At 62.5% G+C, this 55,898-nt stretch carries 55 protein-coding genes and 1 pseudogene (2 of these 56 running past the window's edge); 27 read left to right on the forward strand and 29 right to left on the reverse strand.

Annotation, left to right across the window (positions count from 1 at the left end; all coding sequences use genetic code 11):
- Positions 1 to 190, reverse strand: partial view of a GNAT family N-acetyltransferase gene (locus ADIAG_RS04850; protein ID WP_007270195.1) — the 5' portion only. It extends 281 nt beyond the left edge of the window; 190 of the gene's 471 nt are visible here — the first part of the coding sequence; it begins with the start codon at positions 188 to 190; its stop codon lies beyond the left edge, outside the window.
- A gap of 348 nt (positions 191 to 538) precedes the next feature.
- On the opposite strand from ADIAG_RS04850, the gene ADIAG_RS22350 reads away from it, so the two are divergent.
- Both ADIAG_RS22350 and ADIAG_RS04855 read left to right on the forward strand, forming a co-directional pair.
- Positions 539 to 673: a hypothetical protein gene (locus ADIAG_RS22350; RefSeq protein WP_007270196.1), complete on the forward strand. Its 135-nt coding sequence runs from the start codon at positions 539 to 541 to the stop codon at positions 671 to 673.
- 167 nt (positions 674 to 840) lie between these two features.
- Positions 841 to 1,317 (forward strand): pyridoxamine 5'-phosphate oxidase family protein, encoded by a 477-nt coding sequence (locus ADIAG_RS04855; RefSeq protein WP_007270197.1) that lies wholly within the window; start codon positions 841 to 843, stop codon positions 1,315 to 1,317.
- 104 nt (positions 1,318 to 1,421) lie between these two features.
- Here the strand turns inward: ADIAG_RS04855 and ADIAG_RS22620 are convergent, their stop codons facing one another.
- The 8 genes from ADIAG_RS22620 to ADIAG_RS04895 form a co-directional block, all read right to left on the reverse strand.
- Entirely contained in the window at positions 1,422 to 1,628 is a 207-nt protein-coding gene (locus tag ADIAG_RS22620) for a DUF6480 family protein (RefSeq protein WP_223178809.1), read from the reverse strand.
- A 354-nt stretch (positions 1,629 to 1,982) separates the two neighbouring features.
- Positions 1,983 to 2,906: an SDR family oxidoreductase gene (locus ADIAG_RS04865; RefSeq protein ID WP_007270199.1), complete on the reverse strand. Its 924-nt coding sequence runs from the start codon at positions 2,904 to 2,906 to the stop codon at positions 1,983 to 1,985.
- 529 nt (positions 2,907 to 3,435) lie between these two features.
- Entirely contained in the window at positions 3,436 to 3,684 is a 249-nt protein-coding gene (locus ADIAG_RS04870; protein WP_007270201.1) for a hypothetical protein, read from the reverse strand.
- 61 nt (positions 3,685 to 3,745) lie between these two features.
- Positions 3,746 to 3,988, reverse strand: coding sequence for a DUF4235 domain-containing protein (locus tag ADIAG_RS04875; RefSeq protein WP_007270202.1), 243 nt, complete (start codon positions 3,986 to 3,988; stop codon positions 3,746 to 3,748).
- Between the two features lie 434 nt (positions 3,989 to 4,422).
- Complete coding sequence (locus tag ADIAG_RS04880) at positions 4,423 to 5,532, reverse strand: hypothetical protein (RefSeq protein WP_007270203.1); 1,110 nt, start codon at positions 5,530 to 5,532, stop codon at positions 4,423 to 4,425.
- 4 nt (positions 5,533 to 5,536) lie between these two features.
- Positions 5,537 to 5,845, reverse strand: coding sequence for a hypothetical protein (locus ADIAG_RS04885; protein ID WP_007270204.1), 309 nt, complete (start codon positions 5,843 to 5,845; stop codon positions 5,537 to 5,539).
- A 29-nt stretch (positions 5,846 to 5,874) separates the two neighbouring features.
- Positions 5,875 to 6,141, reverse strand: a complete 267-nt coding sequence (locus ADIAG_RS04890) for an SAP domain-containing protein (RefSeq protein WP_007270205.1) — start codon at positions 6,139 to 6,141, stop codon at positions 5,875 to 5,877.
- A gap of 196 nt (positions 6,142 to 6,337) precedes the next feature.
- The gene (locus ADIAG_RS04895; protein WP_007270206.1) at positions 6,338 to 6,754 is read right to left on the reverse strand and encodes a CBS domain-containing protein; all 417 of its coding nucleotides are present in this window, start codon (positions 6,752 to 6,754) and stop codon (positions 6,338 to 6,340) included.
- Between the two features lie 308 nt (positions 6,755 to 7,062).
- Between ADIAG_RS04895 and ADIAG_RS04900 the strand changes: the two genes are divergently transcribed.
- The gene (locus ADIAG_RS04900; protein WP_007270207.1) at positions 7,063 to 9,600 is read left to right on the forward strand and encodes an ATP-dependent DNA ligase; all 2,538 of its coding nucleotides are present in this window, start codon (positions 7,063 to 7,065) and stop codon (positions 9,598 to 9,600) included.
- A gap of 28 nt (positions 9,601 to 9,628) precedes the next feature.
- Here the strand turns inward: ADIAG_RS04900 and ADIAG_RS04905 are convergent, their stop codons facing one another.
- From ADIAG_RS04905 to ADIAG_RS04950, 10 genes are all read right to left on the reverse strand, one after another.
- Positions 9,629 to 10,555: a carbohydrate ABC transporter permease gene (locus ADIAG_RS04905; protein ID WP_007270208.1), complete on the reverse strand. Its 927-nt coding sequence runs from the start codon at positions 10,553 to 10,555 to the stop codon at positions 9,629 to 9,631.
- Complete coding sequence (locus tag ADIAG_RS04910) at positions 10,548 to 11,477, reverse strand: carbohydrate ABC transporter permease (protein WP_007270209.1); 930 nt, start codon at positions 11,475 to 11,477, stop codon at positions 10,548 to 10,550. Before ADIAG_RS04910 ends, ADIAG_RS04905 begins: the two co-directional genes overlap by 8 nt.
- A gap of 11 nt (positions 11,478 to 11,488) precedes the next feature.
- A complete protein-coding gene (locus ADIAG_RS04915) occupies positions 11,489 to 12,949 on the reverse strand; it encodes a type 2 periplasmic-binding domain-containing protein (RefSeq protein WP_007270210.1) in 1,461 nt (486 codons plus the stop codon).
- A 280-nt stretch (positions 12,950 to 13,229) separates the two neighbouring features.
- Entirely contained in the window at positions 13,230 to 13,667 is a 438-nt protein-coding gene (locus ADIAG_RS04920; protein ID WP_007270211.1) for a hypothetical protein, read from the reverse strand.
- 77 nt (positions 13,668 to 13,744) lie between these two features.
- Positions 13,745 to 14,134, reverse strand: a complete 390-nt coding sequence (locus ADIAG_RS20755) for a LapA family protein (protein ID WP_007270212.1) — start codon at positions 14,132 to 14,134, stop codon at positions 13,745 to 13,747.
- Positions 14,135 to 14,253: 119 nt separating this feature from the next.
- A complete protein-coding gene (locus ADIAG_RS04930; RefSeq protein WP_007270213.1) occupies positions 14,254 to 15,018 on the reverse strand; it encodes a glycosyltransferase in 765 nt (254 codons plus the stop codon).
- Positions 15,011 to 16,384: a bifunctional PIG-L family deacetylase/class I SAM-dependent methyltransferase gene (locus ADIAG_RS04935; RefSeq protein ID WP_007270214.1), complete on the reverse strand. Its 1,374-nt coding sequence runs from the start codon at positions 16,382 to 16,384 to the stop codon at positions 15,011 to 15,013. The genes ADIAG_RS04930 and ADIAG_RS04935 overlap by 8 nt, the downstream gene beginning before the upstream one ends.
- Positions 16,378 to 17,433, reverse strand: coding sequence for an acyl-CoA dehydrogenase family protein (locus ADIAG_RS04940; protein ID WP_007270215.1), 1,056 nt, complete (start codon positions 17,431 to 17,433; stop codon positions 16,378 to 16,380). The genes ADIAG_RS04935 and ADIAG_RS04940 overlap by 7 nt, the downstream gene beginning before the upstream one ends.
- 78 nt (positions 17,434 to 17,511) lie before the next feature.
- Complete coding sequence (locus ADIAG_RS04945) at positions 17,512 to 18,189, reverse strand: DUF6766 family protein (protein WP_007270216.1); 678 nt, start codon at positions 18,187 to 18,189, stop codon at positions 17,512 to 17,514.
- Between the two features lie 248 nt (positions 18,190 to 18,437).
- A complete protein-coding gene (locus ADIAG_RS04950; protein ID WP_007270217.1) occupies positions 18,438 to 18,698 on the reverse strand; it encodes a GlsB/YeaQ/YmgE family stress response membrane protein in 261 nt (86 codons plus the stop codon).
- A 410-nt stretch (positions 18,699 to 19,108) separates the two neighbouring features.
- On the opposite strand from ADIAG_RS04950, the gene ADIAG_RS04955 reads away from it, so the two are divergent.
- The 4 genes from ADIAG_RS04955 (at position 19,109) to ADIAG_RS04970 (ending at position 20,769) form a co-directional block, all read left to right on the forward strand.
- Positions 19,109 to 19,732: a cysteine hydrolase family protein gene (locus ADIAG_RS04955; RefSeq protein ID WP_007270218.1), complete on the forward strand. Its 624-nt coding sequence runs from the start codon at positions 19,109 to 19,111 to the stop codon at positions 19,730 to 19,732.
- A gap of 41 nt (positions 19,733 to 19,773) precedes the next feature.
- The gene (locus ADIAG_RS04960) at positions 19,774 to 20,037 is read left to right on the forward strand and encodes a hypothetical protein (protein ID WP_007270219.1); all 264 of its coding nucleotides are present in this window, start codon (positions 19,774 to 19,776) and stop codon (positions 20,035 to 20,037) included.
- A 56-nt stretch (positions 20,038 to 20,093) separates the two neighbouring features.
- Positions 20,094 to 20,489 (forward strand): hypothetical protein, encoded by a 396-nt coding sequence (locus ADIAG_RS04965; RefSeq protein ID WP_007270220.1) that lies wholly within the window; start codon positions 20,094 to 20,096, stop codon positions 20,487 to 20,489.
- 70 nt (positions 20,490 to 20,559) lie between these two features.
- Positions 20,560 to 20,769: a hypervirulence associated TUDOR domain-containing protein gene (locus tag ADIAG_RS04970; protein ID WP_007270221.1), complete on the forward strand. Its 210-nt coding sequence runs from the start codon at positions 20,560 to 20,562 to the stop codon at positions 20,767 to 20,769.
- A 67-nt stretch (positions 20,770 to 20,836) separates the two neighbouring features.
- Here the strand turns inward: ADIAG_RS04970 and ADIAG_RS04975 are convergent, their stop codons facing one another.
- Positions 20,837 to 21,301, reverse strand: coding sequence for a hypothetical protein (locus tag ADIAG_RS04975; RefSeq protein ID WP_007270222.1), 465 nt, complete (start codon positions 21,299 to 21,301; stop codon positions 20,837 to 20,839).
- Between the two features lie 117 nt (positions 21,302 to 21,418).
- Between ADIAG_RS04975 and ilvD the strand changes: the two genes are divergently transcribed.
- From ilvD to ilvC, 4 genes are all read left to right on the forward strand, one after another.
- Positions 21,419 to 23,122 (forward strand): dihydroxy-acid dehydratase, encoded by a 1,704-nt coding sequence (gene ilvD, locus ADIAG_RS04980; RefSeq protein ID WP_007270223.1) that lies wholly within the window; start codon positions 21,419 to 21,421, stop codon positions 23,120 to 23,122.
- Between the two features lie 284 nt (positions 23,123 to 23,406).
- On the forward strand, positions 23,407 to 25,284 hold the full coding sequence (locus ADIAG_RS04985) for an acetolactate synthase large subunit (RefSeq protein WP_007270224.1): 1,878 nt from the start codon (positions 23,407 to 23,409) through the stop codon (positions 25,282 to 25,284).
- Positions 25,285 to 25,291: 7 nt separating this feature from the next.
- Positions 25,292 to 25,810 (forward strand): acetolactate synthase small subunit, encoded by a 519-nt coding sequence (gene ilvN / locus ADIAG_RS04990; RefSeq protein ID WP_007270225.1) that lies wholly within the window; start codon positions 25,292 to 25,294, stop codon positions 25,808 to 25,810.
- A 42-nt stretch (positions 25,811 to 25,852) separates the two neighbouring features.
- Positions 25,853 to 26,875: a ketol-acid reductoisomerase gene (gene ilvC, locus ADIAG_RS04995; RefSeq protein WP_007270226.1), complete on the forward strand. Its 1,023-nt coding sequence runs from the start codon at positions 25,853 to 25,855 to the stop codon at positions 26,873 to 26,875.
- A gap of 612 nt (positions 26,876 to 27,487) precedes the next feature.
- On the opposite strand, the gene ADIAG_RS05000 is transcribed toward ilvC, so the two are convergent.
- Positions 27,488 to 27,781, reverse strand: a complete 294-nt coding sequence (locus ADIAG_RS05000) for a hypothetical protein (RefSeq protein ID WP_007270227.1) — start codon at positions 27,779 to 27,781, stop codon at positions 27,488 to 27,490.
- A 287-nt stretch (positions 27,782 to 28,068) separates the two neighbouring features.
- On the opposite strand from ADIAG_RS05000, the gene ADIAG_RS05005 reads away from it, so the two are divergent.
- On the forward strand, positions 28,069 to 28,785 hold the full coding sequence (locus ADIAG_RS05005; RefSeq protein WP_007270228.1) for a GAF and ANTAR domain-containing protein: 717 nt from the start codon (positions 28,069 to 28,071) through the stop codon (positions 28,783 to 28,785).
- Between the two features lie 36 nt (positions 28,786 to 28,821).
- Here the strand turns inward: ADIAG_RS05005 and ADIAG_RS05010 are convergent, their stop codons facing one another.
- Positions 28,822 to 29,805 (reverse strand): cation diffusion facilitator family transporter, encoded by a 984-nt coding sequence (locus ADIAG_RS05010; protein WP_007270229.1) that lies wholly within the window; start codon positions 29,803 to 29,805, stop codon positions 28,822 to 28,824.
- Positions 29,806 to 29,860: 55 nt separating this feature from the next.
- Positions 29,861 to 30,346: a transporter substrate-binding domain-containing protein gene (locus ADIAG_RS05015; RefSeq protein ID WP_051059819.1), complete on the reverse strand. Its 486-nt coding sequence runs from the start codon at positions 30,344 to 30,346 to the stop codon at positions 29,861 to 29,863.
- Positions 30,347 to 30,568: 222 nt separating this feature from the next.
- Here ADIAG_RS05015 and ADIAG_RS05020 point away from each other — a divergent pair, with 222 nt between their 5' ends.
- From ADIAG_RS05020 to ADIAG_RS22030, 3 genes are all read left to right on the forward strand, one after another.
- Entirely contained in the window at positions 30,569 to 32,398 is a 1,830-nt protein-coding gene (locus ADIAG_RS05020) for a thiamine pyrophosphate-requiring protein (RefSeq protein ID WP_007270231.1), read from the forward strand.
- Positions 32,395 to 33,561, forward strand: coding sequence for a glutamate--cysteine ligase (locus tag ADIAG_RS05025; protein WP_007270232.1), 1,167 nt, complete (start codon positions 32,395 to 32,397; stop codon positions 33,559 to 33,561). Before ADIAG_RS05020 ends, ADIAG_RS05025 begins: the two co-directional genes overlap by 4 nt.
- 291 nt (positions 33,562 to 33,852) lie before the next feature.
- Positions 33,853 to 34,791 (forward strand): glycogen debranching N-terminal domain-containing protein, encoded by a 939-nt coding sequence (locus tag ADIAG_RS22030; RefSeq protein ID WP_007270233.1) that lies wholly within the window; start codon positions 33,853 to 33,855, stop codon positions 34,789 to 34,791.
- Positions 34,792 to 34,817: 26 nt separating this feature from the next.
- Here the strand turns inward: ADIAG_RS22030 and ADIAG_RS05035 are convergent, their stop codons facing one another.
- Positions 34,818 to 36,245 carry a phytoene desaturase family protein gene (locus ADIAG_RS05035; RefSeq protein ID WP_007270234.1) on the reverse strand — a complete coding sequence of 476 codons (1,428 nt, stop codon included), beginning with the start codon at positions 36,243 to 36,245 and terminating at the stop codon, positions 34,818 to 34,820.
- Between the two features lie 51 nt (positions 36,246 to 36,296).
- Positions 36,297 to 36,800, reverse strand: coding sequence for a hypothetical protein (locus tag ADIAG_RS05040; protein WP_007270235.1), 504 nt, complete (start codon positions 36,798 to 36,800; stop codon positions 36,297 to 36,299).
- A gap of 512 nt (positions 36,801 to 37,312) precedes the next feature.
- On the opposite strand from ADIAG_RS05040, the gene ADIAG_RS05045 reads away from it, so the two are divergent.
- The 3 genes from ADIAG_RS05045 to ADIAG_RS05050 all read left to right on the forward strand — a co-directional run bounded on the left by ADIAG_RS05045 (position 37,313) and on the right by ADIAG_RS05050 (position 41,275).
- Positions 37,313 to 38,185 (forward strand): HAD-IIB family hydrolase, encoded by an 873-nt coding sequence (locus ADIAG_RS05045; RefSeq protein ID WP_007270236.1) that lies wholly within the window; start codon positions 37,313 to 37,315, stop codon positions 38,183 to 38,185.
- 289 nt (positions 38,186 to 38,474) lie between these two features.
- Positions 38,475 to 38,651, forward strand: a complete 177-nt coding sequence (locus tag ADIAG_RS21590; RefSeq protein ID WP_007270237.1) for a hypothetical protein — start codon at positions 38,475 to 38,477, stop codon at positions 38,649 to 38,651.
- A gap of 464 nt (positions 38,652 to 39,115) precedes the next feature.
- On the forward strand, positions 39,116 to 41,275 hold the full coding sequence (locus ADIAG_RS05050; protein WP_007270238.1) for an SH3 domain-containing protein: 2,160 nt from the start codon (positions 39,116 to 39,118) through the stop codon (positions 41,273 to 41,275).
- A gap of 37 nt (positions 41,276 to 41,312) precedes the next feature.
- Here ADIAG_RS05050 and ADIAG_RS05055 read toward each other — a convergent pair whose 3' ends face one another.
- On the reverse strand, positions 41,313 to 41,549 hold the full coding sequence (locus tag ADIAG_RS05055) for a hypothetical protein (protein ID WP_007270239.1): 237 nt from the start codon (positions 41,547 to 41,549) through the stop codon (positions 41,313 to 41,315).
- Positions 41,550 to 41,768: 219 nt separating this feature from the next.
- Between ADIAG_RS05055 and ADIAG_RS05060 the strand changes: the two genes are divergently transcribed.
- The 5 genes and pseudogenes from ADIAG_RS05060 to ADIAG_RS05080 all read left to right on the forward strand — a co-directional run bounded on the left by ADIAG_RS05060 (position 41,769) and on the right by ADIAG_RS05080 (position 49,518).
- Complete coding sequence (locus tag ADIAG_RS05060; RefSeq protein ID WP_007270240.1) at positions 41,769 to 43,370, forward strand: ABC-F family ATP-binding cassette domain-containing protein; 1,602 nt, start codon at positions 41,769 to 41,771, stop codon at positions 43,368 to 43,370.
- A 685-nt stretch (positions 43,371 to 44,055) separates the two neighbouring features.
- The gene (serA, locus tag ADIAG_RS05065; protein ID WP_007270242.1) at positions 44,056 to 45,651 is read left to right on the forward strand and encodes a phosphoglycerate dehydrogenase; all 1,596 of its coding nucleotides are present in this window, start codon (positions 44,056 to 44,058) and stop codon (positions 45,649 to 45,651) included.
- A 311-nt stretch (positions 45,652 to 45,962) separates the two neighbouring features.
- Positions 45,963 to 47,015: an NYN domain-containing protein gene (locus tag ADIAG_RS05070; RefSeq protein WP_007270243.1), complete on the forward strand. Its 1,053-nt coding sequence runs from the start codon at positions 45,963 to 45,965 to the stop codon at positions 47,013 to 47,015.
- A 47-nt stretch (positions 47,016 to 47,062) separates the two neighbouring features.
- On the forward strand, positions 47,063 to 48,616 hold the full coding sequence (gene metG / locus ADIAG_RS05075) for a methionine--tRNA ligase (RefSeq protein WP_007270244.1): 1,554 nt from the start codon (positions 47,063 to 47,065) through the stop codon (positions 48,614 to 48,616).
- 155 nt (positions 48,617 to 48,771) lie between these two features.
- Positions 48,772 to 49,518: pseudogene (locus ADIAG_RS05080) on the forward strand (IS4 family transposase).
- Positions 49,519 to 49,743: 225 nt separating this feature from the next.
- On the opposite strand, the gene ADIAG_RS05085 reads toward ADIAG_RS05080, so the two are convergent.
- From ADIAG_RS05085 to ADIAG_RS22355, 3 genes are read right to left on the reverse strand one after another with little or no spacing between them, the layout of a single operon-like run.
- A complete protein-coding gene (locus tag ADIAG_RS05085; RefSeq protein WP_007270247.1) occupies positions 49,744 to 50,433 on the reverse strand; it encodes a response regulator in 690 nt (229 codons plus the stop codon).
- Positions 50,434 to 50,438: 5 nt separating this feature from the next.
- On the reverse strand, positions 50,439 to 51,626 hold the full coding sequence (locus ADIAG_RS05090) for a sensor histidine kinase (RefSeq protein WP_007270248.1): 1,188 nt from the start codon (positions 51,624 to 51,626) through the stop codon (positions 50,439 to 50,441).
- A gap of 44 nt (positions 51,627 to 51,670) precedes the next feature.
- Positions 51,671 to 51,799 (reverse strand): hypothetical protein, encoded by a 129-nt coding sequence (locus tag ADIAG_RS22355; protein ID WP_268744234.1) that lies wholly within the window; start codon positions 51,797 to 51,799, stop codon positions 51,671 to 51,673.
- Between ADIAG_RS22355 and ADIAG_RS05095 the strand changes: the two genes are divergently transcribed.
- From ADIAG_RS05095 to ADIAG_RS05110, 4 genes are all read left to right on the forward strand, one after another.
- Positions 51,798 to 52,856 carry a 3-isopropylmalate dehydrogenase gene (locus ADIAG_RS05095; RefSeq protein WP_007270249.1) on the forward strand — a complete coding sequence of 353 codons (1,059 nt, stop codon included), beginning with the start codon at positions 51,798 to 51,800 and terminating at the stop codon, positions 52,854 to 52,856. The genes ADIAG_RS22355 and ADIAG_RS05095 overlap by 2 nt on opposite strands.
- Positions 52,857 to 52,956: 100 nt before the next feature.
- Positions 52,957 to 54,051, forward strand: a complete 1,095-nt coding sequence (locus ADIAG_RS05100; RefSeq protein WP_043473345.1) for a branched-chain amino acid aminotransferase — start codon at positions 52,957 to 52,959, stop codon at positions 54,049 to 54,051.
- Positions 54,052 to 54,150: 99 nt separating this feature from the next.
- Positions 54,151 to 55,266: a UDP-glucose 4-epimerase GalE gene (gene galE, locus ADIAG_RS05105; RefSeq protein WP_083873936.1), complete on the forward strand. Its 1,116-nt coding sequence runs from the start codon at positions 54,151 to 54,153 to the stop codon at positions 55,264 to 55,266.
- Positions 55,267 to 55,269: 3 nt separating this feature from the next.
- Positions 55,270 to 55,898, forward strand: the 5' portion of a protein-coding gene (locus ADIAG_RS05110) for a fumarylacetoacetate hydrolase family protein (RefSeq protein ID WP_007270252.1). 133 nt of this gene lie beyond the right edge of the window; 629 of the gene's 762 nt are visible here — the first part of the coding sequence; its start codon is at positions 55,270 to 55,272; its stop codon lies beyond the right edge, outside the window.

Below are 55,898 nucleotides of genomic sequence, written 5' to 3' on the forward strand. Positions count from 1 at the left end.
GGTGCACATCGTCGAGGATGTGCCCAAACAGCAGCTCAACGAGTTCCTCGGATTTGTGGCGGCGCTTGAGCTGCGTGTAGTGCAACCACAGCTCATTGTCGCGCATGCTGTATTGCGCAAAGCCAACCAGATCGCCCTTTTCGAAGAGTTGGTAGCGGCGCAATTCCTGGTTGTTTTCAATAACCCGCATACCAATCACCACCCTCCCCTGACCGCAGGGCGGAGGGCCCAAGGCCCAATCGACGATCCCGAGGCCCGAAGGCTCGAGGGCAGAAGTTCAACAACGAGTACGGTAGATTGCGTATCGCTGGACAGCTTCATGGGTTGCTCCGTTCGAGAAAACCATGGCCCGCTGCTGAACCACCTTCAGACTACAAAAAAGCGCGCATCAAGGCAATGGCCTTGGGGCAGGCACCGGGTGCTTGCCTGGACGCTTACACGCCAAGTCGGATGCGCGCGGACCTGCTGCACCTGCTGATGGACCACGGCGTCACGACTCTGTCCCCAGCTGATCAGGCGAGCGGAATCGATCTGGTTGATGCCGTGGCTTACCGAGTTGCTCGCCAGCCGCAACACCGAGAAGTCCGTGTTGTGGCTGTCCGGACGCGACCACGCCAACGCCGTGACCAGCCGGGAGTTCAAGGACGCCGCCGTGGAGTTCCTCGCTGTCTGAGGCGGCGCGGCCGGATATATCACCGCCGCAGGGACGGACGCTGGCAGCAAGTTTTCATCCGAGGCTTCGAGGCCCGGGGGCCGGCACGCAGATTCCTTCCATCCCCAGAGAAAATAGGTATCGTTGAGCGGGACCCTGAAAACCGGCGCACCCCAAGGAGTTCCAGCATGGCCAACGAAGAAGTACACAAAGTTATCGAGATGATCAATGACGTGCGTATCGGTATGTTCACCACCCATGGCAAGGACGGCCTGCTCAGCCGTCCACTGACCGTGATGGACGTCGAGGAAGACGGTGACATGTGGTTCTTCTCCCCTGCCGACTCGGAGATCGTCCGCGAGGTCAAGACGCACGGTGAAGTCAACGTCGCCTTCGCGGGAAACAAAAAGTGGGTCTCGGTCAGCGGCAGAGGAACGGTGGTATACGAGGTGGAGAAGAAGCGTGAACTCTGGAACTCGATGGTGGAGACCTTCGCTCCGGAGGGACCCGATTCGCTGGCTACCGTCCTGTTGCACGTCGAGTCCGAGTCCGCCGAATACTGGGAGAACCCAGGTGGCGCGGCCACCCTGGTTGCCAGTTGGATCAAGCAAAAGGTCACCGGGAAGGGCGCTGCCCCCGGCGATTCGAACACCGTGGAGTTGTAGCCCGGGGGCGCGTATTAAAAGGGGCGGTCCGGGTCCGGCGTTAACGCGCCGCACCTGGACCGCCCCAAATCACAGTCGCTATCTTGGCTATGGCTTTGGCAGGACTATTCGTCGTGTCCTTGGTCCTGGCTCATCGAACCTTCACCCGGCGGCGTTTCCCCGGGAGGGACGCCTCCGCCTGGCTCCAGGCCGGTGATTTTTTGCTCCACCGGGTCCGGATTGGACGTGCTGGCATTGTGCGTCTTGGTCTCGTCCTCCTGCTCGTTCGCTCTTTTGCCGGTGTTCTTTTCAGGAATGGATTTCTCGCCCATCAGCTTCTCCCTGTCTGTCTTGTTGGTGGTTGTCGTGGCCTTCTCCGGAGCCGGATCCCGCCGCCGCCTTTCCTGAGCGTGTAGCGCCGCGGGAACGTCGGACCATTCCGGATCATCTGGTTCAAGATCCAGTGGATCGTTGTTGTCCCGCTCCAGGATGTTTTCATCGCCTTGCTCCCGGCCCTCATCAGACCGTGCATCGTTTTCGTGGCTCCGGTCTCCGCGCTCGGGCTCCTCGAAAGGATCGTGCCCGTATCCCATGGTGTCCTCCTGGTTCGGGAGCGAATCGACTCGAAATCAGTGGCCGGCTGGATTCCGCGGGACCCGACCTGTGCGGCCCCGCGAAGTGCCGCATCAGGGGGTCGATTTGCCGCCGTTGACGTTGAGGGTTTCTCCGACGACGTAGCTGGATTCGGCCGACGCCAAAAAGACGTAGGCGGGAGCCAGCTCAACGGGTTGGCCCGCGCGTCCCAGCGGCACATTATGTCCGAACTTCGGCAACTTGTCCTTGGGCTGCCCGTCGGACACCTGCAGCGGGGTCCAGATCGGACCGGGCGCCACGGCATTGACGCGGATCCCGCGCGGTGCCAGCTGCACGGCGAGCCCCTTGGTGAACGCATTGATCGCGGCCTTGGTCGAGGCGTAGTCCAAAAGCGTGGGTGAGGGGTCGTAGGCCTGCACCGAGGTGGTGTTGATGATGCTGGCGCCATCGGGGAGATGCTTGAGCGCCGCGCGGGTGATCGTGAACATCGCCAGGATATTGACTTGGAAGGTTTGCATCACCTGCTCGTCATCGAGGTCTTCGAGCTTTTCGATGGCGATTTGTTTTCCGGCGTTGTTGACCAGGATATCCAAGCCGCCGAGTTTCTCCGCGGCCTGGTCCGCCAACGAATTGCGGTATTCGGCGTCGAGCAGGTCCCCTGGCAGGCCAATGCCGACTCGGCCCGCGGTCTCGATCACCGAGATGATCTTCCGTGCATCTTCCTCTTCCGCCGGCAGGTAGGCGATGGCAACATCCGCACCCTCCCGTGCAAAGGCAATGGCCACGGCGGCACCGATGCCCGAGTCCCCACCGGTGATCAGGGCCTTGCGTCCCTTCAGGCGTCCGGTGCCGATGTATGAGGTCTCGCCATGGTCCGCTGCGGGTTCGAGCTTGGCGTCAAGGCCCGGTTCGGGCTGGTCCTGTTTGGGAGGTGAGATCTTGGGGTGGCGGTTCACCGGGTTGTCCAGCGAAAGCTGGCCTTCGGATTCTGGGGTGTTGGGGTCGCGTGCATCCATGGGAAATCCTCCAGTTGTTGTGGACGATATTGCTCGTACCTACCACGCTAGGGCATAGGGCCGGAGGCGATCAATGGATTCGCACCTCCGTCATGCGGATGGACCATGCCGGACCGAGAAGTCCCGAGGCGTCGGGACTTTCGCTTCCCTATCGGGTGTCGCATTGACGCGCATCACGAATTCCGGGGCCACGCGTCTATGCCGCGGGCGGTCCGGCCAGTTGTGGACCGGCAACACATCTGTAATCCGGCGCGGACCAGGAACAACCCTTCCAAGCCTCTGTCACGCCGGAGGACCACCCCGTCCCGTCAGCCTGGGCCAGCAGGCAGCATGTCTGGTTGCTATCCCCATGCTGCGGTTAACGGGTCCTGCGGAAACAACCCGCGGATATCAGCCTGGCAATACCGAGGCGAACACGGCGGGCCGGCACACGGGTGGCGCACCGGATGACGGCCACGGAAAGAAGCGGTCCCCGACGACCCGGCCCGGGACCGCTTCTTCACGTTCACCAGCTACGAACGGTTGCTTCTCAACTCCCGTCGGTCTTACCTGCGGCCTCGTGCCCGGGCTCAGAGGAAAAACTTTCACCCGAGGTGGAATCCTGATTGACGCCGGACTCGATTTCCTTCTCGGTTGAAGGTAAATCGTCGTTCGTGACTGGTTCGTCGGATGCAGCCCGGTCGGCCTTTCCGGAGCGATGCCGCTCGTCCTGGGTGTCCCGGGACATCGGTGCGGATCGGTCCTGCTGCGGGTCATTGTGCTGTTCGTGTTGTTCCATGGGGTTCCTTTCCTTGTCCGAGGCACTGGCCGGCAGTCCGCCGGTCAACTGCGCAGGAGCGTTACTTCTGTGATGCTAGCTTTTGGGCCCAGCGCTTGGTGACGGCCTGGATGACCGCTGCGCTGGCGCCGGAGACGATGGCGAAGCTCAAGACCTTGCCGATCGTTGCCCGTTGCTGCACCTCCGGGTTGGTCGGGGTGGGCGGCTTTTCGCCGGTGACGCCCTTCCAGATGGAGCTGATCAGCTTCGCTCCGACCAAGCCAGCTACGACAGAGACTACCGTCCCTAATAATTTGATGATCATTTTCATTTTTCTCCTTCGTTGGCGGAAAGTTGGCCAGACTTGTGCGGTTTTCGGCGGGGCCCGGGAAAGTCTCATACCTTGGTTGGCCGGCCCCGGGCGTGGGAAGACCACCATCGCCGAAAAGCATCTTCCAATGCTCCGGGTCCCGTCGACGACACGGTCCGATTTCTGCAGCCTGCGGCAGGTGGGTATCACCGGCCTCGGTGGATACCTCTGACAATATTGGCGAGCTGCACGTATGCCAAGGTGTTGCTGTCCCGTGTCGCGCCTGCGGTAGCTTTCTTGTGGGCCCCCGTACGACGCGGGCCTCCCAACATGATGACCACTCAGCCGGCAGACGGTGCCTGCAGCCTTCGTGCCCGGAGCGGGTTGCATGCCAAGGCCGGCAACCACCCGACTGCGGATGGAAGGTAGTTGGTCTTCGGTTTTCCGACCTAGACATTGTCTTTGTCTTTGTCCTTGTCCAATGTGATCTGGCGCCGTTCAAATTCCCTTCGGCTGAAGGTTGCCTTGCGCACGGCTTCCTCGTCGTCCAAGCTCGATCCCACGGCCCCGGCCATGGTCCCCAACGAAGCAGACAGCCAAGACAGGTTCACATACTCGCCCCACCCGACATCGTGTCCCAGCTGTATCGCCAGATACTTCGAATCGATGATGATCAGGGCACCGGCAAGGATCACGGCGAAGAGCGCCAGGTACATCAACAAAATGGCCAGGAAGATGGTCACCAGCGTTGCGAGGTTGTAGACCACGCGCTTTTCCGCGTGGCGGGAGCCGAGGGGGCTTTCCCAGAGCCCGTTGTGCAGCACGAGCCACGAACCCATGACCAGGATGGACAGCAAGCTGATGGTGGCCAGACGTTGCGGGGCCAAGAAGTCCGCCATGGACCAGATGCTGGTGTAAAAAACGCCAAAAGCGCCGGTGGCCAAGGCCGCGGCCATCGCCGTGGAAAGGCGTGGCACCAGCCGCCAGGGACGGTTGCTGCGGACCATACCCAGCAACAACAGAAAACGGCCCCGCAGCCCCTTGGCGGTCTCGAAGGCGTCATCCTCGATATCCGCGGCCTCGATTCTGCGTTCCACCGAAAACGGGTCGGCGCCCGAGACCAGCTTCCCGTCGTCGCGCAGGTAGGGATCCCCCACCCCGTGCAGCGTCGCCAGGACCTGCGCCACAGCGCGCCGAAGCCGCTTCTTGCGCACGATGCCCAATGAAGGAAGGACGATGACAGCGGATCCATAGCCGGCATTGAGACTGTATGTCAGCGGCTCGCCGTTCTCGTACTTCGGCAGGTCGGTCAAATAGAGCATGTAGTCCCAGTTGTTCCGTTCACGGATCTGGTGCGAATGTGCGTTGAGTTCCACCTCCCCCTGATCATCCAAGGGCAAGGAAAACTCCTCGACCTCGATCTGCCAGTCCGCCGCTGAGTTCAGATTTCCTTCCAGCATCACGGGCAACGACGCCTTCAACCCGCGGGCCAAAGTCATCGGCAGGCCGGCGTCAGCGATCAGCCCGACAACGAGTTTCCTCCTGAGTTCCGTGGGCATCGCGTTATCCGGCGTCGAAACGTTCGCCGTCTTCCGCGGCATCGGATCCGGAGCCATCTGCCTGGATATCTTCGGCTGCGAGGCGCTTCGGCTCCCGGTCGGCCTCCCCGGGCTCGGCCCCAGGCCGAGGGTTCGTCTCCTGTGGTAGTTGCCCGGCAATATATTCGGGGTCCTGGAATGGATCGACGGTTCCGGGGTCTGCCGGACCGGAAGGCACAGCCGAACTGGAGGTTGTTTTCTTCCGGGCATTTGGGAAGTCTTCGGTGCCCGCGTCCGGATCGCTGGGCTCGGGGGAGTGTGCTGTTGTTGACATGTCGTGTCTCCGTACATGTTGGCGGAACCCTAGGAGTTGCGCAGCGACTTGATCAATTCGGCTTTCTTTTTGCCGGAATAGCCGGTGAGCCCGATTTCCTTGGCACGGCCTTTGAGTTCCGGGACCGTCCAATCCTCGTAGCTGCCTGACTCGCCGCCACGTTCGCCGACCTTGGAACGGCCGTCACGGGCGGCTGCATTGGCGATGCGCGCGGATTTTTGCTTGGAGTTTCCTTCTTCGCGCAGCTCTTCGTAGAGTTCTTCGTCCTTGATGCGTGGGCTTCCCTTGCCAGGCATGGTGTGGTCCTCCAGTCTTCGGGAGCTGATGTTTCGGTGGGCCGTATGCCACGACACTTTTCCACGCTACTGGCCGGATGCCTCCGTGCCAAGGATCCAGCAGCAGGCCGCGTTTTGCCGGGTCCCGGGAAGATGCACCAACGATGTGGTCCGCGCCCTGCCCCCAACGGACCGCACCGTGGGTGCAAGGGGCGCGCTATTCGAAGGAGATGAATTTAAGCAGCTCGCCCACCCGGTCTTGAGGGTAGTTCTTGGCGATGTCGGCCTGGGAGAGCATGCCCACCAGTTCATGGCCGTCGATCACTGGTAACCGCCGCACTTGGTGCCGCGACATGGTCTCGATGGCATCCTCGATGCTGTCGTCGGCCCCGATGGTCACCGGCTTGCCCTCGCCGAGTTCCCCGGCCAAGGTGCTGCGCGGATCCCCGCCCTGGGCCAGGCACTTGGTGACGATGTCCCGGTCGGAGATGATGCCCTTGAGCCGGTTGTCCTCTCCGCAGATGGGCAGAGAGCCGACATCGAGCTGCAGCATTTTTCGTGCGGCTTCCTCTAAGGTTTCTTTTTCGCCGATGCATTCGGCCGAGCCTGTCATGATTTCACGTGCGGTTGCCATGTTTCCTCCTGAGGCGGTTGGTGCGGAGCGCGGTGCTCCGTATCGAAAGGGGCCCGTTTCCGTGGGTTCGGGCCCATGAAAGCGTCGTGCCGGTGCCCCTTGCGCACCGGCACGACGCTTCTTGGTTGCCGGGTTCCCCCCAAGAGCCCCAACGTTTTCCACGTTACGTAGGACCGCTGAAGCTGTCTAGGGATTTGCATGCCGAGCGCCGGAAGTGGCCCGCGTGGCTAGCGATGCACCGATGCTGTCAAAGGCTGGAATTCGGTCCGTCGACACGGCACAGTGGGATCAAAGGAAAGGAGGGCTCAGTGGCTTCCAGGGACAGCGGAGAACTCGTCACCGTTGCCGGTCACCGGCTGCGGGTCAGCAATCTTGACAAGGTGCTCTACCCGCAGACGGGGACCACCAAGGGCGAGGTGCTGGCCTACTACGCGCAGGTTGCCCACGTCCTGGTTCCGCAGGCCGCGCAGCGTCCTGCCACCCGCAAACGCTGGGTCAACGGAGTAGGCACGGCACAGGATCCGGGCCCGGTGTTCTTCCGCAAGGACCTTGAAGACTCGGCCCCCGACTGGGTGCCGAGGGCAACGTTGAAGCACAAGGACCACGACAGCACCTACCCGCTGGTGGACAATGCGGCAGTGCTCGCCTGGTTGGGGCAGCTGGCCGCCCTGGAAATCCATGTGCCGCAATGGCGCTTTGATCAGGATCTGGCCCCGGCTAGACCCGACAGGATGGTCCTTGACCTCGATCCGGGGCCCGGCGCGGGACTTGGGGAATGTGCCGCGGTCGCATTGATGTGCCGCGAGGTTTTGGAAGGCATGGGGCTTCGGACGTTTCCGGTGACTTCCGGCTCCAAGGGAATCCATGTCTATGCGGGGCTCGACGGCAGCCACACCTCGGATCAGATATCCGCGGTTGCCAAGGAACTGGCCCGCGGCATGGCGCAGGAATACCCGGACCTCGTGGTGGCGCAGATGAAGAGGTCGCTGCGCGAGGGCAAGGTGTTCATCGATTGGAGCCAGAACAACGCCTCGAAGACCACGGTGTGCCCGTACTCGTTGCGCGGCAAGGACACCCCTTGGGTTGCGGCTCCACGCACCTGGGACGAGATCGAGGAGCCCGGGCTGCGCCAGCTCGAATTCCATGAGGTGCTCGAGCGCGTGGCATCCGGCCACGACCCGATCGCACCCCTGGGGCTCGGGGAACCACCGGTCGCCGACAAATTGGCGAGCTATCGCTCCATGCGTGACGCGACGCTGACCCCCGAGCCGGTCCCCGGCCCCGAAGCCGCTGTGCCACGCGGGGGTAGCGCAAGCTTCGTCATTCAGGAACACCATGCCCGCGCACTGCACTGGGACTTCCGGCTGGAGCACGACGGAGTACTGGTCTCTTGGGCGGTGCCCAAGGGGCCGCCGTTGACGTCGGCGACCAACCGTTTGGCCGTGATGACCGAGGACCACCCGCTGGACTACGGCAGGTTCGAGGGCAAAATCCCCAAGGGGCAATACGGGGCAGGGACGGTGGAGATCTGGGACTCGGGGACGTGCCGGATCGAAAAGTGGGAGGAGGGCAAGGAAGTCATCGCGGTGCTTCAGGGGAAACACGACGGTGGGCTGGGCGGGGTGCCGCGACGTTACGCCCTGATCCATGCTGCGCGCATGGGGGGCGAGAACAACTGGTTGCTCCGGCTCATGAAGGACCAGCCGGACCCCGACGAGAAGACTGCTGCATCGCGCTCCAAACAGGGCGTCGCGGCGGAAACCACGGAAGAAACCGGGGGAAGAGTCCGGGAGGATTCCCCGCGCGCCGAGGACCGCGCCGTCGTGCTGCCGCAGGCCATGCTGGCGAGCGCAGGTGGGCCCGGAGACCTGGACCCGGCGACGGCTTGGGCCCATGAAATGAAATGGGACGGCTACCGGGCCATCATCGGCATCGCTGAGGGTACCGCGGTGATCCACAGCCGCAACGGAAACGACTTGGGTGCCAACTATCCGGAACTGCAGGAGATTGCCGCATTGGCACCGGAAGGAGCGGTGCTGGACGGCGAGATCGTGGTGCTGGACGGATCCGGACGGCCCGACTTTTCACTGTTGCAAGAGCGGACCGCGCGCACCGGGGGCAAGCCCCGGGCCGTGGAGGGACGGGAAGGTTCCGTGCGGCCGGTGCACGTGATGCTGTTCGATGCATTGGCGCTTCCTGCGGCCACTGCCGGGAAAACGGGAGGCAAGTCCAAGATCACGGCCGGCCCCGGGGTGATCGAGGACCTGTGCCGGTTGCCGTACCTTCAACGACGTCGACGGCTCGAGGACCAGGTGGCCGAGGGCAAATACGTGCATATTCCGCCGAGCCACGACGGAACGCTCGAGCAAGCCCTGGATTCCAGCGCGGAGCTCGGGCTAGAGGGAGTGGTGGCCAAGGACGTCGAATCGAGCTACCGCCCGGGTAAGCGCAGCGCGTCCTGGATCAAGCTCAAGCACCACTTGCACCAGGAAGTGGTGGTCATTGGCTGGCGCCGGGGCAATGGCTCTCGATCAGGGACGTTCGGTTCACTGCTGCTGGGCATCCACCGGGACGGGGTACTGCACTACGCCGGGCGGGTGGGCACCGGATTCTCCGATCCGGAGCTGCAGCGGGTGCGCACCGAGCTCGAGCGGCACACACGCAAGACCCCCGCGGCCAAGGATGTTCCGGCGGCGGACCGTGCAGATGCCACCTGGGTCTCGCCCAAACTTGTCGGCGAAGTCAAATTCGCCGGACGTACGCGCGACGGACGGCTGCGCCATCCGGTGTGGCGCGGTTGGCGGCGGGACAAGGAACCGGCGGAGGTCACTTGGGAGCAACGCTGAACGAACCGATGCCGCCACGGATGGATGCTCAGCCCTTGACTCCGGTGGTGGCAACGCCCTCGATGAAGTGGCGCTGGCCCAGGAAGAACAGCACGATCATCGGCAGCGTGGTGATCACGCTGGCGGTCACGATCAATTCCCAATGCCAGTTCCCCGCGAACCCGAACTGGTCGACCATGGCCTTCAAGCCGCGCGGGACGGTGAAGGTGTTCGAATCGCGCAGGTAGATCAACGGGCGCATCAAATCCGTCCAGGCCGCCTGGGCCTCGAAGAGCAGCGTGACGATCAATGCCGGCTTGCACAGCGGGAGGGCGAAGTGCCGGAACAGCTGCCAGTCGTTGGCCCCATCGGTGCGCGCCGCCTCGAAGATCTGCCGGGGCAGGCCCAGGAAGAACTGGCGCAGCAAGAAGATGTAGAACGCCGAGCCGAAGAGGTTCCCGGCCCACAGCGGGGTCAGCGTGCCGACCTGCCCCAGTGCATTCCAGATCAGGAACGTGGGAATCAAGGTGACGGCGCCGGGCAGCATCATGGTGGCCAGCACCAGGAAGAACAGGGCGTTGCGCCCGCGGAAGCGGTAGTACGAAAACCCCCAGGCCACCATGGAACTGCTCAGCGTCACCGCGACGGCGGCCAGCACCGTGACCAGGACCGTATTGCCCATCCACAGGGCCAACGGGGCGGCGTTCCAGATCTCCACGTAGTTTGCCACGGTGGGGGTCTGCGGAATGAGCCGGTTGTCGAAGACCTCGGACTGCGGCTTGAAGGATGCCGAGAGCAGCCAAAGCAGCGGATAGATGAAGATTGCCGTCGCGGCCAGCAACACGGCCCACAGCAGGATCTTGGCCGGGGAGCGGCGTTTGCGTGCGGCACGGACCGGCGGCGGTGCAATGCCGGCCTTGGGTGGCTCCGGTGGCGGGGCGGCCGGGGGCAGGTTCAGGATCGGGGTGCTAGCCACCGTCTTCTCCTTCGTAGAAAACCAGTTTGCGTCCCACGACGTACTGGACGGCCGTGATCGCCATGATGATGGCAAAGAGCAGCCACGCCATGGCCGAGGCGAATCCCATGTTCAGGTACTCGAAGGCCTGCCGGAAGAGGTAGATGACGTAGAACAGCGCTGCATCGTTGCTGTAGGTGGTGTTGCCGGCGCCGAAATATGCGGTGTAGGCCTCGGTGAAGGACTGCATGGCCGCGATGGTGTTGACAATGACCAGGAAAAAGAGCGTCCCGGAGATCATTGGGACCGTCACGGTTCTGAAGCGCCGCCAGGCGGATGCCCCATCGACCAGGGCCGCGTCGTAGAGGTCCCGCGGAACGTTGTTCAGCGCGGCCAGCAAGATGATGGTCGAGCCGCCCAGGGTCCACAGACTCATCAAGACCAGGCCCGGCTTGATCCAGGTGCTGTCCGTGGTCCAATCCGGGCCGGGGATGCCAAAGAAACCCAGCACCGCGTTCACCAGCCCGTTGTGTCCATTGAAGAGCAGCAGCAGCAAGATGCCCACCGCTACGGGCGGGGTCATATTGGGCAGGTAGAACACTGTGCGAAAGAACCCCGTCGCCCGCCTGGCGCGCATCAGCAGCAGCGCCAGCAGCAGCGCAATGCCCACGTGCAGCGGCACCGACAACGCAGCGTAGTACAGCGTGTTGCGCAACGAAAGCAACACCCGGGGGTCCTGGGTCAGTTCACGGTAATTCGCCAACCCCACGAAATTCGGATCGTTGAGCACATCGTAGTCGGTCAGCGAAAGGTACCCGCTGTAGAGGATCGGCCACAGCGTGAAGATGAGAAACCCCAGGATCCAGGGCGAGATGAACAGCAGCGCATTGCGTGTCTGCCGCCGGTTCCTGGAGCGCAGCGTATGGACCCGGGTGCCTGGCATGGTCGGCCCCCTTATCCGGCGTCGCGCGTGGCGTTGGTGTTGTCCAGGTCCGCCCAGGCCTTGTCCAGCGCGGCTTGGGCCTCCTTCTGCCCGGCGGCTAGGGAGTCGGTCGCCGTGGCATCTCCGTTGAGCACTCGGTTCACCGCGTCCAGCCAGGCCTGCTTGAACTCGGCATCCGCCGGCATGGCAGGCATGGAGAACGAGGCATCGTTGGCCGTGTAGGAGGCTTCAACCGCTTCCTTCCAAGGCGACTCGAGGGCGGTGGAGGCATCCACGTACTTGGCCTTGATCTGGTCGTCGGCGCTTTGATTGGCGGTGAACAGGCCGGTGAACGGCTTCTTTTCTTCCTCCCGCTTGGAAGCCCGGGTCTCGGCGGCCGCGAGCCATGAATCGGTTTGGGTGATGGTCTTGATGTAGCGGCAGGCGGCTTGTGGGTTCTTGCCGGCTGCCGGGATGGCCCAGGCCGAGCCGGTGCCGAAGCTCAGTGGCTGCCCCGCGGTGGTCTTGAAGGTGTCAAAGGCCATCGGTGCCTGCTCGGAGACGTCGTTGAGGATGTTGATGTACCACTGTTCCATGGGCATTGCCCCCAGCACGTTCGTCGCAAACTGGTTACCCTTGCCGAAGAAGTCGGCGGAGTCGCGGAAGGCCTTGACGGTGCCGAAGCCGCCTTGGTCCGCATAGATGCCGATGCCGAACTCGAGCGCCTCGACGACCTTGGGATCATCGAGCAGCGCGCTCTTGCCGTCGGCGGAGACCAGGTCCGCGCCGTTGGATTTGGCCCACAGCGGCAGGAACTCGGGCAGCTTCGAATCGAAGCCGATGGCCGAGAGCTTGTTGCCGTCCTTGCGCATCAGGGCCTTGTTGGCCGCCGTGACCTTATCCCAGCTCGAGCCGTCCACATCCGCGGTGCCTAGGCCGGCATCTTCGAGCAGGTCCCCGTTGGCCATGAGGATCTGAACTTGGTTGAATTCGGGGATGCCGTAGATGTGCCCATCCAGTGTCACTTGCGTGATCGCCGATTCGCGGAAGTCGTTGATGGCGATCTGTTCGCCGCTGATGCATTGATCCAGCGGCATGATGGCGTTGCGTGCGGCGAAGGTGCCCAGCTGGTCCCGGTTGGCGTAGATCAAGTCCGGAGCGTCCCCGGCCGCGACGGCCGAGAGGAATTGCTGCACGTCGAGTTCGCCCTCGGTGGCCTTGATGGTTGCCGGGGCGACGGCCTTGGTGGCCAGGTCGGCCCGGGTTCGGGCGACTTCGTCGGCGTCGGCGTTGTAGCCCATGATGTTCAGGACCCCGGAGACCTCGGCCCCGGCGGGAAACATGTCGGTGCCCGACTCCAGGCTGGTGGGCTGCGAGCCGGTGGCGCACGCCGTGAGCACCAGGGAGAACGCCGCGGCCGCCGTGGCCGCGCGTCGGGCCCGCGGGTGCCGATGGTGTGGAGGGTGATGCATCTGGGTTTCAACGGTGGACATGATCGCTCCTGTCTCTGGGATCGGCGGTGCTGCCGCTGGGCGGCCGCACACGCGCGCGTCCGCTCAGCGTCCGCGGGATGCTTCGATGATCGAAGCAATGCCGCGTGGCAGTCACGTTAGGCCCGGACCGCAGAAGTGTCCATGGTTTTACCTGCCGCTTGTGCTCACCGGCACCGGGGACGGATGTGCCCGGTGCCGGTGGTGCGCACAAAAGCCCGGGCCCGACGCTTCCCGTGTTGAGGGATGTGTCGGGCCCGGGCAGCGCAACGGCGCGGGGAGATCAGCTGCCGAGGTCTGGGTCCACGTCCTTGGCCGTCTCCCCGGGACGCGGGCCGGCGGACCGAGGGTGATACTCCTCCACGGCGGTGGCGCGCCGGATGACAAGCACCAACACTGCCCCGATGACCGCCACCGAGCCCAGGACAACCCAGGCGCGACCGCTGCCGCGGGTTTTTTGCCGTGTACCGGCCTTCTTCTGTGCATGCTGCAGCATGTCCTCGATGCCCTTGCGTGCCTTGCGTGCCTTTTTCCGGTTGCCTGTCACCGTGGCCACCACCTCTTCCGAGACACGGGCCAACCCGGCCGGGTCAAGACGGTCCACCGCGTGACGCACCGAGTCCTCCAACTGGCGGGGGTACTCCCTCTTGGCTTTGTGGGCCCAGTCCGTGAGCTGCTTGCGGACGTCGTTCATCTGCTTGTCGATGTTTTTGTTGTTCATCGCTGGATCCTTTCGGTTGCCTTTGTGCCTTTGTCGTCGTGGATTCCTGCTCCAAGGCGGAGTGCGGCCCCTGGCACCTAGTTGCGCAGTCGTTTAGCTGCTGCGCCGGCCCGGGAACGCAGCTGGATGATGCGCACCGCAGCGACGATGGCGACCACCAGCGCGCCCCCAACAGCGGCAAGGAGCATCGCGATACCCAGGGCCATCTGCCCCTGCATGCCCAAGAAGGTCACCGTGGCCTGCACCTGGTTCTGCATCATGAAGATCACCAAGGCAATCAGCACCAGGATCGCCACGACGGTGAATGTCCAAATGACTGCGGCCCGTGTGACGTTCTCGGGTTTGGCCGATGGGGGCCGTTGTGCGGTGTGGTCGTGTTTCTCTTGCGGCCGTGCCACGGAGTCGGGTTCCGGCGTGAGGGGAGCGTTCTGTGCATCGGCTGGCTCCCAGGGTCGTTCAACCATCATTTCCCCGTTTCCTTGTGCGGTGCCGGGACCTACGGGCCGGCGGTGTCGGCCTGGAACGTGGGTCCCTGTTGCCAACCTATGCGCATCCTGCCCAAGTCGCAAGCAAATGTCCGGCATGCTTAGGTGCTTTGTCCGTCCTCCCGCGCTGCGGGGGCCCGGGCCAAATCCCGCAGGTATCCGGCGAAGCCCGTGGATACCCGCCCCCGGGCACGCCCGGACGTGACGGCGTGGAGTCTGCCCGTGGACAGGACCCGGAAGCCGTCCCGTCGCAGCTTGTGCACTAACAGTGCATCCTCGTGCAAAGGGACAGGGTCGAACCCGCCCACTGCCCGGTAGGCCGAGGCCCGCACCCCCAGGTTCGCCCCGTGAACGTGCTTGTGTCCCTCGTGGCGGTGGTGCTCGCGGGCCCATGCGGCAAAGAGCTCCTGATCCAAATCCGCCCTGTCCGGTTCCACGGTTCCGGCGATTGCGTCGCTCCCGGACTCGGCCAGGGCAATGGACGTGGTGAGCCAGTGCGCCGGGACGCGGGTATCGGCATCCGTGCAGGCGATCCAGATCCGGTGCAGCAGGGCCTCATCGTCGGCGTCGTTGGTGATGGTCTTCAACAAATCAGCTATGCCTGCCCGCCGGCTGGCTCCCACGGAGCCGAAATCCACACTGATCAAGGTGATGCGCGGATCCCCGGCGGCGGCGGCCGCCGCCACGGCGCCCGAGGAATCCCGGCAGTGGTCAAGGACCATGCAGAGGTGGACGCGGATTGCGGGGCGGGTGAGCCGGGCCTGGTCCATGGCACGCTGCAGGTGCTCCAAGCATCCGTGGAGCAATTCCGCCTCGTCCCGTACGGGTACCACGACCAAGATGGTGTCCAGGAAATCATCAGCCATGGCCGTCGCCGCCCTTGGCCAGGATCTCGAGCAGGAAATCCTTCTCCCGGTGGAGAACCACGGACGTAAGCCCCAGCTTGTTTGCCGCCGCATGCACCTGCTCGCCGTCCAACGGCCATCCATGGATCGGATGCAACCAATGGCACAACAGCAGATGGCCGCCGGGTGCCAGTGCCTCAAGGCAGCGGCCTAGAAGCACGTCAAGTTCATCGGAAGCCAGGAAGTAGCCGATCTCCGAGACGACCACCAGTTCCTGGCTGGCCGGATCGATGGTCGGCCACTGGTGCGGCAAGACCGCTTGGTGCAGGGTGACGTTTCCGGTTTCGGCCACTCGTCGGGCAGCGGAACGCAGGGCGACTTCGCTGGCATCAACGGCCAGCAGGGAATCGACGTGTTTGGCCAACTCGCGGCTCAGCACCCCGATGGAACAGCCGAGCTCCATTGCGGTGGAGTATCGTGGCCGTGGCAGCGAGGCAATGGTGAGAGCCCGCTTGCGCTCCTCGTAGCTGTTGCCCAGGAAGTGCCAGGGATCCGCAGTGCCAGCATGCAGCTCATCGAAGGTGGCAGTTGCTGTGGCGGAGTCCCGCAGGCCTGCAGGAGTGAACCGGAAGGTTTCTGCGGCGCGGCGGAAATGCTCGAGGAAGGAATCCTGCAGCAGTGCGGCATCCTGCGGTGCCGCGGACAGCGGAGCGACCTGTGAGTGGTGCATTTTCATGGCTTCGGCCTTCACCCGGACGGCTTCCGGGTCCAGGGCCAAGGTGTGCCAGCGGGTCCACTCGGCGTCCCGCCCGGGAGCGGCCCAATGCCAGTACCAGATCGGGTATTCCAGCAGCCCGAGCCCCAGCTCGGCGCAAACGTGTGCAGCCAGGGTGCCCAACGCGTCGTGATCAATGTGCCCGTCGTGGCGGTACGGAGCAGCCACCAGTGTGTTTTCGGCCCTCGCGACCGTCCGGAGCGCGGATTCGATCTCTGCCAGATGCCCGGCCACCGATCCGTCGGGCAGTGAGAGCAGCTCGAAGCTCAGGAGCCCGGCTCCGGAGCCGTCCGGACGCAGAGCATTGAGGGCGTCCTCCAGCTCCCCGGTGCGTAGGCGGGCGAGATCCAGGGGCGCATGGGTGGGGGAGTGCGGGTGCGATCCCTCGCCGGCAGTTGCCACGATGACGTGCACCCGGCACCCGGCCCGCAGGGCGTGGTGGATCAGCCCGGCGGCACCCAAGGTTTCGTCGTCGGGGTGCGCGGAGAGGACCACCAGCGGCCCCCCTGGTTCGGGCAGGGCGGGTGCCGGCAGGTCGGCCAATCCGTCGACCCCGGCCCGTCGCCAGGTGCTTTCCAGGGTGCCGGTTTCTTCGTGGGTGAATTTCACCATGGTCCGATACCGCCTTCGGTGGATTCGGGGGCTTGCAAGAGCAGCTGGCCCAGGGCCGCGTCGTCCCGTGCGGCGTGGTGCTGCCGGATGTAGATACCCAAATCTGCGACGCGTCGTGCATGGGATGGGTCGAAACCAAGTGGTGCGGGGCCCAGGGCCCTGCCGGCGAGCGTGGAGATTCGTTCACAAATCCCCGCGATTTGCCCGCGCACTCGGTGCGCGGCCCGCCAGCCCAGTGTTCCCTGATCCGCCGCGACTGCTGCCGCATGCAACATGGCTGCACCGGAAGCCAGCAGCCGGTCCGACTCCCCGAGCCAGGCCAGCGCCAGTTGGTCTGGCTTCCGGGACTGCGCGGCGGCGAACAGCGTCCGGAAGATTCCCACGGCTCCGCCGAACCAACAGGCGGCAACCCCTACGCCACCCACGGCAAAACCGGGACGGTCTAGGTACCAGTCGCGGGCGCCCACGGGAAGCGCCGGAACGTTCTCGAAGCCCACTGATTCGCTGGGTATCCGTGCAAGTCCGTGGCTGGCCCAAGCACCTGAGTGCGCCGTGACACCGCTGCGGCGCAGGTCAACGGCGAAGGCCCGGCGGCCACCGGGAACGTGGGCGGTGACCACTGCGTAATCAAGCGCTCCTGCCAGCGAGCACCACGGCTTTTCTCCGTCCAGCAACCACTCTCCGGTGTCCGCGTCCGGCGCGTCGGCGACGAGCTTCGTGCTGCCCTCGGCGGCAAAGACACCCCAGCTGGTTCGTGGCACCCAGTCAATCCCGGCTTGGGCCAGGATTGCTGCAGCGTCCAAGTGGGGTTCCACGGTGCGGGCAGCCGCCAGGTCCACGCTGGCAAGGGTTGCCAGGAATTCCCACAGGGTGGTTGTCAGGCCATCGCCCGGCGTGGGTGGTGACTGGTCGGAAGTTGCCAGAAGCTCCAGGATCGGTGCGGGGTCGCCTCCGCAGATGGCGGCCGTTTCGAGCAGTCGCTCGGCCAATGGCCATTCCAAGGGAGCGGTCGTGCTGCCGGGTGCCAGGAAAATGAAGGGTTGGGGCATTGCTTGTCTACTTCCGCTTGGGTGGATTCTCGCCGTTGGCGGTGTCGGGTTCCCGGGTCAAGGGCGGATGCAACAGTGCTATTCGCCTTCCGTTGCCGTTTCGTCATGCGGTGTGCCCACCGGTTTGGATTCGGAGGATCCGCGCTGGCGCAAAAAGATTGACAGGGCGATCATGCTGCCCACGGCCAGGAACTCCGACTGCCAGTTCTGCAGCGTCCGGTCCCAGAAGTCGGCACCGGTGACGTAGTCGATCCAGCCGATCGTGGGTTGCCCGTGGTCGACTTGGTCGGCGTTGAAGACCACGGTCCCGGCCACCGATTGGAGCCACCACGAGAAAAGGAACACGGCACCCATAATCAACAGCAGGGAATTGGAGTACAAGTGTCTCCGCCAGCCCCCGGCTTTGGCCCAAGCGGGCGAATCGGACTTGGCGAAGCGCCCCACCAGCTGGCTCTCATCACTGTCCAACCCCTCGTCCCCGGGTTTCTTCGATTCTGGAGAGCCGCGTTGCACAAGCCAAATGGTGGCCAGAATAAAGAGGAAGAACTGCAAGTATTCGGACTGCCAGTTTTCCGCCACGTCGACCACGAAGTTGCTTGAGGATACGAACTCCCAATAGCTGCTTGGTGACCCGTTGTGGGCGAGCTGGTCGTCGTTGTAGACAAACCATCCGGCGAAGGACTGGCCGATAAGCGCCGACAGAAAGAGCACCGCGAAACAGATGCTGAGTGCTTGGTCTTTTATTGCCTTGGGCATACCCATCACCTCCCGGAAAAGCTAACGATCGTCATCAAGGTCAGACCGATCACTATCATTCCTAACCACAGCACAAATTGGGTCTTCATAGAGCTGAGCGTATGACTATTCCGCAGGTACGTAAAGGTAATTCCCGTGTGTTGTCTTGATTGTGCACCCCTGATTCGGGGAACGGCCGCTCCCGGATTAATCAGAGGGAGGGCCGCCCCGGCTAAAGCCGGAACGACCCTCCCAGTTTTGTGCAGCGGTCAAGCCTTCTTGCGAGTGAGCAGTCCCCAGATGATGAGGACAACCAATGCTCCGCCGATGGCCAGCAGCCACGTTGACAGGGACCAGAACTCGTCGATCCCCACACCGAAGACTGCTGAGCCAATCCAGCCGCCAAGGACGGCGCCGACGACTCCGAGCAGAAGGGTGGTAATCCAGCCACCACCTTGCTCACCCGGTTTGATGGCCTTTGCGATAGCTCCGGCAATTAATCCAAGAACAATCCAACCAATGAAACCCATAACTATTCTCCGTTCGGATGAAGGTTCAGTTTCAGCATCATTGTGGCGATGCACATTCCGACCCTATAACGAATAAACCGGCGATGGGTAGCTTCTTTACCTGAAAATGAAATTCGATCGGGCAACCGCGACAACGCCTCCGGCCGACAAACCGCGGACTTCTCTCCGCACCAGATCCCGGGCAAGCACCGCAGGACCCCTATGGAATTCTGGATACTAAAAATGTGTCGGAGAAAGGTAAACGCAATCCATTAAACCGTTCCAAAGCCCCCGTGTTGTCCGTCCCAGCCGCACGCCCGGTCCGAAGGCCTCTGGGAGTTGTCGCGCCAAATCGTTGCACAGTCGAAGTGCCCGGCATACGGTAGAGATCAAGATCAACTGACCTGACGGCCCAATGGACGGGGGAGTTAGTGCAAGATATTCAGAAGCCTTCCGGGCACACGGCCCTTCTGGTTATTGACATGCAGAATGCTTTCTTTGAGGATCCCGCTTTGGCCGCCCAGCGTGAGAACCTGGTCCGTCACTGCAATGAGCTGGCCAGGTCGGCACTTTTTCTGGGCCAACCGGTCTACAACATCAGAACAGTGCACCAAAGAGACAAGTCGACGTGGACCTTGAACATGCTCGATGATGACCAAGGATTCCTGTTTGAAGGCAGCGAGCCGGCGAAGAACCTACAAGGCCTGGAGATCCAAGAAGCGACGGAAGTCATCAAGTTGCGTGACAGTGCCTTTTGGCAGACGGACCTGCGTGAGCGCCTTGCGCGCGACGGCGTGGAGTCCTTGGTGATTGCCGGAGTATCCTCGCATACCTGCATCGCATCCACGGCCGCTGACGCCTATGCCGCCAACCTGCGGGTATGGCTGGCATCGGATGCGATTGCTTCGGCTGATTCCGATTTGGCAGCTACGACGCTCGAACTGCTCAACAAGGAATACCGGCAGAAGCTCGTGAGCACCGCAACCCTGCTCTCGGCCCGGAAGCCCTTGGATTCCCGCCACGACCACGACAAGGACGCTGGCTTTCCCATCTAAGTCTTAATTCCCCACGCAAACGACGAGGAACGGAGTATTTCATGACGGAGGAACAACGAAGTAAGCCCACCAAGCCATTTTTCAAAAGGCGGGGAGCAACGCTGATGCTCACCGGGATCATTCTGGTCATCGTGTTTGGTCTTTTCATCATCGTCGGAAAGGAACCCGGCGAAGGCCTGGCCACCCCCGTGTGGATCGGAGTCGCGTTGGGGCTGGGCATGACCGGTTACGGGCTGTACCGGGCACTGGCCGGCGAAGGCATGCTGGATAACCCGCAAGGCGGGAGCAACAACGAACCACAATAACCACCAAGCAGGGATCCTCACCAAATCCAGGCACGCCACATGAAAAGGAGCACGCCATGACCTTAAACAACCCCGAATCCGAACCGCGCATGGACCAGGAAGCCGAGGGCACCCCGTTGGACGGTCGTGATGGCCAGCCGGTGGAGGAAGGATCCTCCGACGATCCCCGGACACTGGCGACCATGGACCCGCTGCGCGACGAGGAGCTCGACGTCGACGAATTGGAGGGGCACGAGGCCCAAGCCCAGGGGGAACCCCGAGCCACCGAACAAGAGAGCGCCGCGGCCCAGGCGGACCTTGAGAACGCCCCCGGGCGCCAACCCATGCCTCCCGCCGATGCCGCCGGGGCTCGCGTTGAAACACCACGGGACGGTGCAGGCCAGGAAGCCGGGGACCTCGATGCCTTGGGACGTCCGCTTCCCGAAGAAGCTCCCGAAGACGAACTGCACTAAAGCTGCCACTCGGAGCACCCGGGCGCACCGGCCCGGCAACTGGAATCCAACACGGTTCGGGAAGGAAAAGATGGAACACGATTTTTCGGTGGGAGACCATGTGGAGTGGAACTCGGAGGCAGGGATGGTCAGTGGGAAGATCACCAAGATCCACACCAAGGACGTGCGCTACAAGGGCCACTGGCGTCGTTGCAGCCAAGAGGACCCGCAGTTCGAGATTAAATCCGACAAGACCGACCATGTGGCAATGCACAAGGCAGGCGCGCTGAAAAAGGCCTGAGCCCTGCACCTATATCTTGTAGTTGGTTCCCCCCGTCCCGAAAGCCGCACGGGGGGAACCAACGATGTCAGGACGCGCTCGGGATCCCTGGGTCGAGGTGATCCATCAAGGAATTCATGAACTCTGCGAACTCCGCGGCGTCATCGTCCTGGGCCAGCAGACCGCCGGCCGTTGCCTCGGAGGCGCCGGGGATGTTCAAGGAGAGCTTGGCCGGGACATTAAAGCGGTAGACGCGGCCGGTGCTGGTGCCGACCTCGTAGCCGCCATCGCTGACCAGCGCCACATGGGAGATATTGGTGTTGTTCACCGACACCGCCCGCTCGGTGGGCAGTAGGGTCCGCGGATTCAACGGGCAGAGGATCAGCTCGGCAGGCTCGGGGCGGAAGCCAATCACCTTCAGCCCCGCGGAGCCCGAGGTGCCGGTCGCGGCCACCAAGTTGTAGCTTCCGAAGTTCGGGATTTGGTTGTCGAAGGCCTCATGCAAAAGTTGTTTGAGGGTCTCGTCATTGGATTCAACGTTGGGTGTCTCCATGGCATCCACTCTAACCATTGGACGTTTCGAACACGTGTTTCGTATGCGCGGGGCGAAATATGTCGATGAACCGTCACGGGTTCGGTACAAGTGCACCCCACCCCTAGAATCAAGTCCATGAGCCAGGACACCACCCCAGATATTAAACCCCGCAGCCGCATCGTCACCGACGGCATCCACGCGGCCCCGGCCCGCGGCATGCTGCGTGCGGTGGGCATGGGCGACGACGACTTCGCCAAGCCGCAGATCGGTGTGGCCAGTTCATGGAACGAAATCACCCCCTGCAACCTTTCGCTGAACCGCTTGGCACAGGGCGCCAAGGAAGGCGTCCACGCCGGTGGCGGCTTCCCCATGCAGTTCGGCACCATCTCCGTGTCCGACGGCATCTCGATGGGCCACGAAGGCATGCACTTCTCGTTGGTGTCCCGCGAGGTCATCGCCGACTCCGTTGAAGTGGTCATGCAGGCCGAGCGCATCGACGGCTCGGTGCTGCTGGCCGGCTGCGACAAGTCCCTGCCCGGCATGCTGATGGCCGCTGCCCGCCTGGACCTGGCCTCGGTGTTCCTCTACGCCGGCTCCATCATGCCCGGCTGGGTCAAGCTGGAAGATGGCAGCGAAAAAGAAGTCACCCTGATTGACGCCTTCGAAGCCGTGGGCGCCTGCGCCGCCGGCAAGATGAGCGAAGAAGACCTCACCCGCATCGAAAAAGCCATCTGCCCCGGTGAGGGCGCATGTGGCGGCATGTACACCGCCAACACCATGGCCTGCATCGGCGAGGCCCTGGGCATGTCCCTGCCCGGCTCCGCCGCCCCACCCTCGGCCGACCGCCGCCGCGACATGTTCGCCCGCGCCTCGGGCGAAGCAGTAGTGAACCTTTTGCGCAAGGGCATCACGGCCCGCGACATCATGACCAAAGAGGCCTTTGAAAACGCCATTGCGGTGACCATGGCCTTCGGTGGTTCCACCAACGCCGTGCTGCACCTGCTGGCCATCGCCCGCGAGGCCGAGGTCGATCTGACCCTGGCCGACTTCAACCGCATCGGCGACAAGATCCCGCACCTGGGGGACCTGAAGCCCTTTGGCCGCTACGTCATGACCGACGTGGACAAGATCGGCGGTGTCCCGGTGATCATGAAGGCGCTGCTGGAAGCGGGCCTACTGCACGGAGACTGCCTGACGGTCACCGGCAAGACCGTGGCCGAGAACCTCGAAGCGATCAACCCGCCGGATATCGACGGAAAGATCCTGCGCGCGCTAGATAACCCGATCCACAAGACCGGTGGCATCACGGTGCTGCACGGTTCGATGGCACCCGAGGGCGCCGTGGTGAAATCCGCAGGCTTCGACGCCGACGTCTTCGAAGGCACCGCCCGGGTATTTGACCGTGAGCAGGGCGCCCTGGCGGCACTTGATGCCGGTCAGATCCACGCAGGTGACGTCGTGGTCATCCGCTACGAGGGCCCCAAGGGCGGCCCCGGTATGCGCGAAATGCTGGCCATTACCGGTGCCATCAAGGGCGCCGGCCTGGGCAAGGACGTCCTGCTGCTCACCGACGGACGCTTCTCCGGAGGCACCACCGGGTTGTGTATCGGCCATGTGGCCCCCGAGGCCGTTGATGGCGGACCGATCGCGTTCGTCCAGGACGGGGACAAGATCCGGGTGGACATTGCCGCCCGTTCCTTCGACCTGTTGGTTGATAACGAGGTGCTTGAAGCGCGCAAGGTCGGCTGGGAGCCCTTGCCGGCAAAGTTCACCACCGGTGTGCTGGCCAAGTACGCCAAGCTGGTCAAGTCCGCGTCTACCGGCGCATACTGTGGCTAACCACTAGCTCATTGATCGAGGGGTGGGCACCACCAGGTGTCCACCCCTCGGACAGTAGTCTCAAATACTGAGATTACAGGTGTTGATGTTTGACTCTGGACGCGGCGGCGACCACACTGGAGTTATGCACAACCGCACCGCAGTACTACTAGTTATCAAGCGCTGAGCTTGAGTCCCTCCCACACCCCGGAGGGCTTCGGTGACGCGCAAACCCCATTCGCCGCAAGGTGTCTTTGGGGTTTTTTTATGTGCAGGTAATGAAGAGATAGAGAAGGATTAATCCCATGAGTAACGGAACCCCCGCCAGCCCAGCGCTGCCGGCCAAGCCCGCCAACCGTAGCAAGGATGCCGCTGTCTCTTCCGTCGTGGAAGCATCGAGCCTGGTACAGGGCCCGAACAACATCATCGCTCCCACCGAGATGCTTGGCTCACAAGCCATCGTGCGCTCACTGGAAGAATTAGGCGTCAAGGACGTCTTCGGGTTGCCGGGCGGGGCCATCATGCCCACCTACGACTCACTGATGGATTCGACCAAGATCAACCACATCCTGGTCCGCCACGAACAGGGCTCGGGCCACGCGGCCCAGGGCTATGCCATGGTCACCGGAGAGGTCGGGGTCTGCATTGCCACCTCCGGCCCCGGGGCCACCAACCTGGTCACCGCCATTGCCGATGCGCACATGGACTCGGTGCCGATGGTTGCCATCACCGGCCAGGTGCACAGCGCCTTCATTGGCTCGGACGCCTTCCAGGAAGCCGACATCATGGGCATCACGATGCCCATCACCAAGCACTCCTTCCTGGTGACCAAGGCCGAGGAGATCCCGCAGGTCCTGGCCAGCGCCTTCCACATTGCCTCCACCGGCCGTCCCGGTCCGGTATTGGTGGACATCACCAAGGACGCCCAGCAGGGCAAGGGCATGTTCTCCTGGCCGCCGAAGATCGATCTGCCCGGCTACAAGATCGTGGTGCGCGGACACAACAAGCAGGTCCGTGAGGCAGCCAAGCTGATCGCCGCCTCCTCGCGCCCGGTGTTCTACGTCGGCGGCGGCGTGATCAAGGCCCACGCGGCCAACGAGCTCAAGGAGTTCGCCGAGCTGCTCGGTGCCCCGGTGGTCACCACGCTGCAGGCCCGCGGCGCGTTCCCCGATAGCCATGAACTGCATGTGGGCATGCCGGGCATGCACGGCTCGGTCTCCGCAGTCACCGCACTGCAGCAGTCCGATTTGTTGATCACCCTCGGTGCCCGCTTCGATGACCGGGTCACCGGCGTGCTGCCCACCTTTGCCCCGCACGCCAAGGTGATCCATGCGGATATCGACCCGGCGGAGATCTCCAAGAACCGTACCGCGGATATCCCGATCGTCGGTTCGGTCAAGGAAATCATCCCCGAGCTCACCGAGGCCTGCCGCTCCCTGTTCGCCGAGCAGGGCGCCCCGGATCTGAGCAGCTGGTGGACCACCATCGGTCGGTTGCGTGAGACCTACCCGATCGGGTTTACCGAGACCCAGGACGGCCTCTCCGCCCCGCAGCACGTGATCCAGCGGATCGGTGAGCTCACCGGCCCCGAGGCGGTGTACGTTGCCGGTGTGGGCCAGCACCAGATGTGGGCCGCGCAATTCATCAAGTACGAGCGCCCGCACTCCTGGCTGAACTCCGGGGGACTGGGCACCATGGGCTACTCGGTCCCGGCCGCCATGGGCGCCAAGGTCGGCAACCCCGACCGCGTCGTGTGGGCCATTGACGGGGACGGCTGCTTCCAGATGACCAACCAGGAACTGGCCACCTGCGTAATCAACAACATCCCGATCAAGGTCGCGATCATCAACAACTCCTCGTTGGGCATGGTCCGCCAGTGGCAGACCCTGTTCTACGATTCGCGCTACTCCAATACCGATCTGAACACCGGCCACGGCACGGCGCGCGTCCCGGACTTCGTGAAGCTCGCCGACGCCTATGGTTGTGTGGGGCTGCGTTGCGAACGCGACGAGGATATCGATGCCACCATCCAGCAGGCCCTGGCCATCAACGACCGCCCGGTGGTCATCGACTTCGTGGTCTCGCGGGACTCCATGGTGTGGCCGATGGTCCCGACCGGAGTGAGCAACGACCTGATCCAGATTGCTCGCGGCATGACGCCCGAGTGGGAAGAAGAGGACTAGAAATCCCATGGCACGACATACTCTTTCCGTACTCGTCGAAGACCTGCCAGGCGTGTTGACCCGTGTAGCCGGGCTTTTTGCCCGCCGTGCGTTCAACATCCATTCGCTGGCCGTTGGCCCCACCGAGATCAAGGGAATTTCCCGCGTCACGGTGGTGGTCGATGCCGAGGGCGATCTGCTCGAGCAGGTCACCAAGCAACTGAACAAACTCATCAACGTCATCAAGATCGTTGAATTGATGCCCGAGGCTTCGGTGCAGCGCGACCACATCCTGGTCAAGGTGCGCGCCGATGCGGCCACCCGCCTGCAGGTCACCCAGGCCGCAGACCTCTTCCGTGCCTCCGTGGTGGACGTGTCCACCGATTCACTCATCATCGAGGCCACCGGCAACGCCGAAAAGATCCATGCACTGCTTGCGGTGCTTGAGCCCTTCGGCATCCGCGAGATCGTCCAGGCAGGCACACTTGCCGTGGGGCGCGGCTCCAAATCGATGTCGGATCGCGCACTGCGCTCCGCCTCGGCCTAACAACCCCACAAATCTTCACACTGATATCAAGGAGAAACCACAGTGACTGACATGTACTACGACGATGATGCAGACCTCTCGATCATCCAGGGACGCACCGTCGCCGTCATCGGCTACGGCTCCCAGGGCCACGCCCACGCACTGAACCTGCGCGACTCCGGCGTGGACGTGCGCGTCGGCCTGAAGACCGGCTCCAAGTCGATCGCCAAGGCCGAGGCCGAGGGCCTGCGCGTCCTCTCCGTCGCCGAGGCAGTAGCCGAAGCCGACGTCATCATGATCCTGACTCCGGACCAGGTTCAGCGCCACGTCTACGCCGAGGACATTGCCCCGAATCTGCAGGACGGCGACGCCCTGTTCTTCGGCCACGGCTTCAACATCCGCTTCGGCTACATCACCCCGACGAAGAACGTCGACGTGGCCATGGTGGCCCCGAAGGCACCAGGTCACACCGTGCGCCGCGAATTCGAAGCAGGACGTGGCATCCCCGACCTGATCGCCGTGGAGCAGGACTACACCGGTGGCGCCAAGGCACTGGCCCTGTCCTACGCCAAGGCCATCGGCGGTACCCGTGCCGGCGTCATCGAGACCACCTTCACCGAAGAGACCGAGACCGACCTGTTCGGCGAGCAGGCAGTGCTTTGCGGCGGTGCCTCGCAGCTGGTGCAGTACGGCTTCGAGACCCTGACCGAAGCCGGCTACAAGCCGGAAATCGCCTACTTCGAGGTCCTGCACGAGCTCAAGCTCATTGTTGACCTGATGTGGGAAGGTGGCATTGCCAAGCAACGCTGGAGCGTTTCGGACACCGCCGAGTACGGCGACTACGTTTCGGGTCCGCGCGTGATCACCCCGGAGGTCAAGGAGAATATGAGGGCCGTTCTCGCCGACATCCAGTCCGGTGCCTTCGCCAAGCGCTTCATCGACGACCAGGATGCCGGAGCACCGGAGTTCAAGGAACTGCGCGCCAAGGGCGAAGCCCACCCGATCGAGGCCACCGGCCGCGAGCTGCGCAACCTCTTCTCCTGGAAGACCACCGATGACTACACCGAAGGATCCGTCGCCCGCTAAGGTTCACACCGATTGCGCGTGACCGCCGCCTGGTGGTTCATCTGACAAGACCCGTCCCGAGACTGCTCGGGGCGGGTCTTTTCATGGCCGGACCGATGGCCAACCGCGGGTTTGGAACGATGTGATTCTTCGGATGAATGCCAAGTGGATGGCATGACGGGGAAAATGACCTTAAAATGGTGGTCTCTTTAGGGCTCGGCGTAGCCATCGAGATCCAACCCGGCGCTTGTGGCCCTCGCCGACCGCACCATGCCGCCGAAGAACCACGGGGTTTTGCCGGGGTCCTTATGGAGCTGGATACATCTTTGAGCGTTGCAGGTGCCCTACCCTGCCGTTACTCCCAACACGGATGCAGATGGCTTGTCCTGCATGATTTCGACGCCCCTTGGTTGACACAAGCCGAGCCTTGATCGAGCGCGGGAGTCCGGCACCAACTAGCAGATTTGCCCTGTTGCGGATGATGCCGGCTGCGGCACGCGCACCCGCCACGAGGAGAACCGTCCCCGCGCCTCGGGAGAACATATAAGCGGCCCGCGCCGATATCCAGCCCGGTTTGAGTGCATCGGCTGAGACCATCAGCTACTGATCCACGCGCGTCGGTTGGCCGCGGTGTCAAGGCTGGCCCAGCGGCACCCGCTTGTAACTGTCGCCTCCGGAATCCTCCTCACGCCAGCTCATTGCCAGGAAGGGCGGGGCTGTGGCCCAGCCGACGTCTTTCTTGATCGTGCGCAATGCAATGAATTCACCATCGGGCAGCGTTTCCGCCTCGAAGCTCCAGTCACTTTTGTCTTCCACCGTCACACTGCCGATGAGGGCGAGCTTCACGTCGAACACCGCGCGGCCGGTCCTGTTGGTGACATGCGCGGTCATCGGATCGATCCAGTCCAACTCCAGGTTGTGTCCCATGCCACAAGTCTATGACTATTCGAGTCCCGTGTCGCCATCTTGGCCTGGACACCGATGCCGATTCCGCCGACGAGTGCCCCGGGTGAAGGCCATCATGTCAAGCACGGCCCAATATTCCCGTTTTGCCTTGTATTGTCGTGGAATAGCCGTAGCCTGAAGAGCAGATGGCGACACCAGAGCGCAGTGGTTCCTGATGTTCGATTTGATGTGCGAGTATCTTTCATATTGCAACCTTCCATTCCGGTGAATCCGACCGCACGCTAGCCTGCTGGCAGAAAGTAGGGACGATGACCACCGTCAACGACTACATCCAAGACCTGCTCACGGAGACCCATGATCTGGAATCCTTTCTCAACGCTTTGACCCACATCACCGCCGAGTCCATGTCCGTGGAGGGCGGGGAAGTGCTGTGTGGAATCACCTTGCGGCGCCACAAGCGAGCCGGGACGGTGGCCAGCAACAACGCTCTGGCCCAACGTCTCGACGAGGTGCAATACGACTTCGGTGACGGGCCCTGCCTCTCGGCGTGCACCGACCAACGCATCTTCAACATCCCCGACATCGAGCAGGAGTCGCGCTGGCCGGAGTATTTCCGCGAAATCATGAGCTCAGGGGTCCGCTCCATGCTGGCGGTGCCCCTGAGGCTGGATACCGGGGACACCGCGGCGATCAACCTCTACTCGATGCGGGTCCACGGGTTCAACGAAGAAGCTGTGCAACGGGTCCAACGCTATGCCGATGAAGCATCGACCCTGCTGAATTTGGCGGTGCGCATGGCCCAGCACCGCGACAACGAAGAGAACCTCCGGTTGGCGCTGGCTTCGAGGACCACGATCGACCTGGCCGTGGGAATCATCATGGGCCAAAACAAGTGCAGCCAGGAGCGGGCCATGGAGATCCTCAAGTCGGCTTCCAGTACCCGCAACATCAAGTTGCGCACGGTGGCCGCTACGGTTATCGCCTCGACCACCAACCAACCCGTGGAGACTCACTTCGAGCCTTAGGAGCGCACTGCGGAAACTGGGTCTCGGTGCCGGGGTTCAGGTTGGGGATTCGGTGTCGTGTGCCGCATGCGTGTTGGCCGGGAGTTCCGGCACGGGAATGAGCACCAGGTCCTGCAATTTCCAATCCAGTGCCACAGCTTCTACAGTCGCTTCGCGGAGTGTGTCGACGCAGACCTCGCCGTCCACCGGCACCACAAAGACCTCCACGTGGAAAACATGCCCCTCGTCGCGCATCCGGATGCCGACCTCGCCGACCCAGTCCTTGTCGATGAAATGCTCCTGCAGTGTCTTGATGAGCGGATGCGGCTTTTGTTGGTCGTAGGTCGTGGCAGATTCGTCCATCAGGTCAACCACTGCGTGTTTGGTGTTTCGGACGCCATCGTGCAGGATTCCTGCGGAAATGAATAGCGCCGCGGCGCCGTCGGCCCACCACCAGCCAATGCCGATGCCCAGCACCCCGACGATCGATCCAACGTTGGTGCTCCAGTCCGCCTTGCTCATATCCGCATCTGCGAACAGCAACTTATTGTGTAGGTCCTTGGCGACCTTGATTTTGGCTCGGCCCAGGAAGATCGGCGGGATGGCAATCACCGCCATGACAGCGACCATGAGCCAACCCATCCACACGGTGTTCCCCCACAACTGCAGGGTGCCGATCGAGGGATGTTCCTGTTTCACCAGCCCCGAGGCGGCCTCGTAGGCAAGGATCGAACCGACGACCAACAGTGCCACCGAGCCCACCAGATGGCCGACGGTCATGGACCGGTGATATCCGTACGGATGGCGCAGGGTGGAGGCCTTGCGGATGAACAGAGCTGCGACAAGGAAGGAAATCTGCGGCAGGGTGGAGAGCATGTCTTCGACCCAGGCGGTCTTCATGGCCTGTGAATTTCCCAGGACGAAGGCCACCAATGTGATGGTGCATGCGGTGTATCCCAGGCTGAGCCATTCGAGGCGCTTGGCGCGGGCCAGATGGCGCTGTTGCTCCGCGGGAAGGTGCGTTTGTTCGTTCTCTGCCATGGGGGGCTTCCTTAAGGGCCGGCGTTGCGTGGGGGATTTCGCGTTGGTGTGAAGATCATTGCCCGCGATCGTCCAGGTAGCGCTCCAGGCGCGAGAGCAGGGCGTTCTCGCCCATCCGTACCGCCAGCACCCGCCCGACCTTCTTGCCGTCGGGACCGGCGCTCTGCGCGTAGGGCCGGGTGATCGCGGACTTGTCCACCCACGGGGTGTCTTCCGTCAAGCCTCCGGCCACCACGTCCAATTCCCCGTTTTCCAAGGCACCAATCAATTCCTCCTCGCCGCCAGGGACCCAGAGCACCGAGGAATCGAGGGATGCGGCAAATCCGGCCAGCAATTCCGCCTCCACCCCGGTGGGCGGCTGATCCCCATGGAACTCCACCAAGTGCGAGTGGGGCGAAACCCCGATGCGGATTTCCCCGCCCTGGATCCGTTCCAGGCTGCCCTGCGGGTCCGCAGGGATTCCAAGGGAGCATCCGGCCAGCAGCCAACAGGCCACCAAGGCCATGGCCGCGGCCCGGATCGATGAGTGAATATCATTCATGACGTCAGCATAGGCAGATGAACTCCGCTTCGTCAGCTTTTCCTTTAACTGACCAAGAAAAATGTTCGTTCCAATCACCGGCTTTGCCTCGCGGAATCGTTGTAAGGCATCGGTGCCCGTGATAGGCAGGAAGCGGCACGCAGGGCCGAAGGGCGGCCGCGTGCTAAGCGCCACGCTGCACCCCGGCGCACCGGAAGCACCACGGCAGACAAGGAGCAGGACATGACCGATCGACTGGTGGTGGATGCGATGGTGGACAGGCTCAAGGCCTGGGGCACCACGCGGATCTTTGGCTACAGCGGGGACGGGATCAACACCTTTTTGGGGGCGTTGCGCCGCCATGGCAACGACCCCGAATTCATCCAGGCGCGGCACGAGGAAAACGCCGCCTTCATGGCCGTGGCCCACTCCAAGTACGGCGTGGGCCAGTACGGGGCCGACGCCGCGGCGGGCACGGGGATCGGGGTGGTGATCTCCACCCAGGGACCCGGTGCCGTGCACCTGCTCAACGGCCTCTACGACGCGAAGCTTGACGGGGTCCCGGTGGTGGCGATCGTGGGCCAGCAGGACCTTTCGGCCCTGGGTTCGGGCTACCAGCAGGAAATCGACCTGCAGGCGCTCTTCAAGGACGTGGCCGCCTACTGCGAACAGATCTCGGTCCCCGAACAGGTCCCCGGCATCCTGGACCGGGCATTCCGCACGGCCTTGGCCACTTCCTCGCCGTGCGTGGTGATCATTCCGCACGACGTGCAGCAGCAACCCGAGGCGCCGCCGGCGGGCGAGCACGCCCAGATCGCCACGGCACCGGTGTGGGAGGCGCCGCGGGTGTTGCCGACGGATTCGGCGTTGGACGCGGCGGCGGAACTGCTGGGCTCGGCCCAGCGGATCGTGATGCTGGTGGGGCAGGGGGCGCGGAATGCGCGCAGCGAGGTCTCCGGAATGGCCGAGCGGCTCGGGGCGGCGGTGGTGACAAGCCTGCTGGGCAAGCCGTACGTGGATGAATCCGAGCCGAATAGCGCAGGGGTCATGGGGCACCTGGGAACCTCGGCCAGCGCCGCGCTGCTGGGCCGCTGCGATGCGCTGCTGATCGTGGGCTCCAATGACCCGTGGACCGAGTTCTACCCGGCCCCGGGCGCGGCCCGGGCCGTGCAGATCGACATCTCCGCCCAGCGCCCGGGCAACCGCTACCCCGTAGAGGTGGCGCTGGTGGGCGACGCCGCCGCGACCCTGCAGAAGCTGGCGGGCCGGCTGGCCCCGGACGAGGAAAGAAATGATGCCTGGCGCACCGAGGTCCGCGAGCGTGTGGCGGCCGGCCGGACGCTGGCGGCCCAACGCGCCGCGACCGGCGCGCATCCGGTGAACCCCGAGCGCGTGGTGGCCGAGCTCTCCGCACTGCTGCCCGACGATGCGCAGGTGGCATTGGATGTGGGCAGCTGCGTCTACTGGTATGCCAGGCAGCTGGTGCTGCCCGAATCGGTTCCGGCGCACCTGTGCAGCACCCTGGCCTCCATGGGATGCGGGGTGCCCTATGGGTTGGCGGCCAAGCTCATGCACCCGGGCCGTCCGGTGGTGGTGCTGGCCGGGGACGGGGGCATGCAGATGAGCGGGGTGGCCGAGCTCATTACCGTGGCCGCGCGTTGGAGGCACTGGGCGGACCCGCGCTTTGTGGTGTGCGTGCTGAACAACGGCGATTTGGCCGAGGTGACCTGGGAGCAGCGCGAGACCGAGGGCGATCCGCGCTACTCGGCCACGCAGCACCTGCCGTCCTTCGACTTTGCCGGCTATGCCGAGCTCTTGGGCCTGCAGGGAATTAAGGTGACCGACCCGGGGGAATTGGCCGATGCCTGGAGCCGGGCGCTGAACGCGGAGCGCCCGGTGGTGATCGATGTGCACACCGACGCCTCGGTGCCCTTGTTGCCGCCCTTCCCGCAGGGGGCTGCGAAATTGCCTGCCATGCGCGCCGCACTTGAACAGGAAGGAGAGGCAGGGGCCCGGGCGCTGCGCCTGCTCAACGAGTACGCCTCCCAGGAGGAGAAGCTTTTCGGGCAGTGAAGCTTGCACCCCCGGTGCCCACCGGGGTGATGGCCCCGGTGGCCGATTCCCTGGTCGATGCCTGGGAGACATCCGGCGGCCCCGCCGGCAGCCAGGGCCCGGCCGGGGCCATGACCCGTGAACGCAAACAGGAACAGCTCGAGCTGGTCTCCGCCCCGTTCGCCGAGGCGCAAGAGCTGCTCGGGGCCCTGGTCCGCGGATGGCTCGACGCCGACCGGCTGGCCGGGACCTTCGGGGCCCGGACGGTGGCCCTGGGGACCTATCCCTTGCGCTCTTCCTCGTCCCTGGTGCACTCGGAGCGTTATCTGGCCATGTCCCGGCGCTACGGCATCACGCTCAAGGAACAATTGACCTGCGGGTTTCACATCCACGTCTCGGTGGAATCGGAGGAAGAAGCGGTGGCGGTGATCGACCGCATCCGTATTTGGCTGCCGCTGCTGCTGGCGCTGGGCGCCAACTCGCCCTACTGGCAGGGTGCAGACAGCGGATACTCGAGCTACAGGTACCAGGTCTGGCGGCGCTGGCCTACGGCCGGGCCCACCGACATCTTCAGCTCGGCCGCCGCCTATCGCGCGCACGTGGAAACATTGCTGCACTGCGAGGTGCTGCTGGATCCGGCCATGGTGTACTTCGACGCACGGGTTTCGGCCGCGCACCCGACGGTGGAAATCCGGGTGGCGGACGTCTGTCTGGATGCCGAGGACGCGGCGGCCATTGCCGCCCTGGTGCGTGCCTTGGTGGAAACCGCGGCCCGTCAGTGGGCCGCGGGCCATCCGGCACCGTCCTGCCCCACCGAAGTGCTGCGCCTGGCCTCGTGGAAGGCCAGCAGCGCCGGGGTCCACGGCCCGCTGTTGCACCCGCTGGAGAACCGGCCGTGCGGCTATGCCGAGGCGGTGGCCGCGCTGTTGGTCCATGCCCGGGCGGCGCTTGAGGACTACGGGGACCTGGACTTGGTGCGCGAAGCGCTCAAGCGCATCGGCATGGCGGGCACCGGCGCCGATGCCCAGCGCAGGAGCCTGCGGCGTAGCGGCAACCTCCGCGAGGTGCTTTTCGACGCGGTGCAGCGCACGCACCTTTACTCCTTGTCGGAATTCGCCGCCGAGGCGCAACCGGCCGCGGGGGAGCCGGATACGCCGCTAAACGGGGCGGGGCAAGGCCCCTGAGAACGGGGGCGCGACCCGGTCCCCGGATCCACGACCACCTCCATGCGCACGCCCCAGGCGCAACACGGCGCCCGGGGCAGTGCAGGGATGCAAAATCGTTCCCCCGGCAGCAAACCGGACCTATGCTGGTTCCAGCGGTCCAGTAACAGGCCGTTGGCACACCCATCCCTTGGATTTTCTGATGCCCTTAATGATCTGCGTTCCCACCGACATTCCGCGGCCGCCCGGACCGCACCGCAGCCCGGACAGCTTGCAGCATGCCGGGGTACGCCCGAGGCCGGGAGCCGAGCCATGGTAGAGGCCTGGACCTCCGGGGTGGGCGCGCAATTGGCCGGTCCGGGGGCCGTGACCATCCTGCACGGCACCACCTATGTGCTGGCGGCCGCCAACGGGGACATGGACGCAGCACGTCCGCACGGGTTCTTCTTCCGCGACACCCGCTTCATTTCCGGCTGGCGGCTGCGGCTCAACGGCAAGGAACTGGAGTCGTTGTACGGGAGTGCAACCGAGCCCTACCGTGCAATGTTCGTGGGACGTCCCGCCGTCGACGGGGCCGGGCCGGAGTCCCACGTGCTGATCGAACGCCACCGCAGCCTGGACGGCGGATTCACCGAAAGGATCGTGGTGCACAACCATTCGAGCAGCGAGTTCAGCGCGGCACTGGAACTGGATGTCGAAGCCGACTTCGCCGACCTCTTTGACGTCAAGGGCGGGGCGCGGCGCCCACGCGCCGCCGCGGCGCGGCATGCGGGCCCGGACGGGTTTTCCTACAGCTGTGAGCAGGCGGGGCACACCCTGGAAGTCATCATCACTGCCTATTTCCGTGATGTCATCGGCCCGGAACTGGGCGGGGGGATCGAGTACGTCGGCGAGGTGGGACAACAGGAGAAGTACCGGCTGCTGGGCGGGGCCGTGGCCCTGCTCAACCCGATCCAATGGTCGGAGCCTTTTGGCATGGTGATGATCGAGGCCATGGCCACCGGCACCCCGGTGGTGAGCACCTCGCGCGGTTCGGCCCCGGAAATCGTTCAGGATGGGGTCACCGGTTTCATCCGGGACACCGGCGCGTCACTGGCCCTCGCGCTGGGGCAATGCGGCACCCTGGAGCGCGCCGCCGCGCGCAGGTCGACCGAGACGAAGTTCAGTGCTGCGCGCATGGTCGGCGAGCATGTGGAAATTTACCAACGCAGCCTCAGCGATAGGTGTGTCTCCGACAGCGTTCCCGCCTAGCCGGGAACCTCGCGCGCCGCCGGCGGCTATCGGCCCATGCGCAAATCGCGGAGCACCGCGGCTGCCGCATGCCAGCCGGCCATGCCGTGGACCCCGCCGCCGGGCGGGGTGGAGGAGGAACACACATAGAGTCCGGGGGCACCGGCATGGTAGGGCCGCAGGGTGGGTGCCGGGCGCAGCACCTGTTGCAGCCCGCGCAGCGATCCGCCGCCGATGTCCCCGCCGACAAGGTTGGGGTTCCAGTCCTCCAGCGCCCTCGGTGGGGTCTGGATGCGCCCGATGATCCGGTCCCTGAAGCCGGGGGCAAAGCGTTCGATCTGCTGATCCACCAGCTCCCCGGCCGGCCCGTCGTAGCCATTGGGCACATGCGCGTAGCTCCAGATGACCTGTTGTCCTTCCGGGGCCCGGCTCGGATCGGCCGCGGATGGCTGGGCGAGCATGACAAAGGGTGAATTGGAAAGCCGTCCGGCGCCCAGCAGCCGTTCCGCCGCGGCAAGTTCGGCCAGGGTGCCGCCCAGGTGCACGGTCCCGGCGTGCGCGGTGCGTTCGTCCCGCCAGGGGATGGGCCCATCAAGCAGGTAGTCGACCTTGAAGGCGCCTGGCCCGTATCTGAAGCGGCGCAGATGCCCGGCGTAGCGGGCGGAGATGTGGGTGCCGGTCAGCGCCAGGATCTGACGCGGGGTCAGATCCAGCAGCACCGCATCGGCTGCCGGTAGCTGGCGAAGATCGGTCACATGGCTATTGGTGTGGACCTCGACCCCGGCCGCGCTCAGGTGGCGCAGCAGCGCATCGATGATGGAATTGGTGCCGCCCTGGGCCACCGGCCAGCCGATCGATTGGCCCAGGGAACCGAAGAGCACCCCGAAACCCGCGGTGAACAGATGCCCCAGGGGAAGCATCGAATGGGCGGCCGAACCGGCAAAAAGTGCGCGGGCGGCCTCGGTGCGAAACAGCAGGCGGGCCGCAGGCGCCGCGGGCCACAGGGCTCGGGCCCCGAATCGGGCCATGAGAAGCGGATGCGGCGGCAGACGCAACAGCGGCCCCGTCACGTTATCGAGAGTGTCCAGTGCCCGGGAGACCAAGGGCCGGTGCAGGCGGCGCCATACGGCTGCATCGACGCCCAGGGCCGTGGCAGTGGTTTCCAGGTCTCGGTGCAGTAGGGCGCTGGGGGCGTTGTCCAGCGGGTGGGCCATGGGATAGCGGTGGTGCAGCCATTGCAGGCCGTGTTCTTCAAGCCCGAGGTCAAGGAAGGCGGGGCTGCCCATGCCAAAGGGATGCGCGGCAGCGCCCAGGTCCACCGTGGTTCCGGGCCCGAGGGTATCGGCGGAGCGTGCGGCTCCTCCCGGGCGGGCGGCCAGTTCATGCACCACGACGTGGAGCCCGGCTTTGGCCAGGCGTGCTGCGGCGGCTAGGCCGTTGGGCCCGGCGCCGACAACGATGGCGGTGCGTGTCATGCGTGCTCCTTGGTCTTGTGTGTTGCCCAGGCACCTGTCGGCCGGAGGCGCTTAATCGGCAAGAAAGCGTTCCTCCCAGCTTGCCTCGATGACGCCGCGAACCTGGGTGATCTGTTCTTCTGCGCGTCGGTGCAGGTCCTTGAGCAATGCGGCATCCAGGCGCGGGTCCCGTAACTGCAGCAACAGCAGGGTGTCCCACATGGAGAGCTTGGCCCGCAACATCCCGGTGAGGGTGTCCAGTTCCACCTGGGCCATGGCTATCTTGCGCCGGCGCAACAGGTTCACCGGGTTGATCCTGCCCGCCAGGCGAACGCCAAGTGTCAAGGCGTTCCTGAGCGGGGCATGGTCGTAGCCCAAGTCCCGGATGATCCGGTGCAGGTCGTCTTGGTCGGCCTTGACTTGCCGGGCCAGGGATTTGAAGGTTCCCTCGTGTGCGGTGCCCCGCCAGGTATCGGCAGCGGCCTTGAAGGCATTGACGCCGCCTTCGGAGCCCAGGAGATGTTCGTTGAGGTAGTTGGAATAGATGCTGTGGTTGATGCCGCGGTGCTCTTCCATGGGTTCTCCTCGGATCGGGCATGGACCAAAGCCGTCCGGTGGCGCGGACCGCAGTCGGTGCGGTGCGGGAAACCGGAGGGCCGGATCGGGTGCTGGATGTTGGACCCCAGCATATGTCCCGTGGGTCGGCGCGGGAAGGAAAATGCGCTCGGAGGCCCGAGCGGCTGCACGGTTCGCCACGAAGTGGAATGCCTGGGCAATGAAGAAGGGAGTAGGACCGTCCACCGGCAGCGGGGTCCCGGCACCATCAGACCTACCGGGGCCGCACGTACAAACACAGGAGGTACTCGTGCAGTAGATGCGCTGCTGCCTCGAAGCACGGTTGCCCGTGGATGAGCATGCTCCGTGTAGGTGTTAAAGCTCCGGCTGGCTTATTGCTATGCGCTAGATGGCTGGCTGTCTGTCTGAAAGCCGTCAATGATTCAGGGGGAGAAGCTGGGTGAGGAATACGTTGGCGGCTCCCTGTTCCTGCTCATGTTGCCGGGCCGATTCTTTGGATGAGACAGGGCCAGATGGCCCCGGTAGACTCGGTGATCATGGACGCCATGCCCCAAACGCCCACCCAAACCATCCACGCGGTCTTCCTCGATGTTGACGGCACCTACGCGGACTACGGGCTCGTCCCTGAATCCCACGCGCGTGCGGTACGCGCGGCCCGCAATGCCGGACACAAGGTCCTGTTGTGTACCGGACGACCGATCTCGATGCTTCCTCCACACATCCTCGAGGCGGGATTCGACGGCCTGGTCGCAAGCGCCGGAGCCTATGTCGAAGTCGCCGGAGAAATCCTGATGGACCGCAGGCTCCCGGCCGATCTCGCGGCCAAAACCTTGGCAACGCTTGATGCCCACGACGCCATCTACGTCCTGGAGTCCCCGGAATCCCTCAATGTTCGTGTTAATGCCACCGAACGCCTGCGGCAGATCATCGAAGGACACTTCAACCAGCGCGAGGATGGGCAGGGGACAGGGTCCTCAGCCATTCTCGATGCACTGGAACCCATTCCTGCCGACCTGGCCTTTGCCAAGGTTTCGGTGTTCGAGGCACCGATCTCGGTGACGGAACTCGCCGCCGAAATCGGAGAGGGCATTGCTGTCGTTGAGAATTCAATTGCCGACGAGAGTCGGCATACGGGGGAGTTGTACCAGCGCGGTATCAGTAAGGCGGACGGTGTCGAAGTGGCCATTACAAGGCTTGGTATCAGCAGGGCGGACACCATTGCTTTCGGTGACGGGGAGAACGACCTGGAGATGGTTGCCTATGCGGGGATGGGGATAGCCATTGAAGGCTCACATCCCGGACTCATGGTCCTGGCCGACCGCACAGCACCGCCGCCGAGCCGCGACGGGATCGCTGTTGCATTTGCCGAGCTCGGCCTGATTTGAGAATCGCCGCTTGCCTCGGGAAATTCCCAGGGCAAGCGCACCGGTTGTCGCAATCATGCAGGCTTGGAGTACACCGGATCTGGTCAACATCGCATGTCCCTCGTTCGATCACGATGGACTAGGAAGGCAAGCCGTCTCGGTCTGGTGCCGGCCCACCGGGTGACCCCCTGAACCACGCCGCGGCAACCTGAGGAAAAGTCGGCCCGCCTTGCTGTTCGCCTCCGGTGGATACGGGCGAAAAGTAACGGGTAGCAACAGTCTCGGTCGGTTTCGACGGCGGGAGGGCACGATGGACAGGCAAAAGCCGAGCAGCGGGGCAGTGGGCCCGATCATGGTGGGGGCGATGCCCAAGCTGCCGCGACGCGTGCTTCTTGAAGCCAAGACACTGGCCGAGGCACTGGGTGCCACTGTTGGTCTCGGCCTATGTGGAGACCAACAGCTACCTGGTCGAATGGGAACGCAATGAAGATGTCCGGGACAGCTAGTTGCATCCTAAGGACATTGACGAGGGCATGACGGCGAAGGCACGTGACATCTTGCGAATTCTGGACGGCGTCATGGCCGGGACCACGAACGCTTGGTCCTTGCGGGTGCCTGCAACGGATCCAGGCACGGCGTTGGCCCGTCTGGGCAGCGAAGTCCACGCGCGGATGATCGTGGTTGGAACCCGCCAACAGGGCGTGGGGGACAAAAATCTCACAGCTGCTCAACGGATCGACTGCCCATCAAGGCTTGCCGATGGTTGTCGTTCCCGTGCATCGGGACAGGCCCGGAACGCTCGCATTTGGCGGCAAACCGATAAACGGTATTTACCGTGGAAATCGTGTGGCCCCGACACATGTCTGGATCCACTAAGGAAACCGACCCCCACGTGAGGTTTTCGGTACTGTTAAGGCTTATTCCCTCACTCGCCCTGCCAGGAGCCGCACCTTGCAACGTAATCACCTTGGAGTAGTGCTCGCCCTTGCCGTGGCACTGGTTGGCGGACCAACCACCATTGCCACCGCGCAACCGGTACTTCCCGTGACGTCGGTGAAGGTTCACACCGCCAAGGCGAAACCGGTCAAGTTGACCACGGAAAACCTTAACCTGCGCAAGAGTGCCAATGCGAAGTCGGCCTCGTTGCTGGTGATTCCAAAAAACACCAAGCTGACGATTCTCAAGATCAGCGGGGTTTGGCATCAGGTGTCCTACAAGTCCAAGACCGGCTGGGTCTCGGGCAATCACCTCAAAGCGGTGCCCGCTGCCAAGCCGAAGGTGTATAACTTTGCCAAGGCCTTCACTGCGGTGAAGGCGAAGGCTGCTGCAAGTTCGGCGAACGTGGTCTCGATTCACCGTCAGACCAAGGTTGAGGTGCTGGGCAAGACTGGGTCCTGGACTAAGGTCCTTGTCTCGGGGAAGACCGGTTTTGTCCCAAGTTCCACGCTGGCCAAGGCCAACCCTGCAGCGGTTTATCGGTGGGTGGCCGGTAGCCAGTCGGTGTATCAAAGCAATAAGACCTCGAGCAAGAAGCTCGGCACCCTGGCGAACAACACCAAGATCACCTGGCTGCGTACCTCTGGGTCGTGGCAGCAGGTGCGCACCGGTGCCGGTATTGGCTGGATTCCTTCGAGCAAGCTCTCAACCAAGGTGATCACGCCTCCGGCGAAGCCGAAGGTGTATAACTATGTCAAGGCCTTCACCGCGGTGAAGGTGAAGGCTGCTGCGAGTTCGGCGAACGTGGTCTCGATTCACCGCCAGACCAAGGTCGAGGTGCTGGGCACCAGTGGGTTCTGGACTAAGGTCCTTGTCTCGGGGAAGACCGGTTTTGTCCCAAGTTCCACGCTGGCCAAGGCCAACCCTGCAGCGGTTTATCGGTGGGTGGCCGGTAGCCAGTCGGTGTATCAAAGCAATAAGACCTCGAGCAAGAAGCTCGGCACCCTGGCGAACAACACCAAGATCACCTGGCTGCGTACCTCTGGGTCGTGGCAGCAGGTGCGCACCGGTGCCGGTATTGGCTGGATTCCTTCGAGCAAGCTCTCAACCAAGGTGATCGCTCCTCCGGCCAAGCCCAAGCCCCCGGTGACGTTCAGTGCCCCGCGATGGACCATGGAAAACGTCAACCTCCGCACGGGCCCCGGAACCAGCAACAGCACCCTGGGCCTCGTGCCCAAGGGGGAGAAGGTGCTGCTCGCCACGTCCCCCAACGGGTGGGCGCACGTGAAGACCAGCAAAGGCACCGGCTGGATCAGCGCGTTCTACCTCTCTACGGCGGCACCGAGTCAGAACCCGCCGACACCCGATGCAGTCATGTTCGATTCTCCGCGCTGGACCACAGCAAACCTGAACCTTCGCAAGGGCGCTGGGACCAACCATGAGTCGCTGGGTACGGTCCCGGTGGGCAAGCGGGTCCTGGTTGGCCGCTCCAGCGGTGGCTGGGCCAACGTAAAGACCAGCAAGGGCACCGGCTGGGTCAGCGAAGCCTATTTGGCCACCACGGCACCGACACCGCAATCGTCAAGCCAATACCGCTGGTCCACGGGGAACGTGAACCTGCGCACCGGATACTCGACCTCGCACATGGTCATTGGCGTGGTTCAGGCCGGGGACCGGGTCACCTACCTGGAATCGAAGGATGGCTGGGCACGGGTTGTGACAAGCCTTGGCACCGGTTGGATGAGCGAGGCGCACCTTTCCAAAACGCAGATCGCCAAGCTGCAGCCGGATACCATTGCTGTCAACGACGCGGTGAAGGCCCGCTACGGGGCCTACGTTTCCTCCTACGGAGGAATCAGGGCAGGTTCGGTCGGGCACAGCAGCGGGCGAGCCACCGACCTGATGATCAAGGACTACAAATCGGCCCAGGGCGTCAAGAACGGGGACGAGATTGCCAGGTTCCTGATTGCCAACCGAAAGTCCTTGGGTATCAGCTATCTCATCTGGCAGGACAAGATCTGGTTGGGTGTCGTGACGGGCTGGGAGGAGTACTCGAAATCCGGCAAGTACGGCCAGCAGTTTTCGAACAACTGGAACGACACGACTCGTCACATGGACCACGTCCATGTCGAGACCATCGGCAACTCCGGCACCGGGTCCCCCTTGGTTCGTTAAGTCGTTGGCGGCCCGGGGGCCAGAGGCCACGATTTTTTCATCCCGCCCGGATATTGAGTTCGCGGAGGATGGCGGACTGGATCAGGCGCTTGCGGATCTTGAGATTGATGGGGCGCCCCGCCATGTGCATGCCGTAGGAGATCTTCTCGACCTTGCGTTCGGCTCGGCCGATGATGGCGTCGATCTCGTTGGTGGGCAGGGACTCGATATAGTCCCAAATCAGTTGTTCGTGGGCAGAGCTGTCGCGTGAACCGGTGAATTCGTTTCCAGACACGGCACGCCTCCTTCCTTCAAGTGTGGCATTGCACGGTGAAACGCGCCATCGCTCGCAGTTGACCATGGCGAAGGCGGGTGTGGGGGAAGCTGCCATGCCGCCTTGTAGAATCATTGGTGGTGTCTAGCGGACTTGGCTCGCATGCATTTCACCGGACGGACTCCATGAAGGCCCGCGCCCGATATTCATCACCCATTCCATTGATAGGACCACATACCCATGAGCTTGATCCGCCTCAACGATGTCAGCGTTCGATTCGAGAACCACCAGATCCTGCGTGAGGCGTTCTTCAAGCTCGAGTCGGGGGACCGGGTAGGGCTCATTGGCCGCAACGGCTCGGGCAAATCGACCCTGCTGAAACTGGTCCTGGACCAGGTCTCGCCTGACACCGGCACGGTGTCAGTGGAACTGGGAACCAAGATTGGCTACTTCTCCCAGTTCTCCGAACTGAACGGCGCCTCCACCATCTCCGAGGTACTCAATGAGCTCTTTGCCGAGGTCAAGGGAATCGAAACGGAACTATCTGAGATCGATGGGGCCATTGCAGCAGATCCCAAGCCGGATGAAATGGAACGTTTGATCCACCGCCAGTCCGAGCTCTTTGAATCAATGGATCGTCTCGATGGCTGGGACTACCCGCGTTCCATCGATACGGTGCTGACCCAACTGGGCTTTGATGAAGCCCACCGCGCCTGCTCCATTGATTCCCTCTCCGGTGGCTGGCGCAACCGTGCGGCCCTGGCCAAGATCCTGCTTGAGGACCCAGACGTGCTCCTGTTGGACGAGCCGACCAACTTCCTTGACGTTGCAGGTGTCGAGTGGCTGGAGAACTGGTTCAAATCGTTCCAAGGTGCGGCAATCATCGTCTCGCACGACCGCAAGTTCCTGGATTCCGTGGTGACGCGGATCGTGGAGGTCGAAAACTTCCACCTCCACGAATACCCGGGAAACTTTGCCCAATATGTGGTGGCCAAGCAGTTCAAGCTCAAGACCCTCGAATCCCAGTTCGTCCATGAGTCCGAACTCCTGGCCTTCGAAGCCGAGGGGATCTCCGACCGGCGCGAGGCGGCCAAGGCCGCCAGCAAGGGACTGGATAACAAGCTTTCCAAGATCAAGAAATCGCGTGCTCCGCGTCCCGTGGACAAGATCATCACCGAGGTCTATGGCGGGCTGCACATCAAGGACACCCTGTGCCGTGTAGAGGGCCTGTCCAAGTCCTACGGGGAGAAAACGCTCTTTGCCGACCTGAGTTTCGAGGTGCGCCGCGGCAACCGCCTAGTGATCCTTGGTGCCAACGGCAGCGGCAAATCAACGCTACTACGGGTGCTCACCCAAGAGGAGAATCAGGATTCGGGATACGTCACCTGGACCAAAGGTGCAGCTGTTGTTTCCTACAACCAGATCCTTGAAGAACTCGACAACGAGGACACGGTGACCCACGCTGTCAACTCGATGCCCGATTCCCTGGCCCTGACGGCCACCAAGAAATCGGTCAACCGGTTCCTGACCATGTTCCAGTTCTCCGAGGCGGACTTGAAGAACCGGATCGGGAACCTCTCAGGTGGGCAGCGCGCCCGCGTGGCCATGGCCATGTGCCTGCTCTCGGGTGCCTCGGTCCTGGTCCTCGATGAGCCGACGAACCACCTGGACATGTCCAGCACCCAGGTCATGGAACGCGCGCTACTGCACTTCCCGGGCGCCGTGGTAGTGGTGAGCCACGATCGGTTCTTCACCGAGAAGATCGCCACCCGCCTCTGGTGTTCGGCGCCGAGCACTCAAAGCCGGGGGAAGTCGCGGTCCGCGGGGCCTAAGGGTATTTAGTTTGGGCACAGGTCCGTGGCTGTGCACGGTCCTGGACTTCGGCGTCTCGTCAACGAGTATTTCGAAGGCCGTCAAGGTTCCGTGTCCCTTGGCCCTTGCCTTGAGCCCGGAAAGAATGGTGGGCATGGCGTTGACGGAGGCCCCGTGGATGGCATGCATTAGGACGAATGAACCAGGCTGGGGCTCGTGCAGGACGTCGGCTATGACCGTCGTGGAATCACGCAGTTTCCAGTCCAAGGTGTCCATGTCCGACAACCACCGCGGTAGGGGCGGAGAAGCGCCGTACCGGACTCTATTGACGGTGCCGGAGAGTGGGCGCATCAGTCGGGGTGCTTCTTCGGTGATCCCAATGACCTCGACGTTATACGCCGGGTCCGTTTTGGACCTGCTGACAGATGAGCGAGTCATCGACGTGGTGCATCCAGGCGTGGATGCCGATTTTGTGCTCGTTGGCCAGGTCTCGACGGGCGGTGTGCGGGGTGGAACAGTGGCCGGTCCACAACGACGGCCATGAAATTTCGTGAAATCAAAACCTTGTGAATATGCCCACAATCGGAGGCACTATTCCCGTAACATCGGGCCGTGGAGCCGGGCATATGACGTGGTGGGCGATATTCTGGGCCTTCTGGTTCGGTCGATCCTGAGCCATGCATCCAGCCCACTGAAATAGCAAAGGTGCCACCCTGTGTCAGTAAACAAGCCAGTCGTCCTTTTGGCCGAAGAACTCTCGCCCGCAACCATTGCGGCCTTGGGTCCCGATTTCGAGATCCGCCACACTGACGGTGCGGACCGCTCCCAGCTTTTGGCTGCCATCGCTGATGTGGATGCCATCCTCGTGCGTTCGGCCACCCATGTTGATGCCGAGGCCATCGCTGCAGCCAAGAACCTGAAAATCATTGCGCGTGCGGGTGTCGGGCTGGACAACGTGGACATCAAGTCGGCCACCCAGGCCGGTGTCATGGTTGTGAACGCACCGACCTCGAACATCATTTCGGCCGCCGAACTGACCGTGGGGCACATCGTCTCCTTGGCCCGCCGCATCCCTGCCGCCAACGCCTCGCTGAAGGCCGGCGCGTGGAAGCGTAGTTCCTACACCGGTGTGGAACTCTTCGAAAAGAAGGCCGGCATCATTGGCTTGGGCCGCATCGGCGCGCTCGTTGCAGCACGCCTGCAAGGCTTTGGCATGGAAATCCTTGCCTACGACCCCTACATCACCCCAGCACGCGCCCAGCAGCTCGGTGTGACCTTGGTGGAACTTGATGAACTGTTGGCTCAGTCCGACTTCGTCACCATCCACATGCCCAAGACCCCGGAAACCATTGGCATGCTCGGCAAGGACGCCTTTGCCAAGATGAAGAGCAGCGCCTACGTCATCAACGTGGCCCGTGGCGGTCTAGTGGATCAGGACGATCTGTACACGGCGCTGAAGAACGGCGAGATCGCCGGAGCCGGTATCGACGTCTTCGTCCAGGAGCCCAGCACGGATCTCCCCTTCTTTGAATTTGAGAACGTGACTGTCACCCCGCACTTGGGTGCCTCGACCGAGGAGGCCCAGGAGAAGGCTGGCGTCTCGGTTGCCAAATCGGTTCGCTTGGCACTGGCCGGGGAACTGGTACCGGATGCGGTGAACGTTGCAGGCGGCGTGATCGATGAGAACGTGCGCCCGGGCATCCCGTTGATCGAGAAGCTGGGCCGCATCTTCACCGCCCTGACCGTTGGTTCCTTGACCAATATCGACGTGGTGGTCTCAGGCGAGATCGCGTCCCTGGACGTCAAGGCCCTGGAGCTTTCGGCACTCAAGGGTGTGTTCATGGACGTTGTGTCCGACCAGGTCTCCTACGTCAACGCCCCGGTGTTGGCCGAACAGCGTGGCGTGGCCACCCGACTGGTGACATCCCCGGATTCCCCCGAGTACCGCAACTTGCTCACTGTCAAAGGCGCTTCAACCGAGGGCACCCAGCTTTCGGTATCCGGCACGCTGACCGGCCCGAAGCAGATCGAAAAGATCGTGGGCATCAACGGCTATGAAATTGAACTCCCGATCGTGGACCACATGATCGTGCTTCGCTACGCCGACCGTCCGGGTGTCATTGGCACCTTGGGCAACGTGCTGGGCGAGCAGGGCGTGAACATTGCCGGCATGCAGGTGGCCCGCAAGGAAGAGCGTGGAGAAGCAGTCGCTGTCCTGGCCATCGACGCTGCGCTTCCGGCCGGCGTCCTGGATATCGTTCGTGCCGCCATTGGCGCCACGGTGGCCCGCGAGATCAACCTCGAGGACTAATCCTCAGACGTTTCCGTAGTTAGCGTGCCTCGCACGCCGCCAGCAACTTTCCTTAGCTCGATTCAGGAAGACAGCTGGTTGGCATGCGAGGCACGTTTTCATTCCAAGGGCGCCTCTTGGGGACGACTGGTGGCTGGGCAAAGCTCGCGGTGCACATGCTTGGAAGTCCTCTGACGTTGAGTCTCGCGATGAGCCAGCAATCCTTCGGGGCAACATCAGGGATGCCCGGTATTACTGTGAAGTAGCTAGCAAACGCTCAGGTAGGCCGCACATTTCCCAATCGATCACTTCGCACGACTTAGGATTGGAAGATGATGTCTCAAAGTGCAATTTTCGTGGATGCCAGTTTTTTGCTTGCTATTGGGGGACACCGTGCTTCCGGAACTACCTTACGTGCTTCGTTTACGGTTAACTATGAATCCTTGATCGAGGGAATCCTTAGGACAGCAAAGGATTTCAGCGGGTTGGAAAACTTGCGGATCTATTGGTATGACGCGGCGAAGGACGCGATATTTACCGACCAGCACAAGCGTATTGGACTGCTACCGGGTGTGAAAGTTCGATTAGGTAGGATCTCCTTCAACGGTGAGCAAAAGGGAGTCGACCTCAAGCTGGGCCTTGACCTTGTGGGTATTGCCCGTAATCGGGCCGCTTCGGTCGCATTCCTGGTTTCCGGCGACGACGATCTGGCCGAGGCCGTGGAAGAAGCCCAAGACTTGGGGATGAAGGTCGTTCTTATCGGTGTTGAGAAAGCAGATCATCGTCTGGGCGTGGCTTCGGTTGCAGAACACCTGGCCCTGCGCGTGGACAGCATCATTACCTTGCCTGAGGAACTGATCAAGTCAGTATTTGTAAAAGCCGTGTCATGGGACGCGGAGCATGTCAGCCAGACGGCGAATATCGCTAATGCACCGGTATCCGTCAAGGAAAGTGAACGCGGCGTTGTGGAAGCACATCTGGTTCCGAAGCCCGGTGCACCTAAACCGCCGACTCCTGCCTTGCTGAACCAGCGTCCGAAGTTTCAAGCGCAGGCGCCGGTAATTGCTCCTGCACCGGCGGACTACCAACTGGTCTACAGTTCGACTCAGCAAACCTCTGGATTTGCCGGGGGAGCCGGTGATGACATGAATGCCATGGATGTGGCCGTTCAAGTCGGTAGCAGCGTAGCCAAGAATTGGCACGCCAGCACAACGCAGACCGAACTGCAGGACCTGATTGCAGATCGACCCCTCTTGCCGGCCGAGATCGACCGGGTACTGCTTAAGGACTGCGCCCAGCGCTTGGGCGAATGGAAGACAGACCTGCAGGATGTTCGCAGAGCCTTACGTGTGGCGTTCTGGGAGCAGCTCGATCAGCTCACATAATGGTCGCGGATGGCCGTTTCGGTGCCAAACTACGGTAGATTTCTAGGGTGACTTCTGAGCAGACTCCGTTCTTCATTACCACCGCCATCTCCTACCCGAACGGCGTGCCCCATATTGGGCATGCCTACGAGGTTATTGCCACCGATGCCATGGCTCGTTTCAAGCGTCTTGATGGCTACGACGTGTTCTTCATGACGGGCACCGATGAGCACGGCCAGAAGATGCTGCAGACAGCTGAACGTGAGGGGATCACCCCTCGCGAGTTGGCACAGCGCAACTCGGACGCCTTCCAAGCGATGAATGATGAACTCGGCATCAGTTACGACCGGTTCATTCGCACGACGGACTCGGATCACTATGCTGCAGCCCAGGCCATTTGGAAGCGTATGGAGTCCAACGGAGATATCTACCTGGATAAGTACGCGGGATGGTACTCGGTGCGGGACGAGGCCTTCCACGCCGAGGAAGATACCGAGGTCCGCGAGGACGGTGTCCGCTATTCTAAGGAAACCGATACCGAAGTCACCTGGACCGAAGAAGAATCCTACTTCTTCCGCCTCTCTGCCTATCAGGACAAGCTACTCGAGCTCTATAAGTCACAGCCAGACTTTGGTGCTCCTCATACCCGCTTCAACGAAGTCATACGATTTGTTGAGCGTGGGCTGGAAGACTTGTCTATTTCACGCACCACCTTTGACTGGGGTGTCCCGGTTCCGGGCAACAAGGATCACGTCATGTACGTGTGGGTTGACGCCTTGACCAACTATCTGACCGGTACCGGATTCCCGGATATTGAATCGGAATCCTTCAAAAAGTATTGGCCGGCAGATGTGCACGTGATCGGCAAGGACATCTCACGTTTCCACGCGATCTATTGGCCAGCTTTCCTCATGTCGGCGAAGCTGCCGTTGCCGAAACGTGTGATGATACATGGCTTCCTTAACAACAATGGCGTGAAGATGTCCAAGTCCTTGGGCAACGTGGTGGCACCTGCCGACTTCATTTCGCAGTATGGGCTAGATCAGGTCCGCTACTTCTTCCTGCGCGAAGTACCTTTTGGTGCGGATGGCAGCTACAGCCATGACTCCATTGTTGGACGTATGAACTCGGACCTCGCCAACAACCTCGGAAACCTCGCGCAGCGTTCGTTGTCTATGGTGGCGAAAAACTGTGGGGGAGCGGTTCCCACACCCGGTGAGTTCACGGATGCGGACCAGCAGATCTTGGCTGAAGCCGGAAATCTCCTGGAAATCTGCCGAGACTCGTTCTCACGCCAGGAATTCAGCAAGGCGCTCGAAGCCATCTGGACCGTGCTGGGGGACACCAACGCCTACTTTGCCGACCAGGCTCCGTGGGTACTCCGTAAGACGGATGTGGCGCGTATGGAGACCGTTCTCTACGTAACTCTCGAGGTACTTCGCCGAGTTGGCATCTTGGTGCAACCGGTAATGCCAACCGCAGCAGCATCGCTCTTAGGGGTACTTGGTCAGGCCGAGGGCTCGGCACGTGAATTTGTCGAATTCGAGACCGCACTCGTGGCCGGTGCTGAATTGCCCGCACCTGCGCCGATCTTCCCGAAGTTCGAGGATTCGACTGTCTAAGCAGTATCGGGATGTGTCAGCGGCGCTTATCTGTATCGCGTCGGTTCGGGCTTGAAACAGGGCGGTTGCGCGGTTGGGTTGTGAGATGCCTTTCACTTTAAGTAGTCGAGGAGCAGTCTTCTTGAGTTCTAGAATTCAAGCACCGGTCATTCTCGTTGGCCGCCGGTGGGCAATTTGAAACCGTCATTGACGAGGCCAAAAGTGCCTACCCGCAGGCCCGGGTCCTGGGCCTGGTCGAATGCGGTACCCACGTGGTCATCGGCGCGGTGGTCTCCGGGTGCGACACCGCCGAGCAGAGCATGTATCCGGGGCTCCTGCACAGGCTCCAGCCGGGCATGCTGGCGATTGCCGACCGAGGGTTCTTCAGCTACGAAGTGTTCAAGCTAAGCATCGAGACCGGCGCCGAACAATTGTGGCGGATGAAATGCAATGCGGTGCTGCCGGTGCACGAGGAATTCGCCGACGGGTCATATTTTTCGGCGGTTTATGAGGGCACGAAGCAGCGGCGCCACAATACGGACCCGATCCCGGTGCGCGTGATCGAATACACCGTCACCACAGGCAAGGATGTTGGGGATTTCTTGTTGATCACCACCATCTTGGACCCGGCCGATGCTCCGGCCCAGGACCTCGCCGAGGCCTATGCCCAACGATGGGAAATCGAACTATGTTTTGATGAGCTCAAGACCCACCAGCGTGGCCCTTCCCTGGTGTTGCGCTCCAAGGCCCCCGGTGGGGTTCTGCTGTAGATCTACGGCTATCTCTGCGTGCATTACGCACTATGTTCCCTGATTGGCGAAGTCGCTCGCGGCCTTGACGAGGACCCCCTGCGTATTTCCTTCACGCGAACCCTCTGGGCCGCACGGCGAATATTGGCCGCGCGCCCGGCTTTTTCCCCCTAAAAAACATGCCGAAGCCTTCGTCGTTTTCTGCCGGGAAGTCCTGCATGAGCGGTTGCCTCCTCGGCGGCAGAGCAGCAACCCCCGCGTCGCGAAACGGAAGATGTTCGGCTGGCCACTCAAACGCGTTCCTAAAAATCCTAAGTAAACTGTATTGGTCCTAAATCGATTTCCGCACTTCTGGAGGCGAATATCCCGGCAATTTGCCCGGCCTCATGAAAGGCCGGGTTAAGGCGTTACAACACCGGTTTCGTAGGCTATAACTACCGCTTGCACTCGGTCTCGTGCATTCAGTTTGGCCAGGATGTGGCCCACGTGGGTCTTGACCGTCGCCTCGGACAGAAACAGCCCGGCAGCAATCTCCGGATTTGATTGGCCGTTGGCGATGAGCTCAAAGACCTCGCGTTCGCGTGGGGTCAAGGAGGCCACAGACTTCACATGGGCACTGTCGGGCAGTGTCGAGCGCCGCAGCATGGGGGCGACGTGGTCAAGGAGTCGGCGTGTGGTGGAGGGTGCTATGACGGCGTCCCCGCGATAGACGGTCCGGATGGACTCAAGGAGTTCCTCGGGCGGGGCATCCTTGAGCAGGAATCCGCTGGCACCGGCTTGGATGGCCGAGAGTGCGTACTCGTCGAGGTCGAAGGTCGTCAGCACGATGACCTTCGGGCCGGCGGTGTCCATGGAACGGTGGGACAAAAGGTGTTGGGTTGTTTCGATTCCATCCATCTCGGGCATGCGGACGTCCATCAGAATGACATCGGCACCGGCCAACGTCGGGGAGCCAATTGCTTCGCGCCCGTTGGAGGCTTCGGAAACGACTTCCAGATCTTCCTGTGAATTAATGAGCATCCTGAATCCGCTGCGAACCAATAATTGGTCGTCAACGAGTCCGACTCGGATGGGATCTGCCTTGTTCAATTTCTCTAGTCCTCGGTATAGGGGATGAATACGTCAACGTGGAATCCGCCGCTTGTGGCAGGTTCCGCAACAATGTGTCCGTCGTAGAGGGCCACGCGTTCTGCCATGCCGCGCAGTCCCTGGCCGGAGTCCTTGGTGGACAGGGCCCCGGCCCCGCGGCCGTTGTCCGTCACCTGCAGTTTCAGGCCGCGGCCATCCCAACTTAGGTTCACCATTGCCCTCGCGGACGGACCAGCATGTTTGACCACGTTGGTCAGGGCTTCTTGGATCGCGCGGTAGGCGGTGAGCTCCGCTCCCGCAGGCAATTCCCTCCGGGGTTCACCGGCGGCGTTGAATTCGATATCGAGCCCTGACTTGCGGGTGGAATCGAGCAGGTCCGGGACATCGGTCAGGGTGGGGAGCGGCCTGGTGGAGGCTTCCCCGTCATTGCGCAGCACTCCCAGCAGACGCCGCATTTCACGCAAGGATCCCCTGCCGGTGCTTGAAATGGTTGCGAGGGTCTCGCGGGCGATCTGAGGATCCTGTTCACTGGCATACCTGGCGCCATCTGCCTGGGTGATGATGACGGACAGGGAATGGGCCACGATGTCGTGCATCTCGCGGGCAATATGGCTGCGTTCATCCGCCGCGGCCAATTCGCGTTCCTGTTCTCGTTCGTCTTCCAGTCTCCGAGTCCGGTCCTCGAGGGTTTGCATTGCCAGTCTTCTGGTGCGTGCCAAGTCCCCAAACGTCCACGCCACCAACACCAGGAGTCCAAGACCGATAATGTTCGCCAGAGTGCCTTCGAGCGTGGTCCCGCCGGACCACGCCCCAGTCCTAAGGCTGGCCAGCAGGGCCCCGGTGAATCCTGCGGCAAGCCCGGCGAAGGATTGCCAACGTTTTGCGTATGCCGCCAAGGTGTACACCGTGATGGGCACGGCAATCTGCGACGGCATCAGCTCTGCCATGATGATGACTTGGATGAGGTGCGCGAAGACTATGCTTCCCGCGGCAAGCCCAGGGTGCCGCCGGCGCCAGATCAAGGGAAGGGTTTGTGCCGACCCCAGGATGGCGGCCGTCCAACCGTTGCCGGAAGCGCCGAGCAGGATCCCTGCCAGAAAGCCGAATACCAGCCATATTCCGAGACCAAATATGAGATCGACCTTGTTCGGATTCTCACGAATCCATTTGTCTATGGTGCGGTGGGGCGTCATTGATTCCTGCGTTGGCATTGGGCGGGCGAACTTCAATGCCAAGCCTACGTGGTGCGGCGAAGGGACACCTCATGCCAGGGCATGACATCTGCGAGTCGGATACCAAGGATGCCGTTCACAATATGAGACGGGTTGCTCACATAGTGATACAAGTCGATAAACTTATGTGTCATGAGCGAATCATTGAATATTGCCGTGATCCCAGGCGACGGTATCGGGCCTGAAGTCATTTCCGAGGCCGTCAAGGTCTTGAAGAAGGCCGTCGAAGGCACAGGCAAGCAACTGGAGTTGACCGATTACAAGCTCGGTGCAGAGCATTGGCTCGCGACGGGGGAGACCTTGCCGGAAGAAACTCTTGCGGCACTGCGTACCCACGATGCCATCCTGTTCGGGGCAGTCGGTGCGGCACCGGGGGACACCAGCATCCCCTCGGGGCTGATTGAACGTGAACTGCTGCTCAAGTTGCGCTTCAGCCTTGACCACTTCGTGAACCTGCGACCGTCGAAGCTCTACCCCGGTGTCCCCAGCCCTTTGGCCGACCCGGGAGAAATCGACTTCATCGTCGTCCGTGAAGGCACCGAAGGTCCTTATGTGGGCAACGGTGGGGTCTTGCGCGCGGGCACCCCGCATGAAATTGCCACCGAGGTTTCGATCAACACCTCCCATGGTGTCGAGCGGGTCGTTCGTGACGCCTTCCGCCGGGCCAACGATCGTGAGCGCAAGCATGTGACGCTGGTCCACAAGCACAATGTCTTGGTCTTCGCCGGCCACTTGTGGCGCCGGACCGTCGAAGCTGTGGCCCCGGAATTCCCTGAGGTCACTCACGACTACCTGCACGTCGATGCGGCAACGATCTTTATGACCACCAATCCCTCCCGCTTTGACGTGATCGTCACTGACAACCTCTTTGGCGACATCCTCACCGACCAAGCTGGTGCCATTACCGGTGGAATCGGTCTTGCCGCCTCGGGCAACATCAACATGGATCGGACCGCCCCCTCGATGTTCGAGCCGGTTCACGGTTCGGCCCCGGACATTGCCGGGCAGCAGAAAGCCGACCCCACCGCGGCAATCCTCTCGGCAGCACTCTTGCTGGACCACGTGGGACTCTCCGAGGCCGCGCGCAGGGTGGAGGCCGCCGTCGAAAGCGACATCGCATCGCGCGACGAAATGACCGACCCGCGCACCACGGCTGAGATCGGCGATGCAATACTGGCCGCGCTGGCTTAAGCTGGTTCGTAGGTTCACTGAGGAACCAATTCTTAGGGTGGCAGGCCCTGACGGGTCTGCCACCGCAACGCCCCTGTCGAAGAGGAAGTCTGACGACATCATGGAATTCACCGAAGATCTCTCAACCCACCGTAAAAGCGATCAGGAACGGGCCGACGTCCTGGCCAACCCAGGTTTTGGGGATTTCTTCACCGACCACACCGCGGTCATCGATTGGGCAACCGACGCCGAAGGCTCCCGAGGCACCTGGAGCAACGCACGCATCGAACCCTACGGACCCATCGCCATGGATCCGGCGGCCTCGGTCCTGCATTACGGCCAAGAGATCTTTGAGGGCCTGAAGGCCTATCGGCACGCGGACGGTAGCGTCTGGACCTTCCGCCCACACGCAAACGCGGCACGTCTCAACCGATCCGCCGAACGGCTGGCCCTTCCACAATTGGACGAGGAAGTATTTGTTGAGTCCTTGCGGCGCTTGGTGAAGACAGATGTTTCCTGGGTTCCCTCCGGCGACGGGGAAGCCTTGTATCTGCGTCCCTTCATGATCGCCACCGAGGCGTTCCTTGGCGTCCGGGCGGCTCGCCAGGTGTCCTACCGGGTCATTGCTTCACCTGCCGGAAACTATTTCGGAGGCGAACTCAAGCCGGTCGGCATCTGGGTATCCCACAACTACGCCCGCGCCGGACGGGGCGGCACCGGGGCGGCCAAATGCGGAGGCAACTATGCCGCATCCTTGGTGGCACAGTTGGAAGCCGAGGAGAACGGCTGCAAGCAGGTGCTGTTCCTTGACCCGTTTAATGAGGAGGCCGTGGAAGAGCTTGGCGGCATGAACGTCTTTTTCGTGATGAAGGGCGGCAAGCTTGTCACCCCACGCCTCACCGGAACCATCCTGGAGGGCATCACTCGTTCCTCGATCATCCAGCTTGCCCGGGATCGTGGCCTTGAGGTGGAGGAACGCACCATCACCCTCGGTGAATGGCGTGAGGGCATTAACAACGGAGACATCGAAGAAGTCTTTGCCTGCGGCACTGCCGCAGTCATCACCCCGATCGGGGTGCTGAAAAACGGTGAGGAGCAGATCGGGGACCCAGACGCCCCAGCCGGCGCAGTAACGATGGCTCTGCGCACTGAACTGCTCGGCATCCAGACCGGCAAGATCGAAGACCGCCACGGCTGGTTGGAACAACTCGCGTAAATGTAGTTGATCAGGGTATGGGTGTGATTCAACAAGAATCACACCCATACTTCGTTGCGTGGGCAAAGACCGCGGGAAAAATTCCATAGAATGGATTCCATGCGCATCTTGGTCACCGGCGGCGCCGGATACATCGGTTCACACACAGTCCTGCTTCTGCTCGAGGAGGGACATGAAGTCCATGTGTACGACAACCTCAGTAATTCCTCGCCCGAAGCGCTGCGCCGGGTCGCAGAGCTCGCCGGTCACGATGCGCAGCTGCACATCGGAGACCTGCTTGATACGAGTCGACTGGAAGAAGTCCTTGACACGGCCAGCCCGGACGCCGTGATCCACTTTGCCGGCCTCAAAGCGGTAGGAGAATCGGTATCCAAACCGCTGGTCTACTACCGCAACAACGTCACCGGTACGTTGAACCTGCTCGAAGCCATGGAAGCCAAGGGCGTGCGGACGCTGGTCTTCAGCTCCTCGGCCACCGTTTACGGCGACACTGTCGAGCTGCCCATCAACGAATCCACGGCATTGTCCGCAACCAACCCATATGGGCGGACCAAGCTTCACATCGAATACATGCTTGATGACCTAGCGGCCTCCGATCCGCGCTGGGCCATTGCCAAGCTCCGCTACTTCAATCCCGTGGGGTCCCACGAATCGGGGCAGATCGGTGAGGACCCGCAAGGAATCCCCAACAACCTCATGCCCTACATCGCCCAGGTGGCCGTCGGGATCAGGAAAAAGGTCAGCGTCTTCGGGGGAGACTACCCGACTCCGGACGGGACAGGGGTACGCGACTACATCCACGTTCTGGACCTTGGTGCCGGCCACCTTGCGGCCCTTGAATACCTGCATGACCATGGTGGATTGCACGCCTGGAACCTGGGAACAGGCAACGGCTCTTCGGTCCTGGAAGTCATCCAGGCATTCGCCCGGACCTCCGAAAAGGAAATTCCCTACGACATCGTCGACCGTCGGCCAGGAGACGTCGCGGCAAGCTATGCCGATCCAGCGCTGGCACGTGAAGAAATCGGCTGGAAAGCCGAACGAGGACTCGAACAGATGGTTGAAGACATGTGGCGCTGGCAATCGGCCAACCCCACCGGATACCCGGACGAAGCCCCTGACAACTCGGGGGACGAGGACGAACCATTGGCCCGCGAGACCATGCCTTCGAAGACGAAGCGTGATCCCGACGTCGACGAAACCACTAAGGTATAAAGTATGCTTATTGCTCGTTTTGTCGTTGACAGTGACCCCATGTACGGCGTCGTGGAAGAAGACGAGGTCATCGTCATCGCCGGAGACCCGTTCTTCCAAGGAATCAAGCCAACCGGTGCCAAGCACAAGCTTGAAGACGTCCGCTTGCTTGCCCCGATCATTCCCCGTTCCAAGGTGGTGTGCTTCGGTCGCACCTATGCCGACCACGCCGCCGAACTCGGCAATGCCGTGCCGGCGGAACCGTTGATGTTCCTGAAGCCGAACACCGCCGTGGTCGGTTCCGGCGACCCGATCACCTTGCCGAGGTTCTCCGAGGAAATTTCCTATGAGGGGGAGCTTGCGGTGGTCATCGGCCGTATTTGCAAGGACGTTCCCGCGGAAAAGGCCCAAGACGTGATCTTTGGCTACACGATCGCCAACGACCTCACTGCCCGCGACGCCCAGCGCACCGACGGACAGTGGGCCCGTGCCAAGGGCTGGGATGGATCCTGCCCACTCGGTCCATGGATCCAAACCGAGCTGGACCACGACGACACCCAATTGACCACCCGCCTGGACGGGGTTGTTGTCCAAGACGGCAACACCTCGGAAATGGTGTGGGGCATCAACGATCTGGTCGCTTACGCCTCGCA

Origin of the sequence: Paeniglutamicibacter gangotriensis Lz1y (genome assembly GCF_000348945.1) — a bacterium.
In the GTDB taxonomy this organism is placed as follows: Bacteria; Actinomycetota; Actinomycetes; order Actinomycetales; family Micrococcaceae; genus Paeniglutamicibacter; species Paeniglutamicibacter gangotriensis.

What these genes read in the sequence shown, in the direction of transcription:
- ADIAG_RS22350 (WP_007270196.1), top strand. Translation starts at nt 539, where the DNA reads ATGCCGTGGCTTACCGAGTTGCTCGCCAGCCGCAACACCGAGAAGTCC.
- ADIAG_RS04855 (WP_007270197.1), top strand. Translation starts at nt 841, where the DNA reads ATGGCCAACGAAGAAGTACACAAAGTTATCGAGATGATCAATGACGTG.
- ADIAG_RS22620 (WP_223178809.1), bottom strand. Translation starts at nt 1,628, where the DNA reads ATGGGCGAGAAATCCATTCCTGAAAAGAACACCGGCAAAAGAGCGAAC.
- ADIAG_RS04865 (WP_007270199.1), bottom strand. Translation starts at nt 2,906, where the DNA reads ATGGATGCACGCGACCCCAACACCCCAGAATCCGAAGGCCAGCTTTCG.
- ADIAG_RS04870 (WP_007270201.1), bottom strand. Translation starts at nt 3,684, where the DNA reads ATGGAACAACACGAACAGCACAATGACCCGCAGCAGGACCGATCCGCA.
- ADIAG_RS04875 (WP_007270202.1), bottom strand. Translation starts at nt 3,988, where the DNA reads ATGATCATCAAATTATTAGGGACGGTAGTCTCTGTCGTAGCTGGCTTG.
- ADIAG_RS04880 (WP_007270203.1), bottom strand. Translation starts at nt 5,532, where the DNA reads ATGCCCACGGAACTCAGGAGGAAACTCGTTGTCGGGCTGATCGCTGAC.
- ADIAG_RS04885 (WP_007270204.1), bottom strand. Translation starts at nt 5,845, where the DNA reads ATGTCAACAACAGCACACTCCCCCGAGCCCAGCGATCCGGACGCGGGC.
- ADIAG_RS04890 (WP_007270205.1), bottom strand. Translation starts at nt 6,141, where the DNA reads ATGCCTGGCAAGGGAAGCCCACGCATCAAGGACGAAGAACTCTACGAA.
- ADIAG_RS04895 (WP_007270206.1), bottom strand. Translation starts at nt 6,754, where the DNA reads ATGGCAACCGCACGTGAAATCATGACAGGCTCGGCCGAATGCATCGGC.
- ADIAG_RS04910 (WP_007270209.1), bottom strand. Translation starts at nt 11,477, where the DNA reads ATGCCAGGCACCCGGGTCCATACGCTGCGCTCCAGGAACCGGCGGCAG.
- ADIAG_RS04915 (WP_007270210.1), bottom strand. Translation starts at nt 12,949, where the DNA reads ATGTCCACCGTTGAAACCCAGATGCATCACCCTCCACACCATCGGCAC.
- ADIAG_RS04920 (WP_007270211.1), bottom strand. Translation starts at nt 13,667, where the DNA reads ATGAACAACAAAAACATCGACAAGCAGATGAACGACGTCCGCAAGCAG.
- ADIAG_RS20755 (WP_007270212.1), bottom strand. Translation starts at nt 14,134, where the DNA reads ATGATGGTTGAACGACCCTGGGAGCCAGCCGATGCACAGAACGCTCCC.
- ADIAG_RS04930 (WP_007270213.1), bottom strand. Translation starts at nt 15,018, where the DNA reads ATGGCTGATGATTTCCTGGACACCATCTTGGTCGTGGTACCCGTACGG.
- ADIAG_RS04935 (WP_007270214.1), bottom strand. Translation starts at nt 16,384, where the DNA reads ATGGTGAAATTCACCCACGAAGAAACCGGCACCCTGGAAAGCACCTGG.
- ADIAG_RS04940 (WP_007270215.1), bottom strand. Translation starts at nt 17,433, where the DNA reads ATGCCCCAACCCTTCATTTTCCTGGCACCCGGCAGCACGACCGCTCCC.
- ADIAG_RS04945 (WP_007270216.1), bottom strand. Translation starts at nt 18,189, where the DNA reads ATGCCCAAGGCAATAAAAGACCAAGCACTCAGCATCTGTTTCGCGGTG.
- ADIAG_RS04950 (WP_007270217.1), bottom strand. Translation starts at nt 18,698, where the DNA reads ATGGGTTTCATTGGTTGGATTGTTCTTGGATTAATTGCCGGAGCTATC.
- ADIAG_RS04960 (WP_007270219.1), top strand. Translation starts at nt 19,774, where the DNA reads ATGACGGAGGAACAACGAAGTAAGCCCACCAAGCCATTTTTCAAAAGG.
- ADIAG_RS04965 (WP_007270220.1), top strand. Translation starts at nt 20,094, where the DNA reads ATGACCTTAAACAACCCCGAATCCGAACCGCGCATGGACCAGGAAGCC.
- ADIAG_RS04970 (WP_007270221.1), top strand. Translation starts at nt 20,560, where the DNA reads ATGGAACACGATTTTTCGGTGGGAGACCATGTGGAGTGGAACTCGGAG.
- ADIAG_RS04975 (WP_007270222.1), bottom strand. Translation starts at nt 21,301, where the DNA reads ATGGAGACACCCAACGTTGAATCCAATGACGAGACCCTCAAACAACTT.
- ilvD (WP_007270223.1), top strand. Translation starts at nt 21,419, where the DNA reads ATGAGCCAGGACACCACCCCAGATATTAAACCCCGCAGCCGCATCGTC.
- ADIAG_RS04985 (WP_007270224.1), top strand. Translation starts at nt 23,407, where the DNA reads ATGAGTAACGGAACCCCCGCCAGCCCAGCGCTGCCGGCCAAGCCCGCC.
- ilvN (WP_007270225.1), top strand. Translation starts at nt 25,292, where the DNA reads ATGGCACGACATACTCTTTCCGTACTCGTCGAAGACCTGCCAGGCGTG.
- ADIAG_RS05000 (WP_007270227.1), bottom strand. Translation starts at nt 27,781, where the DNA reads ATGGGACACAACCTGGAGTTGGACTGGATCGATCCGATGACCGCGCAT.
- ADIAG_RS05005 (WP_007270228.1), top strand. Translation starts at nt 28,069, where the DNA reads ATGACCACCGTCAACGACTACATCCAAGACCTGCTCACGGAGACCCAT.
- ADIAG_RS05010 (WP_007270229.1), bottom strand. Translation starts at nt 29,805, where the DNA reads ATGGCAGAGAACGAACAAACGCACCTTCCCGCGGAGCAACAGCGCCAT.
- ADIAG_RS05015 (WP_051059819.1), bottom strand. Translation starts at nt 30,346, where the DNA reads ATGAATGATATTCACTCATCGATCCGGGCCGCGGCCATGGCCTTGGTG.
- ADIAG_RS05020 (WP_007270231.1), top strand. Translation starts at nt 30,569, where the DNA reads ATGACCGATCGACTGGTGGTGGATGCGATGGTGGACAGGCTCAAGGCC.
- ADIAG_RS22030 (WP_007270233.1), top strand. Translation starts at nt 33,853, where the DNA reads ATGGTAGAGGCCTGGACCTCCGGGGTGGGCGCGCAATTGGCCGGTCCG.
- ADIAG_RS05035 (WP_007270234.1), bottom strand. Translation starts at nt 36,245, where the DNA reads ATGACACGCACCGCCATCGTTGTCGGCGCCGGGCCCAACGGCCTAGCC.
- ADIAG_RS05040 (WP_007270235.1), bottom strand. Translation starts at nt 36,800, where the DNA reads ATGGAAGAGCACCGCGGCATCAACCACAGCATCTATTCCAACTACCTC.
- ADIAG_RS05045 (WP_007270236.1), top strand. Translation starts at nt 37,313, where the DNA reads ATGGCCCCGGTAGACTCGGTGATCATGGACGCCATGCCCCAAACGCCC.
- ADIAG_RS21590 (WP_007270237.1), top strand. Translation starts at nt 38,475, where the DNA reads ATGGACAGGCAAAAGCCGAGCAGCGGGGCAGTGGGCCCGATCATGGTG.
- ADIAG_RS05060 (WP_007270240.1), top strand. Translation starts at nt 41,769, where the DNA reads ATGAGCTTGATCCGCCTCAACGATGTCAGCGTTCGATTCGAGAACCAC.
- ADIAG_RS05070 (WP_007270243.1), top strand. Translation starts at nt 45,963, where the DNA reads ATGATGTCTCAAAGTGCAATTTTCGTGGATGCCAGTTTTTTGCTTGCT.
- ADIAG_RS05090 (WP_007270248.1), bottom strand. Translation starts at nt 51,626, where the DNA reads ATGACGCCCCACCGCACCATAGACAAATGGATTCGTGAGAATCCGAAC.
- ADIAG_RS05095 (WP_007270249.1), top strand. Translation starts at nt 51,798, where the DNA reads ATGAGCGAATCATTGAATATTGCCGTGATCCCAGGCGACGGTATCGGG.
- ADIAG_RS22355 (WP_268744234.1), bottom strand. Translation starts at nt 51,799, where the DNA reads ATGACACATAAGTTTATCGACTTGTATCACTATGTGAGCAACCCGTCT.
- ADIAG_RS05100 (WP_043473345.1), top strand. Translation starts at nt 52,957, where the DNA reads ATGGAATTCACCGAAGATCTCTCAACCCACCGTAAAAGCGATCAGGAA.
- galE (WP_083873936.1), top strand. Translation starts at nt 54,151, where the DNA reads ATGCGCATCTTGGTCACCGGCGGCGCCGGATACATCGGTTCACACACA.